General features: G+C 65.1%; 47 protein-coding genes (2 of these 47 only partly in view). 26 read left to right on the plus strand and 21 right to left on the minus strand.

Features of this window, described 5'->3' with window-relative positions; translation table 11 throughout:
- From dctP to QC821_RS16800, 5 genes are all read left to right on the plus strand, one after another.
- Positions 1 to 592, plus strand: partial view of a TRAP transporter substrate-binding protein DctP gene (gene dctP, locus QC821_RS16780; RefSeq protein WP_309723923.1) — the 3' portion only. Its footprint begins 410 nt before the window's first position; the window shows 592 of its 1,002 coding nt (coding positions 411–1,002); its start codon lies off the left edge, out of view; its stop codon occupies positions 590 to 592.
- A 72-nt stretch (positions 593 to 664) separates the two neighbouring features.
- Positions 665 to 1,174, plus strand: coding sequence for a TRAP transporter small permease subunit (locus QC821_RS16785; protein ID WP_309723925.1), 510 nt, complete (start codon positions 665 to 667; stop codon positions 1,172 to 1,174).
- A 2-nt stretch (positions 1,175 to 1,176) separates the two neighbouring features.
- Positions 1,177 to 2,511: a TRAP transporter large permease gene (locus QC821_RS16790; RefSeq protein WP_309723926.1), complete on the plus strand. Its 1,335-nt coding sequence runs from the start codon at positions 1,177 to 1,179 to the stop codon at positions 2,509 to 2,511.
- 13 nt (positions 2,512 to 2,524) lie between these two features.
- Entirely contained in the window at positions 2,525 to 3,880 is a 1,356-nt protein-coding gene (locus tag QC821_RS16795; RefSeq protein WP_309723928.1) for a malonyl-CoA decarboxylase, read from the plus strand.
- A complete protein-coding gene (locus QC821_RS16800; RefSeq protein ID WP_309723931.1) occupies positions 3,877 to 5,391 on the plus strand; it encodes a malonate--CoA ligase in 1,515 nt (504 codons plus the stop codon). Before QC821_RS16795 ends, QC821_RS16800 begins: the two co-directional genes overlap by 4 nt.
- Positions 5,392 to 5,474: 83 nt before the next feature.
- Here the strand turns inward: QC821_RS16800 and QC821_RS16805 are convergent, their stop codons facing one another.
- Both QC821_RS16805 and QC821_RS16810 read right to left on the minus strand, forming a co-directional pair.
- Positions 5,475 to 5,978, minus strand: a complete 504-nt coding sequence (locus tag QC821_RS16805; protein ID WP_076746775.1) for a porin family protein — start codon at positions 5,976 to 5,978, stop codon at positions 5,475 to 5,477.
- A gap of 327 nt (positions 5,979 to 6,305) precedes the next feature.
- Positions 6,306 to 7,229, minus strand: a complete 924-nt coding sequence (locus QC821_RS16810; RefSeq protein WP_309723934.1) for a DMT family transporter — start codon at positions 7,227 to 7,229, stop codon at positions 6,306 to 6,308.
- 165 nt (positions 7,230 to 7,394) lie between these two features.
- Here QC821_RS16810 and QC821_RS16815 point away from each other — a divergent pair, with 165 nt between their 5' ends.
- The 3 genes from QC821_RS16815 (at position 7,395) to QC821_RS16825 (ending at position 11,966) form a co-directional block, all read left to right on the plus strand.
- The gene (locus tag QC821_RS16815) at positions 7,395 to 8,570 is read left to right on the plus strand and encodes an acetate/propionate family kinase (protein WP_309723935.1); all 1,176 of its coding nucleotides are present in this window, start codon (positions 7,395 to 7,397) and stop codon (positions 8,568 to 8,570) included.
- Positions 8,567 to 10,738: a phosphate acetyltransferase gene (pta, locus tag QC821_RS16820; protein WP_309723937.1), complete on the plus strand. Its 2,172-nt coding sequence runs from the start codon at positions 8,567 to 8,569 to the stop codon at positions 10,736 to 10,738. Before QC821_RS16815 ends, pta begins: the two co-directional genes overlap by 4 nt.
- Before the next feature lie 106 nt (positions 10,739 to 10,844).
- Positions 10,845 to 11,966 carry an aminotransferase class V-fold PLP-dependent enzyme gene (locus tag QC821_RS16825; RefSeq protein WP_309723939.1) on the plus strand — a complete coding sequence of 374 codons (1,122 nt, stop codon included), beginning with the start codon at positions 10,845 to 10,847 and terminating at the stop codon, positions 11,964 to 11,966.
- 38 nt (positions 11,967 to 12,004) lie between these two features.
- Here the strand turns inward: QC821_RS16825 and QC821_RS16830 are convergent, their stop codons facing one another.
- Complete coding sequence (locus QC821_RS16830; RefSeq protein ID WP_309723941.1) at positions 12,005 to 12,703, minus strand: CBS domain-containing protein; 699 nt, start codon at positions 12,701 to 12,703, stop codon at positions 12,005 to 12,007.
- 181 nt (positions 12,704 to 12,884) lie between these two features.
- Here QC821_RS16830 and QC821_RS16835 point away from each other — a divergent pair, with 181 nt between their 5' ends.
- Entirely contained in the window at positions 12,885 to 13,487 is a 603-nt protein-coding gene (locus tag QC821_RS16835; RefSeq protein WP_309723943.1) for a class I SAM-dependent methyltransferase, read from the plus strand.
- 7 nt (positions 13,488 to 13,494) lie between these two features.
- Here QC821_RS16835 and QC821_RS16840 read toward each other — a convergent pair whose 3' ends face one another.
- Positions 13,495 to 14,268, minus strand: coding sequence for a DeoR/GlpR family DNA-binding transcription regulator (locus tag QC821_RS16840; protein ID WP_309723945.1), 774 nt, complete (start codon positions 14,266 to 14,268; stop codon positions 13,495 to 13,497).
- A gap of 239 nt (positions 14,269 to 14,507) precedes the next feature.
- Between QC821_RS16840 and QC821_RS16845 the strand changes: the two genes are divergently transcribed.
- The 7 genes from QC821_RS16845 (at position 14,508) to cdd (ending at position 21,250) form a co-directional block, all read left to right on the plus strand.
- Positions 14,508 to 15,317, plus strand: coding sequence for an outer membrane protein OmpK (locus QC821_RS16845; RefSeq protein WP_309723947.1), 810 nt, complete (start codon positions 14,508 to 14,510; stop codon positions 15,315 to 15,317).
- A 36-nt stretch (positions 15,318 to 15,353) separates the two neighbouring features.
- Complete coding sequence (locus QC821_RS16850; RefSeq protein WP_309723949.1) at positions 15,354 to 16,628, plus strand: NupC/NupG family nucleoside CNT transporter; 1,275 nt, start codon at positions 15,354 to 15,356, stop codon at positions 16,626 to 16,628.
- Between the two features lie 81 nt (positions 16,629 to 16,709).
- Positions 16,710 to 17,504 (plus strand): deoxyribose-phosphate aldolase, encoded by a 795-nt coding sequence (deoC, locus tag QC821_RS16855; protein ID WP_309723950.1) that lies wholly within the window; start codon positions 16,710 to 16,712, stop codon positions 17,502 to 17,504.
- Positions 17,504 to 18,832: a thymidine phosphorylase gene (gene deoA, locus QC821_RS16860; RefSeq protein ID WP_309723951.1), complete on the plus strand. Its 1,329-nt coding sequence runs from the start codon at positions 17,504 to 17,506 to the stop codon at positions 18,830 to 18,832. The genes deoC and deoA overlap by 1 nt, the downstream gene beginning before the upstream one ends.
- Positions 18,829 to 20,085 carry a phosphopentomutase gene (locus QC821_RS16865; protein WP_309723952.1) on the plus strand — a complete coding sequence of 419 codons (1,257 nt, stop codon included), beginning with the start codon at positions 18,829 to 18,831 and terminating at the stop codon, positions 20,083 to 20,085. The genes deoA and QC821_RS16865 overlap by 4 nt, the downstream gene beginning before the upstream one ends.
- On the plus strand, positions 20,085 to 20,828 hold the full coding sequence (gene deoD / locus QC821_RS16870; protein ID WP_309723953.1) for a purine-nucleoside phosphorylase: 744 nt from the start codon (positions 20,085 to 20,087) through the stop codon (positions 20,826 to 20,828). The genes QC821_RS16865 and deoD overlap by 1 nt, the downstream gene beginning before the upstream one ends.
- On the plus strand, positions 20,825 to 21,250 hold the full coding sequence (gene cdd, locus QC821_RS16875) for a cytidine deaminase (RefSeq protein ID WP_309723955.1): 426 nt from the start codon (positions 20,825 to 20,827) through the stop codon (positions 21,248 to 21,250). Before deoD ends, cdd begins: the two co-directional genes overlap by 4 nt.
- Before the next feature lie 162 nt (positions 21,251 to 21,412).
- Here cdd and QC821_RS16880 read toward each other — a convergent pair whose 3' ends face one another.
- From QC821_RS16880 to QC821_RS16910, 7 genes are all read right to left on the minus strand, one after another.
- The gene (locus tag QC821_RS16880) at positions 21,413 to 21,853 is read right to left on the minus strand and encodes a hypothetical protein (RefSeq protein ID WP_309723957.1); all 441 of its coding nucleotides are present in this window, start codon (positions 21,851 to 21,853) and stop codon (positions 21,413 to 21,415) included.
- A 13-nt stretch (positions 21,854 to 21,866) separates the two neighbouring features.
- Positions 21,867 to 22,340, minus strand: a complete 474-nt coding sequence (locus tag QC821_RS16885) for a hypothetical protein (protein WP_309723959.1) — start codon at positions 22,338 to 22,340, stop codon at positions 21,867 to 21,869.
- A 221-nt stretch (positions 22,341 to 22,561) separates the two neighbouring features.
- Entirely contained in the window at positions 22,562 to 23,194 is a 633-nt protein-coding gene (locus QC821_RS16890; RefSeq protein WP_309723961.1) for a hypothetical protein, read from the minus strand.
- Positions 23,169 to 32,156, minus strand: coding sequence for a two-partner secretion domain-containing protein (locus QC821_RS16895; RefSeq protein WP_309723963.1), 8,988 nt, complete (start codon positions 32,154 to 32,156; stop codon positions 23,169 to 23,171). The genes QC821_RS16890 and QC821_RS16895 overlap by 26 nt, the downstream gene beginning before the upstream one ends.
- A gap of 72 nt (positions 32,157 to 32,228) precedes the next feature.
- Positions 32,229 to 33,938: a ShlB/FhaC/HecB family hemolysin secretion/activation protein gene (locus QC821_RS16900; protein WP_309723965.1), complete on the minus strand. Its 1,710-nt coding sequence runs from the start codon at positions 33,936 to 33,938 to the stop codon at positions 32,229 to 32,231.
- Positions 33,939 to 34,182: 244 nt separating this feature from the next.
- Complete coding sequence (locus tag QC821_RS16905) at positions 34,183 to 34,575, minus strand: glutaredoxin family protein (RefSeq protein ID WP_309723966.1); 393 nt, start codon at positions 34,573 to 34,575, stop codon at positions 34,183 to 34,185.
- 40 nt (positions 34,576 to 34,615) lie between these two features.
- On the minus strand, positions 34,616 to 36,064 hold the full coding sequence (locus tag QC821_RS16910) for a hypothetical protein (protein WP_309723968.1): 1,449 nt from the start codon (positions 36,062 to 36,064) through the stop codon (positions 34,616 to 34,618).
- Between the two features lie 159 nt (positions 36,065 to 36,223).
- Between QC821_RS16910 and QC821_RS16915 the strand changes: the two genes are divergently transcribed.
- Together QC821_RS16915 and QC821_RS16920 are read left to right on the plus strand one after the other, a co-directional pair.
- Complete coding sequence (locus tag QC821_RS16915) at positions 36,224 to 37,081, plus strand: J domain-containing protein (protein ID WP_309723970.1); 858 nt, start codon at positions 36,224 to 36,226, stop codon at positions 37,079 to 37,081.
- A 1-nt stretch (position 37,082) separates the two neighbouring features.
- Entirely contained in the window at positions 37,083 to 37,496 is a 414-nt protein-coding gene (locus QC821_RS16920) for a hypothetical protein (RefSeq protein ID WP_309723971.1), read from the plus strand.
- Positions 37,497 to 37,510: 14 nt separating this feature from the next.
- On the opposite strand, the gene QC821_RS16925 is transcribed toward QC821_RS16920, so the two are convergent.
- Positions 37,511 to 39,859 carry a mechanosensitive ion channel family protein gene (locus QC821_RS16925; RefSeq protein ID WP_309723973.1) on the minus strand — a complete coding sequence of 783 codons (2,349 nt, stop codon included), beginning with the start codon at positions 39,857 to 39,859 and terminating at the stop codon, positions 37,511 to 37,513.
- 158 nt (positions 39,860 to 40,017) lie between these two features.
- On the opposite strand from QC821_RS16925, the gene QC821_RS16930 reads away from it, so the two are divergent.
- Complete coding sequence (locus QC821_RS16930; protein WP_309723975.1) at positions 40,018 to 41,025, plus strand: amidoligase family protein; 1,008 nt, start codon at positions 40,018 to 40,020, stop codon at positions 41,023 to 41,025.
- A gap of 8 nt (positions 41,026 to 41,033) precedes the next feature.
- Positions 41,034 to 41,762 (plus strand): gamma-glutamyl-gamma-aminobutyrate hydrolase family protein, encoded by a 729-nt coding sequence (locus QC821_RS16935; protein WP_309723976.1) that lies wholly within the window; start codon positions 41,034 to 41,036, stop codon positions 41,760 to 41,762.
- A gap of 10 nt (positions 41,763 to 41,772) precedes the next feature.
- Here QC821_RS16935 and QC821_RS16940 read toward each other — a convergent pair whose 3' ends face one another.
- From QC821_RS16940 to QC821_RS16950, 3 genes are all read right to left on the minus strand, one after another.
- On the minus strand, positions 41,773 to 42,204 hold the full coding sequence (locus QC821_RS16940; RefSeq protein ID WP_309723978.1) for an OsmC family protein: 432 nt from the start codon (positions 42,202 to 42,204) through the stop codon (positions 41,773 to 41,775).
- Positions 42,205 to 42,291: 87 nt separating this feature from the next.
- A complete protein-coding gene (gene tpx / locus QC821_RS16945; protein ID WP_309723980.1) occupies positions 42,292 to 42,792 on the minus strand; it encodes a thiol peroxidase in 501 nt (166 codons plus the stop codon).
- Positions 42,793 to 42,819: 27 nt separating this feature from the next.
- Positions 42,820 to 43,392, minus strand: a complete 573-nt coding sequence (locus tag QC821_RS16950; protein WP_309723982.1) for a DUF1415 domain-containing protein — start codon at positions 43,390 to 43,392, stop codon at positions 42,820 to 42,822.
- 112 nt (positions 43,393 to 43,504) lie between these two features.
- On the opposite strand from QC821_RS16950, the gene QC821_RS16955 reads away from it, so the two are divergent.
- Positions 43,505 to 44,407 carry an aldo/keto reductase gene (locus QC821_RS16955; RefSeq protein ID WP_309723984.1) on the plus strand — a complete coding sequence of 301 codons (903 nt, stop codon included), beginning with the start codon at positions 43,505 to 43,507 and terminating at the stop codon, positions 44,405 to 44,407.
- A gap of 9 nt (positions 44,408 to 44,416) precedes the next feature.
- Here the strand turns inward: QC821_RS16955 and nfi are convergent, their stop codons facing one another.
- The 4 genes from nfi to QC821_RS16975 form a co-directional block, all read right to left on the minus strand.
- Positions 44,417 to 45,088 carry a deoxyribonuclease V gene (gene nfi, locus QC821_RS16960; RefSeq protein ID WP_309724046.1) on the minus strand — a complete coding sequence of 224 codons (672 nt, stop codon included), beginning with the start codon at positions 45,086 to 45,088 and terminating at the stop codon, positions 44,417 to 44,419.
- Positions 45,089 to 45,134: 46 nt separating this feature from the next.
- Positions 45,135 to 45,554, minus strand: coding sequence for a DUF1499 domain-containing protein (locus tag QC821_RS16965; RefSeq protein WP_309723985.1), 420 nt, complete (start codon positions 45,552 to 45,554; stop codon positions 45,135 to 45,137).
- Positions 45,555 to 45,786: 232 nt separating this feature from the next.
- Positions 45,787 to 47,982: a TRAP transporter permease gene (locus QC821_RS16970; protein WP_309723987.1), complete on the minus strand. Its 2,196-nt coding sequence runs from the start codon at positions 47,980 to 47,982 to the stop codon at positions 45,787 to 45,789.
- A 139-nt stretch (positions 47,983 to 48,121) separates the two neighbouring features.
- Positions 48,122 to 49,087 (minus strand): TAXI family TRAP transporter solute-binding subunit, encoded by a 966-nt coding sequence (locus QC821_RS16975; protein ID WP_309724048.1) that lies wholly within the window; start codon positions 49,085 to 49,087, stop codon positions 48,122 to 48,124.
- Positions 49,088 to 49,333: 246 nt separating this feature from the next.
- On the opposite strand from QC821_RS16975, the gene QC821_RS16980 reads away from it, so the two are divergent.
- The 5 genes from QC821_RS16980 (at position 49,334) to QC821_RS17000 (ending at position 56,551) form a co-directional block, all read left to right on the plus strand.
- On the plus strand, positions 49,334 to 50,602 hold the full coding sequence (locus QC821_RS16980) for an exonuclease SbcCD subunit D (protein WP_309723989.1): 1,269 nt from the start codon (positions 49,334 to 49,336) through the stop codon (positions 50,600 to 50,602).
- Positions 50,599 to 53,904: an AAA family ATPase gene (locus QC821_RS16985; RefSeq protein ID WP_309723991.1), complete on the plus strand. Its 3,306-nt coding sequence runs from the start codon at positions 50,599 to 50,601 to the stop codon at positions 53,902 to 53,904. Before QC821_RS16980 ends, QC821_RS16985 begins: the two co-directional genes overlap by 4 nt.
- 90 nt (positions 53,905 to 53,994) lie before the next feature.
- Entirely contained in the window at positions 53,995 to 54,864 is an 870-nt protein-coding gene (locus QC821_RS16990) for an alpha/beta fold hydrolase (protein WP_309723993.1), read from the plus strand.
- A gap of 43 nt (positions 54,865 to 54,907) precedes the next feature.
- On the plus strand, positions 54,908 to 55,771 hold the full coding sequence (locus tag QC821_RS16995; protein ID WP_309723996.1) for an SDR family oxidoreductase: 864 nt from the start codon (positions 54,908 to 54,910) through the stop codon (positions 55,769 to 55,771).
- Positions 55,772 to 55,993: 222 nt separating this feature from the next.
- Entirely contained in the window at positions 55,994 to 56,551 is a 558-nt protein-coding gene (locus QC821_RS17000) for a phasin family protein (protein ID WP_309723999.1), read from the plus strand.
- 297 nt (positions 56,552 to 56,848) lie between these two features.
- On the opposite strand, the gene QC821_RS17005 is transcribed toward QC821_RS17000, so the two are convergent.
- Positions 56,849 to 57,217 carry a cupin domain-containing protein gene (locus tag QC821_RS17005; RefSeq protein ID WP_309724001.1) on the minus strand — a complete coding sequence of 123 codons (369 nt, stop codon included), beginning with the start codon at positions 57,215 to 57,217 and terminating at the stop codon, positions 56,849 to 56,851.
- Positions 57,210 to 57,671, minus strand: partial view of a GGDEF domain-containing protein gene (locus QC821_RS17010; RefSeq protein ID WP_309724003.1) — the 3' portion only. Its footprint extends 672 nt past the window's final position; only the last 462 of its 1,134 coding nucleotides appear in the window; its start codon lies beyond the right edge, outside the window; its stop codon occupies positions 57,210 to 57,212. Before QC821_RS17010 ends, QC821_RS17005 begins: the two co-directional genes overlap by 8 nt.

Raw genomic sequence — 57,671 nt, forward strand, 5'->3', positions numbered from 1 at the left:
CGGCGCCCGAGTGCTGGCCGATTCGTGGCTTTCGGGCGGTTTTGCCTCCAGCGAACAGTGCATCACCTCTCCGGATACCGTGAGCGGGCAGAATATTCGTGCAGCCGGCCCGGCCTTCGAACAGATGCTCGAAGCGGCAGGCGCATCGATTGCCTCGATGCCCTCCTCCGAGGTTTACACCGCCATGCAGACCGGTGTACTGGATGCCGCCAACACCTCATCGATGTCGTTCATCTCTTTCCGACTATACGAGCAGGTCGACTGCTTGACCGAGCCCGGCGACTACGCGCTGTGGTTCATGTATGAACCGGTTCTGATCTCCGAGCAGGTCTGGCAGGGGCTCAACGAGGCGCAGCAGGCTGCTCTGCTGGAGGCCGGTGAAGCCGCCGAGGCATTCTTTTCCGCCGAGGCAGCCGCACTCGATCAGCGCATGGTCGAGGTGTACGAGGAAAACGGTGTGGAAGTGGTTCGCATGTCGGAGGAGGACTACAACGCCTGGCTGGAGATCGCCCAGGAAACCTCCTACCAGAACTTCGCCGACAACGTTCCCAACGGACAGGCAATCATCGACGCCGCGCTGGCCGTCGACTGACCCCAGCCCCACGTTCCAGTTGACCGGCCGCCCCTCAGGGGTGGCCGCTTTTCATCGCTTCCCGGGGGAACCATGGCATCTTCCATTGCGTACTCATCGCCTACCGTCCGTGGCTACATCCGCTTGATGGACACACTCTCCAGGCTAATGGCTTATCTGGCCTGCGCGCTATTCATCGCCGGCGTGCTGGTGATCTGCCAGATGGTCTTCCTGCGTTATCTGCTGGGCATGAGCACCAGCTGGCAGACCGAGTTCACGGTATTTTCCGTGACTGGCGCCATGTTACTGGGCAGCCCCTATGTACTGATGACCGGCGGCCATGTCGCCATCACCATTCTTCCCGACGCGCTCGGCGGTGCCGCACGCTGGGCGATGCGGCTGATCGCCTCGCTGGTTGGCCTGGCCTTCTGCGCCGCCCTGGCCTATGGCGCCTGGATCTACGTGTGGGAGGCATGGGAAGGCAGCTGGACCACCGGTACGGTCTGGAACCCGCCGCTATGGCCGGCACTCATGCCGATGGCCATTGGAGCCACGCTGCTTACGCTGCAGTACGTTGCTGAAATCCTGCGTGGAGAGGCCTGAGCATGGATCCGATCACCCTGGGTATCATCGTTGCCATCGGTCTGGTCGTGCTGATGGCGATTGGCACCCCCATTGCCTTTGCACTGGGGGCCGTGTCGTTGGTGGCGCTCCTCTACGATCGGGGGATGCCCGAGCTCACTTACTTCGGCGAGACCTTCTTCGACCGGATTGCCGAATTCGGCTTCGTGGCGATCCCCATGTTCATCCTGATGGGTGCCGCCGTGGCGTCGTCGCCTACCGGCCGTGACCTCTATCGCTCGCTGGACCTGTGGATGGGACGTCTCCCCGGCGGCCTGGCCGTCTCCAACATCGGCGCCTGTACCATCTTCTCGGCGCTCTCGGGCTCCTCACCCGCCACCTGTGCAGCGATTGGCAAGATGGGCATCCCCGAGATGCGCACGCGCGGCTATCCGGACGGCGTGGCGGCCGGCTGCATCGCCGCTGGCGGCACCCTGGGCATCCTCATCCCGCCCTCGGTGACCATGATCATCTATGGGATTTCCACCGAAACCTCCATTGGGCGCCTGTTCATGGCCGGCGTGGTACCCGGCTTCATGCTGGCCGGCCTGTTCATGATCTGGACGATGATCGCCTGCCGCCTGGCTGGGGGGTACAACAACCCCATGGCGCAATCCGCCGCGCGGGTGAAGCAGACCATCAAGGAGAACGTCGACGCCAACCTCAAGGCGCTGATCCGTGTACTGCCGTTCCTGGCCGTGGTCGCGGGCATCCTGTTCGCCCTCTATGGCGGGGTCGCCACACCCTCGGAAGCTGCCGGCGTGGGTGCCTTTCTATGCGTGGCACTGGCGGTGATTATCTACCGCATGTGGCAGGTGGGGCCGATCAAGCTGATCATGCGCGACTCCCTGCGCGAGAGCGTGATGATCATGCTGGTCATTGCCTGTGCCGAGGTGTTCGCCTACGCCCTGTCATCGATGTTCATCACCCAGACCGTTGCCGCTGCCATCGCCGATCTGGAGGTCAACCGCTGGGTGCTGATGGGCATCATCAACCTGTTCCTGCTGGTCGCCGGCTTCTTCCTGCCACCGGTGGCGGTGATCGTGATGACCGCGCCGATCCTGCTGCCGATCATCCTGGCCGCCGATTTCGACCCCTACTGGTTTGCGGTGATTCTGACCATCAACCTGGAGATCGGGCTGATCACGCCCCCCGTGGGGCTCAACCTGTTCATCATCAAGGGCATTGCTCCGGACATCTCGCTACGCAACATCCTGATGGGCAGCCTGCCCTATGCACTGTGCATGGTTCTGGGCATCTTGCTGCTGTGTTTCTTCCCCGGCATCGCCTTGTGGCTGCCGAACCTGATCATGGGCTAACGGGAGCATGCCAATGAACATGTCTTTCCTGCAGGAGCTGTTCAACAACATCACCCAGCGTGATGCCCTGCTGTGGCGGCGCCAGGGAGGCGCCGTGGTCCATGACCACAGCGTGCTGGTCGAGGCGTGTCGCGAGCTGCTCGAGAGCGACGGCGAGGCCTCGAGCATCACCCAGGCGAGCCGCGCACTGGCCATCTATCAGCGACTCGACGATGGCCAGAAAAGCGCCTTCTTCGACAAGCTCGCCGAGGCCTTCGCCGCCGAGCCGGCGCAGATCGATGCCGCCTATTCGGCCTATCGAGAGGCCCGCGACAACAGCAGCCTGCAGGCGCTGTTCAACGCCTGCGAGCCTCGCCGCCAGGAGCTGTTTCGACGCCTCAACCTGGCCAGCGGCGGCACCTACCAGCTGGTAAAAATGCGCGAGGACCTGCTGCAGCGGCTCAAGGAAGCGCCCTCGTTGCGTGCCATCGATGCCGACTTCGCCCACCTGTTCGGCTCGTGGTTCAATCGTGGTTTCCTAGTCCTCAAGCGCATCGACTGGCACACCCCGGCCTCGATCCTGGAGAAGATCATCCGCTACGAGGCGGTACACGAAATCCAGGACTGGAACGACCTGCGTCGCCGCCTCGATGCTCGCGATCGTCGCTGCTTTGCCTTCTTTCACCCGGCGATCGGCGACGAGCCGCTGATCTTCGTCGAAGTTGCCCTGCACAAGGGACTCCCGACCCAGATACAGGCCATCCTCGAAGGCGAGCAGCGGGAGGTCGATGATCCGGAGTCCGCCGACGCCGCGGCGTTTTTCGGCATCAGCAACTGCCAGGCCGGCCTGCGCGGCATCTCCTTCGGCAACTTCCTGATCAAGCAGGTGGTGCAGGAACTCAAACAGGAACTGCCGCAGCTGAAGCACTTCGTCACGCTGTCGCCGGTACCCGGCTTTGCCCAGTGGCTTGACGAGCAGCGCCAGAGCGACAGCCTGACCGAGACGACACGCGCAGCCCTCGACGCGCTGGATAGCCCCGGCTGGCACCGCGACCCGGCACTCGCCGAACGGCTGGGCGCCCTGATCAAGCCGCTGGCGGCACGCTACCTGGTGGAGGCCAAGAATCCACGTGGACTGCCGCTCAATCCGGTGGCTCGCTTCCATCTCGGCAATGGCGCCCAATTGCATCGTATCAACTGGCTGGGTGACACCTCCTCGAAGGGTCTTAGCCAGGCCGTCGGATTGATGGTCAACTACCTCTACGTGCTCGATGACATCGAGCGCAACCATGAAAACTACAGCGCTAACGCCAGTGTGGCACGCTCCAGCGAGGTCAAGGATCTCGCCAAGCGCGCTCGGAAGCTGATCACCGGAGACAGTCCCACATGAACCACAACCTCTTCGCGACCTTTGCCGAGCGCATGCAGGCGCGCGGCGACGCCGACTTCATCAACACCCGCGAAGGGCGGGGTTACTCCTACGCCGATGCCCTCAAAGAGAGCGCCCGCCTGGCCGGCGCCCTGGGAGAGCTGGGCGTAACGCCAGGCGACCGGGTCGCGGTGCAGGTCGACAAGAGTCCAGAGGCGATCCTGCTCTACCTCGCCTGCCTGCGCAGCGGAGCGGTCTACCTGCCGCTCAATACCGGCTACACCGGTGAGGAGATTCGCTACTTCCTGAACGACGCCGAGCCGGCACTGTTCGTCTGCCGCCCCGCCGCCTTGGACGAGGCGCGCCAACTCGCCGAGACCGGCTGCCCCGCCGTGGAAACGCTGGGCAGCGCCGCCGACGGCAGCCTGATGGACAAGGCCGCGGCGGCCACGCCCCGCGAAGCGATCGCCGAACTCGGCGAGCGCGACCTGGCGGCGATCCTCTACACCTCGGGCACCACCGGGCGCTCCAAGGGCGCCATGCTCACCCATCGCAACCTCGGCTCCAACGCCGCGACCCTGGCCGACGCCTGGCACTTCACTGCCCAAGACCGGCTGATTCACGCCCTGCCAATCTTCCATACCCACGGCCTGTTCGTGGCCTGCAACGTCACCCTGATGGCGGGCTCGAGCATGCTGTTCCTGCCGAAGTTCGATGCCGATGTGATCGTCGAGGAGCTACCGCGAGGCACGGTGATGATGGGCGTGCCGACCTTCTATACCCGCCTGGTACAGGACCCGCGCCTGACGCCTGAGCTGACCGCCAACATGCGCCTGTTCGTCTCCGGCTCGGCGCCGCTCACCGCCGAGACCCACCAGGCCTTCGAGGCCATGACCGGCCACGCCATCCTCGAGCGCTACGGTATGACCGAGACCAACATGAATATCTCCAACCCCTATCATGGCGAGCGTCGTGCCGGCACGGTGGGCATGCCGCTGCCCGGCGTGGAGATGCGCATCACCGACCGCGAGAGCGGCGCCGAGGTGCCCCAGGGCGAGATCGGCATGCTGCAGATCCGCGGACCCAACGTCTTCATCGGCTACTGGCGGATGCCCGAGAAGACCCGCGAGGAGCTGCTCGAGGATGGCTTCTTCATCACCGGCGACCTAGCCATGCGCGACGAGCGGGGCTATGTGCATATCGTCGGCCGCGACAAGGACCTGGTGATCTCCGGCGGCTACAACGTCTACCCCAAGGAGGTCGAGCAGCTGATCGACGAACTCGATGGGGTGCAGGAGTCGGCGGTGATCGGCCTGCCCCATCCCGACTTCGGCGAAGGCGTCACCGCGGTAGTGGTGCGCCAGGCGGGAGCCACCCTCGACGAGGGCGAGGTGCTCGCCCACCTGGGCGGCCGACTGGCCAAGTACAAGCAGCCCAAGCGGGTGTTGTTCGTCGACAGCCTGCCGCGCAACACCATGGGCAAGGTGCAGAAGAACCAGCTGCGCCGCGAGTACGACGCCACCTACCGCTGAGCGACGCGCGATTCCTCGCCACCAACGACCGCGCCCCCGACCAATGGCCGGGGGCGCGGTGATATCACACCTGACGCAAGCGCTTAGAAGCGATAGCGCAGGCCGACGCTGGCGGCGTCGAAGGTGTAGTCCGACTTGTCGAGATAGCGCATGTAGTCGGCCCCCACCGAGAGGTTCTGGGCCACGTCGAATTCCGCCCCGGCGCCGTAGGAGAAGCCGCTCTGGCGGTCGACGTCGAAATCGACCTCGGTGAAGCCGGCCAGGCCGTAGAGGCGGATCTCGTCGGCCACCGGCAGAATACCCTTGGCATAGGCACCCACCAGGTAGTCGAGCTCCACCGGGCCGTCGGAACCACCGCCGCCGAGATGCCCCTCGACCGCGAAGTAGTCGTTGATCTGGGCGCCGCCGCGCAGACGCAGGCCCACGTCATCACGGCTGGTGCCCTGGTCGGGGTTGAGGTCCCAGAACATGGCGTCACCGCCGACATAGCCCTGCGGGTAGAAGGTCTGCGCCTGCTGGGCATGAGCCGCGCTGGCACCCACGGCGGCGATCATGGCGATAGCGCTTGCCGAAAGTAGTCTCTTCATCACACACACCTCCTGTTTGAAAACAGCGTTTTCTAACTCGCGGTTAGTGTGGATCACCGTTCGACGAAAGACAAATGAGAGAACTTCATTTTCACCGTTCTTGCACTAAGGAAGCGCTGAACAAATCGCCGAGCGAGATGAAGCGCAAGGCGCCCGGAGCACAGCACCGAGCAAAGCGACAAACATCCGTAGGATGGCTCCGAAGGAGCAAGAAGCCGTAGGCTTCGAGTCAACCGGAGCCTATGGGGTATAGGTGAGGATTCCGCGCACCGCGCAACGCAGCGATTCGCTCGCGTAGGCATTTGTGCAGTGTTTCCCTAAGGGGGCTCAGGCCCGGCGCGATAGCCCCAAAACCACGATCCCCCCCAGCACGATGGCCCCGCCCAGCAGTTGGGTCGGGCCGAGCATCTGCCCCAGCACCAGGTACCCCAGTACCAGCGAGGCGACCGGCTCGATGTTCATCACCGGGGCATTGCGCGCCATGTTCAGCCGCGGTAACGACACGAACAGCATCGAGAAGCCGATGCCGTAGAGCAGTGCCAGCGCTGTCAGGCCGCTCCAGCCGCTGGCCGTGGCGGGCAGCGCAAGGCCGCCGGGCACCAGCCCGGCCACGCCGGCAACCAGCATGCTGAGCAGCACCACGCCCATGGTCAGGAAGGTCCTCAGGGTATTGCTGACCCGCGCCAGGCGCCGGTCGGTGATCCACAGCGCGCAGGAGAACACCGCCGCCGCACCGATGCCGAAGGCCACCCCGGATACCCAGTCGTCGCCCATCTGCGCCGGGTCGGCGAGCCAGGTGGGCACGTCGAGCACCACCACCAGGCCGACCAGGATGACCGCCATGATCAGGGTCGCGCGCAGCGTCGGGCGGGCGCCGCCCAGCGCCCAGGTCAGCAGCGCCAGCAGGATCGGAAAGGTGTTCATCAGCAGCAGCGCCACCGCCACCGGCAGTCGCGCCACCGCCGAATAGAGAAACAGGCTCTGCAGGGTGATCAACAGCCCTACGCCAAGCTGCCAGGGCCAGCTGCCGGCGGGCAGCGTCAGCGGCCTGCGCTTTAGCACCAGCAGCGTGCCGAGCACCAGCAGCGCCAGGCCCGAGCGCGCCATGATCGCCAGCAGCAGCCCGGTGCCGTCGTCGAAGGCCAGCCGCGCGGCCACATGGTTGGCGGCGAACAGACATGCCACACTCAGCAGCAGGACGATGGCCAGATGGCGGGGCAGCGGCGCGGGGGACAGGGCAGGCGGTGTCATCCAGGGATCCAATCGATAGCAGGCTAATCCAAGTGGCCATCAGAGCATAAATCCCACTGCAAACCCAGCGCTGTGGGGCCAAGTTTGCTGCCATTGATTCAGCCGACAGCGCAAAATGTTATACTAAGGTCTAATCATTCCGTTCGATACGCTACAGGTCGCGCCATGCAAGCCCCCGTTCTGGTCATCAACTGCGGTTCCTCCTCCATCAAGTACGCGCTGATCCCCGCCGACGATGCGCCGCGCCTGGAGGGCATCGCCGAGCGACTGGGCAGCCAGGAGGCACGCCTCAAGGCCAAGGATGCCCGGGGCGAGGCGCACGAGGTGGCGCTGCCGGGCGCCGACCACGCCACTGCCCTGGCGGCGATCTTCGCTCGCCTCGACGGCCACACCCCGCTGGCCGTGGGCCATCGCATCGTCCACGGCGGCGAGCACTTTACCCGCGCCTCGCGGCTCGACGACGAGGTCATCGCCGCAGTGGAGGCAACCTCGGCACTGGCGCCGCTGCACAACCCAGCCAACCTGGCCGGCATCGCGGCGGCCCGGGAGCTCTACCCCGAGCTGCCCCAGGTCGGCGTCTTCGATACCGCCTTTCACCAGAGCCTGCCGGCCCACGCCTACCGCTACGCGCTGCCGGCGGCGCTATACCGCGACCACGGCATCCGCCGCTACGGCTTTCACGGCACCAGCCACGCCTACGTCAGCCAGCGCGCCGACGCCCTGGCTGGCGGCAACGATCACGGCTGGCTGACCGCCCACCTCGGCAACGGCTGTTCCACCTGCGCGGTATGGCAGGGCCAGAGCCGCGACACCAGCATGGGACTGACGCCGCTGGAGGGCGTGGTGATGGGTACCCGCAGCGGCGATGTCGACCCCGGGCTGCACGCACACCTGCATCGCCAGTTGGGCTGGTCGCTGGACGAGATCGACGCCATGCTCAATCAGCGCAGCGGCCTCAAGGGGCTATCGGAGCTGACCAACGACATGCGCGAGCTGGAAGCCGCCGCCGAGCGCGGCCACGCTGGGGCCAGCCTGGCGCTGGAGGTGTTCTGCTACCGCATCGCCAAGTCGCTGGCGGCGCTCTCCTGCGCGCTGCCAACGCTGAGCGGACTGATCTTCACCGGCGGCATCGGCGAGAATTCGCCCCGCGTGCGCGCCAAGGTGATCGCCGCCCTGCCCCACTTCGGCCTGCACCTGGATGACGCCGCCAACCAGGCCACCCTGCGCGGCCGCGAAGGCCGCATCGACGCTGGCGACGGCCCTCAGCTGTGGGTGATCCCCACCGACGAGGAGGGCCAGATCGCCAATGAGACCCGCCAACTGCTGGAGCGCCAGGCATGACGCCGCTTCCCGACAACCGTCAGGTCCAGACCCTGCTGATGGTGCCCACCTCGGTGGGCGCCGGCCTCACCTCGGCCTGTCTGGGGCTGATCCAGGCGCTGGACTTCATCGGCATGAAGGCCGGCTTCCTCAAGCCGTTCATGCAGCGCGAACTCAACGGCAGCGGCCCCGACCGCTCCAGTGCCCTGGTGGCCCGCGCCCTGGGGCGCACGCCGCCGGAGCCGATCACCCAGGAGCGCCTCGAACGCCTGCTGCGTGAGGACCAGCTCGACGAGCTGCTGGAATCGGTGATCGAACTGCACCAGCAGGCCGCCGGCATAGCCGATGCCACCCAGGACATCGTAGTGGTCGAAGGCCTGGTGCCCACCGAACACAGCACCTACGCCAACCAGCTCAACGCCCAGCTGGCCCACGCCCTCAACGCGCGCATCATCTTCGTCGGCAGCGGCGACCTGGCCGCGCCCCGCGAGCTGGCCGAGCAGCTCGACATGCACTCGCGTAGCTTCGGCGGGGTCAGCTCGACGCGTACCATGGGCTGCATCCTGATGCGCATGAAGGGCCTGCCCGCGCCGCCGGCCAGCGAGCAGCCGATCGCCCCGGGCACCGCCAACGTGACCCTCGACGCCGGGCTGCTCGAGGAGCTGCGCCGCCACTCCCCGGCGCTGGCCACCGACCGTTTCCATCTGATCGGCGTGGTGCCCTTCAGCGACACCCTCAGCGTGCCACGCACCCGGGATGTTGCCGAGGCGCTCGGCGCGCGCTGGCTCAACCAGGGCGAGGCCGCCAGCCGCCGGGTGCTGAGTACCAGCCTGTGCGGACGCAGCGCCGCCCATGCGCTGAATGCCTTCAAGCCCGGCAGCCTGATCGTCACCTCCGGCGACCGCGACGACATCGTACTCGCCGCGGCGCTGATGACCATGAACGGCACGCCGCTGGCCGGGGTGATGCTGACCAACGGCTACCTGCCCAACGACGACATGATCGACGCCTGCCGTCCGGCGCTGAAGACCGGGCTGCCGGTGCTGGCAGTGGATACCGACAGCTTCACCACGGTGCAGAACCTGACCCGGATGAGCAGCGAGATCCCCGCCGACGACCTGGAGCGCGCCGAGCAGGTGGCCCACTTCGTCGCCGCGCATATCGACCTGCAGTGGCTCAAGGATCATCTCAGCCGCGGCTATGTCCGGCGCCTGTCGCCGTCGGCGTTTCGCCACCAGCTGGTCAAGAAGGCCCAGCAGGCGCACAAGCGTATCGTGCTGCCGGAGGGCAGCGAGCCGCGCACCGTGGAGGCCGCCGCGCTGTGCCAGCGCCGCGGCATCGCCGACTGCGTGCTGCTGGCCAAGCGCGAGGAGGTCGAGAGCGTGGCGCGTAGCCGCGGCATCGAACTCCCCGAGGGGCTCGAGATCATCGACCCGGACAGCATCTACCAGGACTACGTCGCCGACATGGTCGAGCGCCGCCGCGGCAAGATCAACGAGCCGATGGCCGAAGCCCAGCTGCAGGATACGGTGGTGCTGGGCACCATGATGCTGCATCGCGGCGAGGTCGACGGCCTGGTCTCGGGGGCGGTGCACACCACCGCCAACACCGTGCGTCCGGCCTTCCAGCTGATCAAGACCGCCCCGGACTACCGCCTGGTGTCGTCGATCTTCTTCATGCTGCTGCCCGAGCAGGTGGTGGTCTACGGCGACTGCGCGGTCAACCCCGACCCCGACGCCGAGGCGCTGGCCGAGATCGCCATCCAGAGCGCTCGCTCGGCGAAGGCCTTCGGCATCGAGCCCAAGGTGGCAATGATCAGCTACTCCACCGGCGAGTCGGGCACTGGCTCCGACGTCGACAAGGTCCGCGAAGCGACCCACATCGCCCGCCAGCGCGCCCCCGAGCTGCTGATCGACGGTCCGCTGCAGTACGACGCCGCAGCGATCGAAAGCGTCGGCAAGCAGAAGGCGCCCGACTCGCCGGTGGCCGGCCAGGCCACGGTATTCGTGTTCCCCGACCTCAACACCGGCAACACCACCTACAAGGCGGTGCAGCGCAGTGCCAAGGTGGTCAGCGTGGGACCGATGCTGCAGGGTCTCAACAAGCCGGTCAACGACCTCTCGCGGGGCGCCCTGGTCGACGACATCGTCTACACCATCGCGCTGACCGCGATCCAGGCGGCGCAGTAGATTTTGCTGCCGATGCGGCTCATCACGACAGCATCCGCCTGGCTCCCCGGGCGCAATGCCCTTAGGCTAGAACTATTCACGCCACGCTGACACCAAGAGGTTGACCATGCCCGGACTACTGCCCGACGTCGACCCCGACGGCCTGCTCGAATACTCGGTGGTCTACACCGACCGCTCGCTCAATCACATGTCCCAGGCCTTCCAGGGCGTGATGAACGACATATCCGCGACCCTCAAGCGCGTCTACGGTGCCGCGGGGGTGGCCATCGTGCCGGGCAGCGGCACCTTCGGCATGGAGGCCGTGGCGCGCCAGTTCGCCGCCGGCAACAAGACCCTGACGATCCGCAACGGCTGGTTCAGCTACCGCTGGACGCAGATCCTCGAGATGGGTGATCTTCCGGCCAGCGCCACGGTGCTCAAGGCGCGCCGCCAGGGCGAGGGAGCCCAGGCGCCGTTCGCGCCGGTGCCCATCGACGAGGCCGTCGCCACCATCGAGGCCGAACGCCCCGACGTGGTGTTCGCGCCCCACGTCGAGACCTCCGCCGGCATGCTGCTGCCCGACGCTTATATCCGCCGCCTGGCCGATGCCGTCCACGCCGTTGGCGGCCTGCTGGTGCTCGACTGCATCGCCTCAGGCACGCTGTGGGTGGATATGCAGGAGACCGGCGTCGACGTGCTGATCAGCGCGCCGCAGAAGGGCTGGAGCGGCTCGCCGGGCTGCGCCATGGTGATGATGTCGCCGCTCGCCCTGGAGCGTCTGGCGACCACCACCAGCTCGAGCTTCGCCGCCGACCTGCGCAAATGGTACGAGATCATGCAGGCCTACGAGAACGGTGGCCACGCCTACCACGCCACCATGCCCACCGACGGCCTGCGTCGGCTGCGCGAGATCATGGCCGAGACCGAGGCCTACGGCTTCGACAAGGTGCGCGACGAACAGCTCGAACTGGGCGAGCGAGTGCGCGGGCTGCTCACCGCCCACGGCTTCAAGAGTGTCGCCACGCCGGGCTTCGAGGCGCCGGGTGTGGTGGTCAGCTACTGCGACGATGCCGGCATCGCCGCCAAGTTCGCCGCCGCCGGCCTGCAGGTCGCCGGCGGCGTGCCGCTGATGTGCGATGAGGGCGACGACTTCCGCACCTTCCGTATCGGCCTGTTCGGCCTCGACAAGCTGCACCACGTCGAGCGCAGCGTGGCCGCCCTCGAGTCGGCGCTTACCCGCCTGAGCTAACCGGGCAAGCCTGCGCGGCGCCTTACGGCGCCGCGCTTTCAGGTACCGCTGAGCCCACCGCGTGGCATGAAGCCGAGGTGATTCTCGACCCGTGTCACGCCGCTGACGTTCTCGGCGGCTACCTGCACCGCCAGCTTCTCCTGCTTGCTCTCCACCAGCCCCCACAGCTGCACCTCGCCACCGCTGACCATCACGTTGAGGCGGTCGGCCATCACATCGGTGTTGTCCTTGAGCTCCTTGATGATCGCGGCGCGGATCTCGCGGTCATCGCTGCTCGGCGCCTGGGCCTTGCTGACCCCGGCCAGGGCCAGGCCGCGCAGCAGGTTGGCACGACTGATGATCCCCACCAGCCGCCCATCGCGAACCACCGGCACGCGCTTGATGCGATGCTTCTCGAGCAGCTTGGCAACCTCGTTGAGGGGCATCTCCTCATCGATGGTGATCGGGTTGGGGGTCATGACCTCGCCGGCCTTGCGACCGTGGGACTTGACGTACTCGCCGGCGCTCTGGGTACCCGAGAACAGATTGGCCAGCCACCACGAGCTGCGCCGCTCGGTGCCGGTCTCGACCCGATGCATCAGGTCGCCCTCACTGACGATGCCCAGCACCTCGTCCTGGGCGCCGACCACCGGCACCGCACTGATATGATGCTCGAGCAGCAGACCGGCAATCTCGCGCACTTCGGTATCCACCGAGACGCTGATCACATCGTGGGTCATGACATCGAAGGCTTGCATGGTGACACCCTCCTGAATGCGGCAACGAACGATCGTCGCCTGGTCCCTTGAGCTTAGCAGCGAGCGCCCGACAGCGACCTTGATCCACGACAAGCGAGGCACTCATGGTGCCTGGAAATTTCCTCTCGCCACCGCCATGGCCTAGAGTGGGAGAATCGCTCACTTGCCACGGGATGGATGCATGAACGTCGAGGAACGCAAAACCGCCGCTACACCGAGTTCTCAGCGCCAGCAGCTTTCGCTATTCGCACGCAACTTCTTCAAGCATCCCAAGATGCTGGGTTCGATCATTCCCAGCTCACCGTTTCTGATTCGCCGCCTGCTCGAGCCCGTGGACTGGGAGCGCGCCCGGGTAATCGTCGAGTACGGCCCCGGGGTGGGCACCATCAGCCGCGAAATTCTGCGTCGCATGCATCCCGAAGCGATACTGGTGGCCATCGAGACCAACGAAGAGTTCGTCGACTACCTGCGCACCGCCCTGCCCGACCCGCGCCTGCAGCTGGTGGCCGGCTCGGCCGAGGACGTGGCGGCGATCCTCGCCGAGCGCGAGCTCTCCGCCGCCGACTACGTGGTGGCAGGCATCCCGTTCAGCACCATGCCAGACGGCCTGCGCAATGGCGTGCTAAACGCCACCCGCGACGCCCTCGCCGCCCACGGCGAGCTGCTTATCTACCAGTTCTCTCCCAAGGTACTGCCCGACCTGGAACGCACCTACCAGCGCGTGCGGCGCGGCTTCGAGCCGCTCAACATCCCCCCCGCCCAGGTCTACTTCTGCCAGCCGTGAGTCGCGATCAGGCCACCATCACCCGTGGTGGCCGATTGGCACCGCCGGCCCGAGCGTTCAGTGCCGGCGCCGCCTTGGCATCGGTGACCACCACGTCAAACGCCGTCAGCTGAGCGAAATAGGCCGGGCGTACCACGCCCAGCTTGCTGGCATCCACCACCAGGATGCGGCACAACGCGCTCTCCAGCGCGGCCTGCTTGGGCGCCACCTCATGGAAGTGAAAGCAGCTCACGCCGCGCTCCAGGTCGACACCGGCCGCCGAGATAAACGCCTTGTTGATCCCCAGCCGCCGTACCGCGTCGTACATCTCGCCGCTGCCGAACGACTGCGAGCTGTGATGATAGAGCCCACCCAGCAGCACCAGGCGTACATTGGGTAGCGTGCCCACCGCGTTGGCGACGTTGAGCGCGTAGGTCACCACGGTCAACTCCTCGAACTCGCCGAGCATGCTCAGCAGCGGCATCAGGGTAGTGCCGCAGTCGATGAACAGCGTATCGCCCTCGTCAATGAACGACGCCGCACCCTGGCACAGCCGCTGCTTGGCCAGGTAGTGGCTGCCGCGCTGCTCGTCGAGGTCATAGACCGGCGCGAACTGCGGGTTGTCGGCCATCATCAGGTGGCCACCCAAAAAGGTCATGGCACCGTCGCTGGCCGCCACGTCGCGGCGGATGGTCATTTCCGAGACGCCGCACAGCTTGGCCGCCTCGCTGAGATGGATGGTACCGCCGCCGGCCAGGGCTTCCTGAAGCCGGGCCAGGCGCATGGCGCTTCGGCCGTTCATCTAACCGCCACCTCCGATTGATCAGTCGTGTCATACCGCCCCATGCTGAGCCAGGTGCCGATGAATTTCCACTGCGGCCCGGCCCCAGGCCTCCCACAGCGTCTAACTGGCGTTAAATTCAAGCGCACGCCAAAAAATGTTAGAAAAATAACAGATGATGTTATAGGTTTAACATCGGCAGCATATTTACCCCCGGCCCGGCCGGGACGCCAATAACGACAATCGTCTCGAGGCTTCCGATGACACTCCTACGTAACGCTTCCTTCGCCGCCTTCGGTGCCGGCGCACTGCTTGCCGTTGCCAACGTTCAGGCCGATGCCACCCAGCCGCTGTGGTCGTTCGGCAACGTTTCGCTCAACTACCTCGACTGGTCGTCCGGCACCGAGCGGCGTACCGCCGACAACGCCGCCAAGAGCGACTTCTACTACCTCGAGCTCGAGGGCGGCGTGGGCTTCGAGTGGGGCGAGTTCTACGGCTTCGCCGATCTCGAGAACCCCACCAACGACCAGTTCGACGAAGCCAGCGGCGGCAAGGACAACCTGCGCACCGCGGCCAAGGTGACCTCGCATATCTATCTGGGCGACTCGCCGTTCTCGGTCTATGCCCACGTCTACGACTTCCGCGACTACGGTTTCAACGCCCGTGAGCAGGACCAGATCCTCGGTGCCGGTTACCGCCACACCTTCGACAACGGCCTGTGGGTCAAGCCCTTCCTCGGCGCGGCGCGGGTGCAGAGCGACGGCTACACTGGCATGAACGGCTACATGGCTGGCTGGGTCGCGGGGTATGACTTCACCGCTTTCGAACAGAATTTCAGCGTCACCAACTGGCACGAGCAGACCTTCGATCGCGATGACGACTACCTGGAGCAGAACTTCGTCGGCGATCACGCCGGGGTGGTCGGTACCAACGGTGCGCTGAGCCTGTGGTGGCATCCCAGCGACCTGATCACTACCGGCGTGCAGTACCGCTACGCCAACAACAAGTTGGGTACGCCCAACGATTACCAGAACGCCATGATCTACTCCATCAAGCTCAACTTCCTGTAAGTTGCGTCCACACCAGCCTGACTCGAAGGATCTCCTATGACACTCCTTATGAGCCTGGTCGGGATGACCACCCTCATTCTGATCGCCCTTGCGTTCTCTTCAGACCGTCGTGCCATCCGCCTGCGCACCGTGGGCGGTGCTTTCGCCATCCAGGCCGGTATCGGCGCCTTCGTGCTCTATGTGCCGTTCGGCCAGGCCGTGCTCTACACGATTTCCGACGCCGTCAGCCAAGTGGTGACCTACGCCAACGACGGCATCGATTTCCTGTTCGGCGGCCTGGCCGATACCGACACCGTCGGCTTCGTGTTCGCCATCAAGGTACTGCCGGTGATCATCTTCTTCTCGTCGCTGATCGCCGTGCTCTACTACATCGGCATCATGCAGTGGGTGATCCGCATCCTCGGCGGCGCGCTGCAGAAGGCGCTGGGGACCTCGCGCACCGAGTCGCTGTCGGCGACGGCCAATATCTTCGTCGGCCAGACCGAAGCGCCGCTGGTGGTACGCCCCTTCATTGCGCGCATGACACCCTCGCAGCTGTTCGCGGTGATGTGCGGCGGGCTGGCCTCGGTGGCCGGCTCGGTGCTGGCCGGCTATGCCGCGCTGGGCATCCCCATGGAGTACCTGGTGGCCGCCTCCTTTATGGCCGCCCCGGGCGGGCTGCTGTTCGCCAAGCTGATCATGCCCGAGACCCAGGAGCCCGAAGACAGCGTCTCCGAGGCCGAGGAGCGTCTCAAGGAGGATGAGGACCGCCCCGCCAACGTCATCGACGCCGCCGCGGCAGGCGCCACCTCGGGCCTCAAGCTGGCCGCCAACGTGGGTGCCATGCTGCTCGCCTTCATCGGCCTGATCGCGCTGATCAACGGCATGCTGGGCGGCATCGGCGGCTGGTTCGGCGCCGAGTGGCTGAGCCTGGAGCTGATCCTCGGCTGGCTGTTCGCGCCGCTGGCCTTCCTGCTCGGCGTGCCCTGGGAAGAAGCGACCCTGGCCGGCTCCTTCATCGGCCAGAAGCTGGTGGTCAACGAGTTCGTCGCCTATATCAACCTGGCGCCCTACCTCGACGGCGAGCAGGTGGTCGCCGCCACCGGCCAGGCGATGAGCGCCCACACCATGGCGATCCTGTCGTTCGCGCTGTGCGGCTTCGCCAACCTGTCGTCGATCGCCATCCTGCTCGGCGGCCTCGGCAGCATCGCCCCGAGCCGCCGCCACGACATCGCCCGCTTCGGCCTCAAGGCGGTGCTCGCCGGCACCCTCTCCAACCTGATGTCGGCCTCCATCGCCGGGTTCTTCCTGGCCCTGGGGGCCATGGGCTGACCCGCGATACCATGAACGAGCGCTGCGGCCACGCCGCCGCAGCGCCACTGCACGCCTCTCTATGACGCCACGGACACTGCCATGACCGATACTCCCCTTCAGGCCGACGCCCGCCGGGCGCTGGCCCTCATGGACCTGACCAGCCTCAACGCCGACGACAGCGACGCCAGCATCGACGCGCTGTGCGCCCAGGCCGACACCCCAGCCGGCGCTCCCGCCGCGCTGTGCGTTTACCCGGCCTTCATTGCCGCCGCCCATCGCGGGCTCAGCGAGCGCGGCCTGCGCCAGCGGGTCAGGATCGCCACCGTCACCAACTTCCCCGACGGCAGCGACGACATCGCCCGCGCCGCGCGCGAGACCCGTGACGCCGTCGCCGCCGGCGCCGACGAGGTCGACGTGGTGTTCCCCTACCGCGCGCTGATGGCCGGCAACCAGACGGTCGGCCGCGACCTGGTCGCTGCCTGCAAGGCCACCTGCGGCGAGGCGACCCTCAAGGTGATCCTCGAAACCGGTGAACTGGCCACGCCGTCGTTGATCCGCCAGGCCTGCGAGCTGGCCATCGCCGGCGGCGCCGACTTTCTCAAGACTTCCACCGGCAAGGTGCCGGTCAATGCCACCCTCGAGTCCGCCGAGCTGCTGCTCGAGGCGATCAAGCGCAGCGGCGCCGATATCGGCTTCAAGGCCGCCGGCGGCGTGCGCAGCGCGCAAGACGCCGCCGCCTATCTGGCGCTGGCCGAGCGCATCATGGGCGCCGACTGGGTGACCCCGGCGCACTTCCGCTTCGGCGCCTCGAGCCTGCTCGGCAACCTGCTCGAGACCCTGGGGGTCGAAAAAGCCGTCGAGGCGCCAGGGTCGGGTACCCCGGGAGGCTACTGATGCTGCCCCAGGAGCTGATACGCGCCAAGCGCGACGGCCAGGCGCTGCCGGCCGAGGCGCTGCGTACTTTCATCCAGGCCATCGCCAGCGGCCAGATCGGCGATGCCCAGATCGGCGCCTTCGCCATGGCCGCCTACCTCAACGGCATGGACGACGCCGAGACGGTGGCGCTGACCGAGGCGACCCGCGACTCCGGCCAGGTGCTCGCCTGGGACGACCTCGACCTGCCCGGTCCGGTGCTCGACAAGCACTCCACCGGCGGCGTCGGCGATTTGGTGTCGCTGGTGCTGGGCCCGTGGGTCGCCGCCTGCGGCGGCCATGTGCCGATGATCTCCGGGCGCGGCCTGGGCCACACCGGCGGTACCCTCGACAAGCTCGAGGCGATCCCCGGCTACGACATCGGCCCCGACCAGGCGCGCTTCCGGCGCCTGGTCAAGGAGGTCGGGGTGGCGATCATCGGCCAGACCGCCGACCTGGCCCCTGCCGACAAGCGCCTCTATGCGGTGCGCGACGTCACCGCTACGGTGGAGTCGATGCCGCTGATCGTCGCCTCGATCCTGGGCAAGAAGCTGGCCTGCGGCCTCGATGCCCTGGTGATGGACGTCAAGAGCGGCAGCGGCGCCTTCATGCCCACCCACGAGGCGTCGCTTGAGCTGGCCACGCGTATCGCTGAGGTCGCCAGCCAGGCCGGCACGCCGACCACTGCGCTGGTCACCGACATGAGCCAGCCGCTGGCGCCCTGCGCCGGCAACGCCGTGGAGATCCGCGAAACGCTGCGCCTGCTGCGCGGCGATGCAGGCGACAGCCGGCTGCTCGAAGTGACCCGCGCCCTGGCCGTGGAGATGCTGCTGCAGGGTCGGCTGGCCGAGGATCGCCATGACGCCGAGCATAAACTCGAGCGGGCGCTGGCCTCGGGCGCCGCCGCCGAGCGCTTCGCGCGCATGGTGGCCGGGCTCGGCGGCCCCGCCGACCTGCTCGAACGCCCCGCCCGCTATCTGCCCGAGGCGCCACTGCGCGTCACCGTGCACGCCGAGGCGCCGGGCATCGTGCAGCGCCTCGACACCCGCGCGCTGGGCATGGCAGTGGTCGAGCTCGGCGGCGGCCGCCTGCAGGCGGGTGCCGCCGTCGACCACCGCGTCGGCCTCAGCGAGATCGTAGCCATCGGCGAACACGTCGACGCCGAGCGCCCTCTGGCGGTGATTCACGCCCGCGACGAGGCCAGTGCCGAACGCGCCGTCGCCCAGCTGCGCGCCGCCATTACCCTGGGCGACGCCGCCGCGACGCCGCCCACGCTGATACACGACGCTATTCGTCGGGAGGCTTCATGACCCGTGCCATCGTCCTGGTGCTCGACTCCTTCGGCATCGGCGCCGCCCCGGACGCCGCCGCCTTTGGCGACGCCGGCGCCGACACCCTGGGCCATATCGCCGCCGCCTGCGCCTGTGGCGAAGCCGACACGGCGCAGCGCACCGGGCCACTCGCGCTGCCCAACCTGGCGCGCCTGGGGCTGTTCCACGCCCACCGCGACAGCAGCGGCAGCCTGGCAGCGGGCGTGACGCTGCCCGAACGGGTCGAAGGCGCCTACGGCCACGCCCGGGAGATCTCCTCGGGCAAGGACACCCCTTCCGGGCACTGGGAGATCGCCGGCGTACCGGTGCGCTTCGAGTGGGGCTACTTCGAGGACGAGCAGCACAGCTTTCCCGCCGCGCTGCTCGAGGCGCTGATCGATGAGGCCGGACTGCCCGGCGTGCTCGGCAACTGCCACGCCTCGGGCACCGAGATCATCGCCCGGCTCGGCGAAGCGCACGTCGCCAGCGGCAAGCCCATCGTCTACACCTCGGCGGACTCGGTGTTCCAGATCGCCGCCCATGAGCAGCACTTCGGCCTCGAGCGCCTCTATCGGCTGTGCGAGATCGCCCGCGAACTGCTCGAGCCCTACAATATCGGCAGGGTGATCGCGCGGCCCTTCGCCGGCGACGACGCGGCGAGCTTTCAGCGTACCGCCAACCGCCGCGACTACAGCGTCGAGCCACCCTCGCCCACCGTGCTGCAACGGCTGCATGACGCCGGCGGCGAGGTGGTCTCGGTGGGCAAGATCGCCGATATCTACGCCCACTGCGGCATCAGCCGGGCGGTCAAGGCCAGCGGCCACGATGCGCTGATGGACGCCACCCTGGCCGAGGTGGCGCGCAGCGCCACCCGCGCGCCGGGCGAGCGGGTGCTGATCATGACCAACTTCGTCGACTTCGATATGCTCTACGGCCACCGCCGCGATGTGGCCGGCTACGCCGCAGCACTCGAACACTTCGACGCCCGCCTGCCCGAGCTGCTGGCACGCCTCGACGCCGACGATCTGCTGATTCTCACCGCCGACCACGGCTGCGACCCCACCTGGCGCGGTACCGACCACACCCGCGAGTACGTGCCGGTACTGGCCCGCGGCGCCGGCCTGGCCCCGGGCCCGCTCGGCGAGCGCCACAGCTTCGCCGATATCGGCCAGAGCCTGGCCAGCCACTTCGGCCTGGCGCCCATGGCCGACGGCGAAAGCTTTCTCTCTGCCCCCATCAAAGGAGCCTCGTGATGGCCACTCCGCATATCGACGCCGAACGCGGCGACTTCGCCGACACCGTGCTGATGCCCGGCGACCCGCTGCGCGCCCAGTACATCGCCGACACCTTCCTCGACGACGTGCGCCAGGTGAACCGCGTGCGCAACATGTACGGCTACACCGGCCGCTACAAGGGCCGCGAGATCTCGGTGATGGGCCACGGCATGGGCATCCCCTCGGTCTCGATCTACGCCAAGGAGCTGATCACCGACTACGACGTCAAGACGCTGATCCGGGTCGGTTCCTGCGGCGCGGTGCGCGATGACGTCAAGGTCCGCGACGTGGTGATCGGCATCGGCGCCTGCACCGACTCCAAGGTCAACCGGCTGCGCTTCAACGACCACGACTTCGCCGCCATCGCCGACTTCGAGCTGACCCGCCATGCGGTGGATGCCGCCGCCGCCAAGGGCGTGCCGGTCAAGGTCGGCAACATCTTCTCCGCCGACCTGTTCTACAACCCGCAGACCGAGATGGTCGAGCTGATGCGCCGCTACGGCATCGTCGGCGTGGAGATGGAGGCCGCCGGCCTCTACGGCGTGGCCGCCGAGTTCGGCGCCCGGGCAGCAACGGTGTGTACGGTGTCGGATCACATCGTGCGCGGCGACTCGCTGTCCAGCAGCGAGCGCCAGAACACCTTCGATGAGATGATGGAGATCGCCCTCGAGGCGGTACTGCGCGACGACGCCGCACGCCACTCAGCAGGGAGAACGCCATGAGCGAGGTATCGCGGGATATCGTCGAACGCCTGCGGGAGATCCAGGGGCACGCCTATGTGCCCTACTCCCAGCACCCCGTCGCCGCGCTGGTGGAGAGCGCCGACGGCAGCCAATTTCTCGGCTGCAACGTCGAGATCGCCAACTACAAGGGCCTGTGTGCCGAGGCCTCGGCCATCGCCGCCATGGTCGGCAGCGGCCGCCAGCAGATTCGCCAGGTCTACGTGATGGGCCCCGGCGAACACCTGTGCACGCCCTGCGGCGACTGCCGCCAGCGCATCCGCGAATTCGCCGGCCCCGACACCCGCATCGACGTCCTCGACGCCAACGGCCGGCCCCTCAAGTCCTACAGCATGGACGAACTGCTGCCCGACTCCTTCGGGCCGGAGAATATCGGCAAGCCCTCGCCGATGTCGCCTGGGTGATAGGTGGGGGTGGCCATGGGTGGGATACAAGCTGAAAGCCGTAATTGCCGCCTTCGAGCCAAGGTGTGCTGCAAAAAAGCGTTGGCCTAACCTTCAGACCAGATGCACCGCTCATAAACTGCATATCAACCTCTCCCCAAGAGCCCAGCTTAAGCCGTGAAATCAATCACATCTTTCAGCCACAAGCCGAGGTTCATCAGCATCTACGACCTGCATGTTGACTTGGTAGCCATCCACCAGACCGATTGCCTTATAGGTTTTACCGGCCTCTGCAATGAAACAAGCCCTCATTGGCTGGGGAGAACCACCATGTGCATACAGGGCCACAACCCGTGTTTCCCCAGGTGCCAGTAGTGCTTCTGTAGGATACAGGCAGCGGTGGTAGTCAAACTGTGGCTGATAAGTTGACTCGCCATTTATTGATGCCAGTGTGATTATCGGCCCCTGTGCCACGCAAACTCCTGGAGTAGGCAGCTCTGTTCCTATTAGTCGCGCCCTTCCTTCCTCACCAAGCTCACCTTGATAAGCCTGGTACACTATATTGGCAGCACATCCTTGCAGCATCACCAAAGTAGCTATGGCCACGGCCAGTCTGATTTTCATATCTCTTGTCAAGTTATACACAGCGCTTTTCATCCGCCACAATATATGGTTCCGAACCAATAAGGCCGCCCACTTGCTCCCCACTATCCTCATCCTCGAACCATATCCTGAATTGACGCCTACTAACTTCAAATTTTGCCACGTAGGTATGCCCTGGTTGAGCGTCTAGCCATAAGGTAGTATAAGCAATCGGCATTGCACTCCCTCCTCTATCCAAGCGTAATTTAACGTGATGCACACCTTTGGAAACCACGGCTTCGCTAATTCTAGACACCTCCCCTGTCGAATATCTAAAGACCTCTCCATCTACACATACCATTCCAATACTATACAACATCCCAATAATGGGCGGCCGGATAATACTAGGGGCAGTCACGATACGCGCATACTCTTCCGACGGAGTTCCCTCTGGAACGCCCATATAAGATATAGGCGCACACCCTGAAAAGACGAGCACTCCGAAAATAACAGCAATTAGCTTTTTCATAACATTTCCCTGCGTACGTGTAACAGACTCAGCTCTCTATCACTGGAGAGCAATTTAATCCGGATGTCAGCAAATAGCAGATCATCGCCGGGCCCAAGTCAGCAAGTTGCCGTCGACCTGAGTGCCAATTTTACGGATATCGCGAACTTCGTCGCGCTGGTGGCGGCCACTACGCAAAAGCCTGCTGCTCCGGCCCGTTGCAACGCGAAGAGCAATAGCCTTCAAAAGCTAATCCGCCCTTGCCCCGGACCACCATACGGGTCGGGATATTCCTGTTCTTCGCGCTGCATTCGCTCCAACTTGTCACACCGGGCTACGCACTCAAACCAAGGCTGGCCAGACCAGTCACCAGTATCATCAATATGAAAGAATGAGGTCTTATCTACCGATCTTTCGTAGTTTTTAATATGCTGCCAGCCATAGGCCTCTCCAGAACTTTTTACATACATCATCAACAAAAAATCACCTTCATCTCTTTGTCGGCACCGATCAATCGTTCGCTGCGATGTTCTTCCAATATAGGTATCGCACCTCATTTGCTTATGCCTTTCTGAAAAATCAACCGAGTCCATTAGAAACCTATTCCCGATACGGTATCTAACAAACCAAGCATCATCTTCCTCAAGCGCAGGAGAAGAATGTCCAAGAGAATTATAACCCCCCATTACGGGGCCTTCTCTACTCTCACCCACTAGCTTAAATTTTGGGTAGTTTTCCGGATCGACTAAAAATCTATCCGGCCGAGCAGAAAATGTTCCTTGCCCAAACTGAGCGACTTGATAGACAGAGAATGGTACGCACGCCGCAAGCCCCATAGCTACAGACAGACTAATCACTAGTTTCAATAAATTCATAATAATGTCCAAATGGATGTTGCCAAGGCCACGCAGGCACTACATTAGCATCCCAATTAAATAATAAGCCCAATCGTCCCCCATTGATCAAGTCCCAGCTTCCTAGCGTTACTTCCGCATTTGGAGGCGCTACGATACCAAGCGGCAAGGAGTGCAAGTATGCCTGCTCCACATGGCCATAACGTGCAAGGTAAGCAGCATCACCTGTTCCCAGACTATGGCCAGTAAAACTGTTATATTCTGCGGGACGTGCTGTATCGTAAAGATAGTTTCTGACGGTATTAGTCGGTAGCCCTTGATATGTCAAAGCTGTATCAACCGCATCAAAAACGGTGTGTCCAAATCCTCGATGTAGCCACCCTCTTCCTCCGACATAATCGCTCTGTGAAAACTGCTCATCCCGCCACTTATATCTAACTTCATTCTCATCAAGGATAGAGTCTCCTGCAATAGAGCTCGCCATCAATAACCAATTCAATTCATCAGGATTCACCCCCAATTCTTCCGCCACCTTTCTCTGAGCATCCGAAATTAAAGGCTTCATGCCGACATACATGGCTGTTTTGGCAAAGTCCATAAAGTTGGCTTCGGCCAGGAATTTGCCTGCATCTTGTGTGAGCGTGATAGGGTTATCGTAGTATGTCCCCCCACTCAGATAGCCCGTAAAGCCGCCGGTAATGCCACCTCGCCAAGCCGCTTCTTGCCAGTCGCTACCCTGGCTGAATGCGCCCACGCCACTACCCACTGCACCACCCGCCATGCCGGAGAGAATGGCATTGCCGGAGCCCGCAGCAATCGTCGTGCCACTTGCCGTCGTGGCGCCTGCAGCAAAGGTCGCTTGCGATCCGGCGGCGGCTCCAGAGAGGTTACCGACCATGCCGCTAACAGCCCCCGCTGTGTAGTAAGAAACCACCGCCGTCAGAATAGTGCTTGCTATCGGACTCAGGCCGCTCTGGCTATAGCTCCACTCGTCGCGGAAGGCTTCGATGCTCTCCCAGGTCACGTCGTCTCGACCTTGTAAGGCCTGAAGCCAAGCGAGATCCGGGTTATTAGCAACGGTACGCTCAATGGCCTGATCGAGGCTTTCGTCTCCTCGGGCAGCATAGAGGGCATGAATACCCTGCTCCGCCTCGATCAAGATTTCACCCTGCGCGACCAGCTCATTCTGGCGCAGTGTCTCCCTGGTCGTGCCTTCACCACTGGCCGATTGGCGCACGAAGCTGCTGCGGCTGCGCTCGTGGGATTCCTGGCGCAGGTCGCTGGCCATATCGAAGGCGATATTGCCGCCGCTAAGCAGGGCCAGGTCCTGGCCGGCGTCCAGTCTTACGCCCCGGTAGGACTGGTCGCCGCCGCTGACGAGGGCGATATCGTTGCCTGCATTGATCTGGGTGCCGACTTCGCGGATATCGCGGACTTCGTCGCGCTGGTGGCGGCTGCTGAATAGGCCGCTGCGGCGGTACTCGTAGAGGGAGTAGTCCTCCTCCTGGGCGGTGAGCAGGTCGATCCGGTTACCGGCCATCAGGGCTGCGCTGCCACCGGCCTGCAACTGGCTGGCGGTGAGGCGTAGATCGTTGCCGGCTTGTAGGTTCAGGTCGCCACCGGCCTCGAGGGTGGTGGATTGCACCCGGGTCTGGCTGTCGATGGTGTGGGTGCGCCCCCGGCGCGTCTCTTCGTACTGCTGGGAGCGCCCAGCGTCGAGGCTGATATCGCGCCCGGCGGAGAGGGTCAGATCGTCGCCGGCATTGAGCTGGGCGGCACGAGCGGTGATGTCCTGCCCGGCGAGGAGCGCGAGGCTGCCGCCGATCTCCAGCTGGGTGCCGATCTCTTCACTCTCCCGGGTCGTGTTGCGCCATGAGCGTAGGCTCTCTTGCGTCGTCAATGTCTCAAGGCTCAGGTCGCGACCGGCACTGAGCAGGCCGCTGCCCTGGGCACTGACGTCGACCGCCGTGAGGGTGAGATCACGCCCGGCGTCGAGTATCAGGTCGTTACCTGCCGACAAGCTCGCTTCACGCTCCAGTTCACTGCGCTTGCTTATGCCACCCCAGCGCGTCTCGTGGCTCAGGGTGCTAGTGATATCCAGGTCGCGACCGGCGCCGAGCCGAAGATCACCGGCGCTGTCGAGGTCGGCACCGACGACGCTCAGGTCGCGGCCAGCGGTGGCGCTCAAGCGGCCACCAGCCTCGGTGACGTACAGCCCGGCCAGGCGCTCCGAGGTGCTGGCCAGCGTCAAATCGCGCCCAGCCTGCAGCGCCAGTGAGTCGCCGGCGGTTATCTGGCCACCGATATTGTCAAGATCGTTGCGTGCGTCGAGGTCGACCCGATTACCACCGATACGGCCGCCCAGGTTGGCAATGTTCTCCGCCGTCAGCGAGACGAGCTCACGGCCGGCCAGGGTACCGGTATTGGCGATGTCGTTCTTCACATCCAGCGCCAGGGAGTTCCCGGCAATCAAGGTGCCATCGCCCTGCAGGTCGCCCTCGCGAACCCGGACATAGACCTGGGGTACCAGGACAGTGACGGTGGAGCCATCCTCTAGGGTCACGGTTTGCTCAACCAGCCAGACAATATCGCTGGTGAGCTGGGCCATCTGCTCGGCAGTCAAAGCCACGCCGGGACGCAAGCCATGCTGCTCGGCGAAGGTAATGCCAGCATTCATCAGTGCCCGATACTGATCGTCATCGTTGCCATGGCCTGCCAGGTAGCGCTGCCCGGTCAACTGCATGATCTGCTCGTTGACCACGCGCTGCTCGTAGAAGCCATCGCCCAGGCGCTTATGGGTCGTGCTCGGATCACTCTGCAGGGCATTGAGCATATAGTCCGACCCTAACCACTCACGCTGGTTGGTGAAGCGAGGATCGGTCTCGACCAGATAGTGAGCCGTAGGTGCGGGATTGACCTGGAAGAGGCTATTGGCCGGCAGGTTGATAGTGGGCATCACGCTGCGGATCACGCCGAGTGGTGCAGCATCCGCAGGACTCGCCGAGGATCGCCCCACCATGTCGTTGAGAAGTGCCGTCAACCGCTCGACATCCCCCTCGTCGAGAGAGTGATGGCTCGCCACCAGCCTCTGAATATCTGCCGGCATGGCGGCCAACCCTTCGAGGCCCTCCCTCACACTCGCTATCCAGTCACCGAGCGCCAGGCTGCTCTCGGCGTTAGCTACGGGCGGACGCAAGGCGGGCACTTCGATCACGCTAGCACCAGACCTGTTGGTCTGGAGACTTACCTGAGCGCCATTCGCGCCCTGAGCAGAGGCGTTTAGGGACGCGGCACTATGAGCTGCCAGTTGAGTTCCACTGCCGGAGAATGTACCGCCTTCTCGCACCTCACTGGCAGGCATAAGGAACGTCTCGGAGGATTGACCCGTGTGAGGTTCCCAGTCGGTATAATAACGATATGTGACACGTCTAGACGGACACCCCTGCTCTCCACAATCCTGCTCGCGCCTTGTGGAGGTCGAGCTCTGCCGCCTCATGCCCGTCTCATCGAATATACGCTGCCCCGTCGCTTCGATATTACTCAGGTTGACCAGATCTCCAGATACTTCCCCTCCGGCAATAATCCGGCTTTTATCATTAAGCAAATTGCCACCGGAAAGATGGATATCTCCACCCGCCAATATCTGCCCTGGCTGAGAGTGCACTACTTGGCTTTCATATTGAGTGCGTTCGATATCATATTCCGTCCAACGCGAGACGGTTACCCCGCTATCTCGATGACGATAACGACCGTAGTTACCGCCACTCACCCAAGTAAATGCACCTACAGGCAGCTTCTCGTCCCATCCTTGCGGCTGGATATAGATTCCTTGCGGCAAATCCGCCACCTGCACCAACTCGGTTTCGAAATGCTCATTGGTGTTGTCTAGCCGTGCAGTAGACAGGCTTAGATTGCCAAGCGCCTCGATGGTCGCGCTGGCGTTGCGCACCCGCCCGGCCTGCCCCCTGGCCTGGCCGCTGCCGTTCAACGAGCCGCCGATGGCCATATCGCCAGCGCTGAAGATAAGCGCGTCATCGCGATTCGTCAGGTTACCCACGCCGAGGTTCAGTCGCTCGCGGGCGGCGATCACGGCGGCCTGTCCGTCTTCATTATCGTTGTTAAGAGTACCTGCCTCGATTCCCAGCCGATCGCCGTAGATACGCCCGCTACCGAGATTTTCGAGCACATCGGCTGCGATAAGGGTCTCTACCCCGTCGATCAGGCCGCGATTGGTCAGGTGCCCGGCATCGATATGGGTAGTGGTGCCGGAGAGCTCGCCACTGGCGGCATTGATCAGGCGTGCGGCATCGATGTCGAGGGTTTCGCCAGCCCTCAGCTTACCCCGGTTGTCGATCGTGCCCGAGGAGGCAAGGTGTAGATCGCCCGCCGCCATCAGCTCGCCGCCCTCGGCGAGGGTGAAATCGCTGGCCAGCCGCAGTGCCAGGTCGCCCAGCGACAGGACGCGGCCATCGCCGGTCAGCTTTGCCGTCGTCAAATCGAGGGATCGGTCTGCGATCAGGGTGCCATCGCGGTTATCGATGTCATTGGCGCGTATGGCCAGCGTATCGAGGGACGAGATCAGGCCATCGCGGTTGTTCACGCCTTCATCCATCTGGATGTCGGCCAGTCGGTCGGCGCGGATGGTGCCTTGGCGGTTGTCGAGCTCACCGGCCTCCAGCTGAATCGCGCGCGCCTCGATGCCTTGATCGTCGCCCTGGGTCTGGCGATTGCTTACCTGGCTCGCGCTTACCTCCAGCGTCTTGCCGGCGCGAATCAAGCCGCCCTGATTACTCAGGGTGCCGCCGATGTCGAGGCTCGCGTCACCCAGGGCCTGGAGTTGGCCACCACGGTTGTCGAGGCTAGCAGCCGCGAGTTGCATATCGGCTTCGCTCAGTAGTGCGCCGCCGTTGCGATTGGTCACGGAGCTGGCCTGGAGGTCGAGCCTCGTGCCGGCACCGATCAGGCCCGCCGTGTTGTCGAGACCTCCCACCGTCAACGACACGTCGCCTTCGCCGAGGATCGTGCCAGCCTGCGTATTGAGCAGCGCCTTGTCGTGGGTGTCGAGAGAGAGATCGCCACCCGCTTGCAGCGTGCCGCCGGCGTTGTCGAACTCGCCGCTGGCCAGCTCGAGCGACTCCCGAGCGGCAATCAGACCACCACGGTTGTCCAGGCTGCGCGCTTGAGTATCGAGGTCTGTCCGGGTAGCAACGATCTCTCCGTCGCGATTGTCGAGGGCACGACTGACCGAGGTCAGCTCACCGCCTGCTTCAACACGGCCCCGACGGTTATTGATGGCCCCAACGATATCCAGGGCGAGGTCGCCCTCCAGGGTAGCGAGCAGGCCATCGACGTTGACGAGAGAAGTGGCCAATAGCGTGGCGTCGCGGGAAGCCAGGACGCGGCCTCCGCTGTTATCGAGTCGTCCGTCGGCGTCGAAGAACAGGCTCCCGCCAGCGAGGATCTCACCTTGCCGATTGTCCAATTCACCGCTATCAAGGCTGAGGTTTCCCGCCGCCTGCAGCATGCCCGAACGATTGACGAGATCACCGGCATCGACCGAGAGGTCGGCGTGGCTAACGATCCATCCTTCACGATTATCCAGCTCTTCGTAAATCGCCAACAGCAGCTCGGCATCATCGCCATACTGCGACATCTCACCCCGGTGGTGACTGAGTCGCCCGGCCTGAACGGTAATGCGCTCGGCGCTAGTAATGGCCCCATCGAAGTCGATATTGTCGGCCGCCAGCATCAGCGAACCCTGGCTGGCGATAAGGCCATCGCTGCCGTCTAAACGCGTGGCATCGACCTGCGCCACGCCGTCCCCCGCATGCACGATCTCGCCGTCTGCATTGGTCAGTGTCCCAGCGATATCCAGAGACAGGTCACCGGCGGTTTCCACCCGGCCCTGGGTATTGTCGAGCGCCCCTGCCTCCACCGTCAGTTGGCCTTGCAGTGCACCCAGCATTCCCGAACGATTGTCCAGCGATGCCGCGCGCAGCGCGATGCCTTGCTCGCCGATCAGGTCACCGCCGCGGTTGTCGACGCTGCCGGAAGCGGTAACGCTGAGTTGACCGCCAGTAACGATATCGCCATCGCGGTTGTTGAGGCTGCCGGCATTGATGGAGAGATCGTCCACCGCCTGCAGGGTGCCAGCGGTATTGGTCAATGCCTGGGCAGTGATATCCAGCCCAGCGTTGCCGGCAATCCGCCCTTCGCTGTTGTCCAGCGCCTGGCCGATGCTAAGCGTCAGGTCATCGGCATCGCCGAACTGCTGCATCTCGCCCTGGCGGTGGCTAAGGTTCTCGGCGTGCAGGGCGATGGACTCGGCGCTGGTTGCGGCGCCATCCAGGACGATATCCTCGCCACGCAAGGCAAGACGCCCTTGGCTAACGATCAGTCCATCGCGGCCGGCGATATGCGTGGCGTCGATCTGCGCCATGCCGTCACCGGCATGCACGATGTCGCCGTCTACGTTGGTCAGAACATCGGCGATATCGAGGGTCAGATCGCCGCCATTGACGCTTATCAGGCCCGCGGTGTTGTCCAGCCCGTTGGCCGCAACGTCGATCCGCGTCGCCCGCCATTGCCCCTGGGTATTATCGATATCGCCGCTAGCCTCAACGGCGAGGGCATCGCCGGCGACGATATCGCCATCGCGGTTGTTCAGACTACCGGCGTTGATGGTGATATCGTCCACCGCCTGCAGGGTGCCGGCAGTGTTGCTCAGTGCCTGGGCGGTGATATCCAGCCCGGCATTGCCGGCGATCAGCCCACCGCTGTTGTCCAGCAATTGGCCGATGGTAAGCGTCAGGTCATCGGCATCGCCGAACTGCTGCATCTCGCCCTGGCGGTGGCTAAGGTTCTCGGCGTGCAGGGCGATGGACTCGGCACTAGTGGTGGCGCCATCGAGAACGATATCTCTGGCATCCAGCGTTAGATCGCCCTGGCTGACAATCAGGCCATCGCTGCCGGCGATATGGGTGGCATCGATCTGCGCCATGCCGTCACCGGCATGCACGATGTCGCCATCTACGTTGGTCAGGGTATCGGCGATATCGAGGGTCAGATCACCAGCGCTTTCCAGGCGGCCCTGGGTGTTATCGAGCTCGTTCAGCTGCGCATACAAGTCGCCGCCATGGGCACTGATCAGGCCGGCAGTGTTGTCCAGCCCGCTGGCGGCAATATCGATACGTTCGGCCCGCCATTGCCCCTGGGTATTGTCGATATCCCCGCTGGCCTCAACGGCCAGGGCATCGCCGGCGACGATATCTCCGTCGCGGTTGTTGAGGCGGCCGGTGTTGAGGGTGAGATCGTCCACCGCCTGCAGGATGCCGGCGGAGTTATCCAAGGCCTGGGCCGCAATATCGAGTCCGCTATTGCTGGCCACTCGCCCCGAGGTGTTATCGAAAGCGTCCAGCCGTAACGCCAGCGATGGCTCACCAAGCTGTGCGATATCGCCGCCGATATTGGATAGGCTGCCAACATCGAGAGTGAGCCTGTCGGCGACGACCCTGGCACCGTCGGTACGCAGCGTGCCAGAGGTTCTCGTGCTGAGCGCTTCTTGTGCAGAGAGGGTCGCGCCGCGGGCATCGATCCCTGCTTGGCCCGCGGCGATCTCGATCTCGCGGGCTTGGGTGTGGCTGTCACGCAGTGCCACGGTCTCCGCCTGGGCGTAGAACCCGCCAGCGGCGATATGCTGCCCGCTGCCGTCGATGCCCTGGGTCGCCGACATCGTGAGGTCGCCAGTGGCGTTCCACGTCCCATCATCGCGCATGCCGGCGGCGAGCAGGGAGCCGCTGTCGCTGCTCAGGTCAACCGCCGATAGCTTAACGTCGTTCCTGGCAGTGATCGTGCCACTATCGCGATTGGCCAGCTCGCCGCCACTGGTCACGACGAGTGTGTCACCGGCGCTCATTGAGCCGTGGTTGGCGATGTCGTCGCGGCTGGCTAGATGCATATCGCCTTGGGCTGCGATCTGCCCACGATTGGTAATGCGTCCATCCGCGGCGACCACGATCTCACCGGCGGCCATGTCACCGGCATGATGGACACCGACACCCCGCTCGGTGGCCATGAGATGGATCTTGCCGGCGTACATTCCTCCCAGATGGGCCACGTCGATGGCGACGTCCGGTGCCGCCCCCCGGCCGTCGATGGTATCGATCGTCTGGCGGTCGGCGCTGATGCGATTGGCACCGGCGACGACCTCGAGCTCCTCTGCCCATACCCCGGCCTGAACCTCGGCGGCACGCGTGAGAATGGCGGCATAGTCGGCATCGCCGGCGTCGAAGCCATTGCCGTGAATCCTGACCGAGCCACCCTCGACGCGGTACCCCTCCAGCGCGCCGTTGCGGTATTGAGGCTGGCCGGTGGTCAGCGTTATGCCCTGGGCGTTGATGAAGCCGGCCCCGTTGACATCGATACCGGCAGGGTTGGCAATGACCACCTCGGCGCGTCTGCCGGCGACCTCTACGGCACCATGCAGCCGGCTAGGATTCGAGGAGTTGACTTCGTTGACGATGACCCGGGCCTCGCCGTTGGCGAGATTGGGGTTGCCCTGCACCCAGCCACCGATCTGAGTCGACGCTGCGCTGCGGGAGTTGTTGAGGATCGCGCCCTTGCCATCCACGTCGAACTGGCGATAGGCGTTGCGTGACACGCCCTTGGCATTGGGGGAGGTGATATTGACCTGTGGGGTGCCATTGGCGCTGTTCACGACATGCGGGCGTTGGCTACCTGGGGCACTGAGATCGGGGGCGATCTGGGCATGAACCGGCACTGCCACCAAGCCGAGCGCCAGCATGACGCTCCAGGTCAATGGCCTGAAGGAAACCAGCAGTGGGCAGCGTACGATCGGCGCTGGCGGTATGTGGCAACGAGGCGTTGCGACACCCTCCTGGCCTTCCGAGCTGGCGGCCTCGGAAGCGACCACCCAGTGCCCCTTGACCTTGTTGAAGATTAGGCGATAGCAGTGTCGGTTCATTCCCTTTCCCTCACATGCAAACGATCCCTATTTGCATATCGACCCGTTAACAACGGAACTTTAGGCCTGTCGTTAAAACGCAATATGCACACTGAAACCAAGGTCATGGCTGTCGCTGCGAAACCCATCCGGCTGGATGACCGGCGTGGCGACGAAGACGTCGTAGTTGACGAAGTGCAACAGGTTGCCTCGCAGACCGAGCGCCACTCCCCCTAGCTCCTTGCCGAGCAGCCATTCGCTGCTCGGGCCACCGACCCGGCCATAGTCGAGCCCGGCATAGAGCGCCTGACCACTCCCCCCCAGGGGCAGCTCGAGTTCATTGCGGATCAACCAGCCGCGATCGGCTGACAGCCCGGTATCGTTAAAGCCGCGCACGGTATAGCGCCCCCCGATGGAGAAGCGCTCCAACGGCGCCAGGGGGGTGAAATTGTGCTGCAGTCGCCATTGGCCAAGGTAGCGCAGTGGCTGCTCGCCCACCGCGAACGGCACCTTGAGCTCGGCATCGGCGGTGACGATTTGAAAGCGCGACGTACCTTCACCGAACGCTTCTCCCGGTGCCGGCAGCGAGCCGAATGCACCGGTTCCTCGCTGGTAGAAGAGCGCCGAATCGAGCGTGGCAGGCCCCAGAAACTCTCGATGCTCGATCCCGGCTTCCCAGCCTCCCACCCGGCGGCGCTGCACCAGGACTTCCTGGCCATCGATATGGGTACGTGAGCGATTCTGGAAGCCACCGAGCGATGCAGTGATCTTGCGCGAGGCATCGCGATGGATGACCCGGGAGAGATTGACGTTGATATTGTCACTCACGCCTTCGTAAACGATGTCCTCGAAGGCACCGGCGACGGTCTGGTGGTAGTCGTAATCGCTGTATGTCGCGCCTAGGTTCCAGTACCCCCAAGGCACGGAGTAGTGCACGGTGCGACTGCGGTTGCCGCGTGCACCGGCGTCACCACCGCCCAGGTCCTTGCCCAGGTGAACATAGAACAGGTCATTGATACCCAGCAGGTTGTCGTAGGCCACGGTCACACCGCTCTGGTAGCGCCCAGTGGCGTCGCTGCCACTGTCGTCGACCGACCAGGCGGGTCGTAACGGCCGCCCCTGACGATAGTCGATAACCAGATCGCTGTGGTTGGGCGTCTCACCCGGCGCGATCTGGATATCGACATCCGCAGAAGGGAGACGCTGGAAGTTCTCCAGCGCCTGCTCGATATCGCGCAGGTTGAGGATATCGCCCGGGCCGGCCGGCACGGCATTGCGTAGCGTGGCATGCGAACGCTCGGGATCGGCAACCCGCAGGCTAGCGATACGGCCGGGCAAGAGCGTAATGGTGAGGGTGCCATCACTGAGGTCCTGAGGCTCGACGAGTACCCGGCTGGTCACGTAGCCACGCTCGATCAACGCATTCTGGGCACGCTCGAGCACCAGGTTGATACCTTGGGTCCCCAGGCAGCGCCCAACGGGCGTATCGTCCCCGCCGTCACCGGCCACCACGGCATCGAGCCATGCAAAACGCTGAAGCGCCTCGCCCTGCCACTCCAGCGCATCGATGATGAAACATGGCGATTCATGATCAGGAAAACGCCCTACCGCTTCCTGGGGCACCGACAGCCGGACATCCGGCCGCGTCTCCAGGCGCTCCTGCAAAGCCCGATCACGCTCGCGCTGGCGTAGCAGCTCGTCATCGAGGGCCAATTCCTGTGCCTTGATGTCGGCGGCAAGCCCGGCCAGCAGCAATAGCGCAGACGCCCCTAAAACGCCGCGGCTCGTTTGGGTGACAAACAACGCTCGATCCTCGTACTGACCCAAATCGCCTGCAAGTACGGGTATCGGTGTCGACGCTGCCTAGCCTGTGCCAACCACGCCTGGCGCAATCAAGGGAGATCGACGCCAATATCCGGGTGGTATAGGCGTGCTCCCCCTATCATCGGCAACATTCACGATTTCTTTAGTAGAAAATGACCGCGGATGCCAACTCCACCCAGCGGTCAGCCACGGGTCACTGTAGCGATATTTCCATCCCGGCGGCTCAAGCCGCCCCGAAGCGCTTGTGCAGGTAGGCGTTGATGGCGTCCGACTCATAGAGCCACTCGACGCTGCCATCGTCATGGGTGATATGCAGGCACGGCACCTTGACCTTGCCGCCACCCTCCTGCAGCGCCTGGCGGTGGTCGGGGTCGAGCTGGGCATCGCGGATTTCGATCTTGAGCCCCAGCCGGGCGATCTCCTTGCGCACCTTGATGCAGAACGGGCAGGTGCGGAACTGGTAGAGCGCCAGGGACTCACAGGCACGATCCACGTCGGCTTGCTCCTCATCGGTGCGTTCGACGGCCTGCGGCGTGCTGAGCTTCTCGGCGATCAGCATCACCGGGGCCAGCAGCAGTCTCAGGGTACGGAAGAAATAGCGTAGTACGAGCCTCATCGGCGAGTCAGTCCTGTCGGAAATGTCGAGCCACAGTCTATCACTCTCGGGCGCCGGCGTTTGCTGCCGGGTCGCGGCCGGTGGTCGCAGTCGAGGCTGGCTGGCCGGGCTCGGCAGGCTCGATATCGACGATCTTGGAGCGGCTCATTACCACCTTCCAGCGCTGGATCAGCGGCTCGCCGTCGCCCTGCACCTCACGCGTTATCAGGTTGATCAGGTGACGCTTCTCGACGCTCTCGCGCACCACCTGGCCATCCTTGACCCGGTAGACATGGTGCGACGCCTTGTCCATCAGCCGCGAGAGTACTGCCAGGTCCAGGGTCAGGGTTTCGCGGGTCTGCTCGTAGCCGCTGAGAAAGCGCGTCGGCGACATGCGTGAGCTCGAGCGGTAGTGCAGCACCATCTCCTCGCGCTGGGCCACGTTGCGCTTGCGCGCGGTCTTGATCGCTTCATCGAGCTTGGCGAAGCGCTGGTAGTCGAACCACTCGAGCTGACGCCCCACCAGCTGGTTGCTATGCACGTCGTAGTACTGTCGCCGCCACTTGGGTCGGCCCTTGCGCAGCCAGCGCCACAGGGTGGTACGCAGGTCGTCCTTGAATACCTCGCGCAGCGCATAGAGCAGCGCCAACACCAGCACGAACAGCGCAGTGATATCGCCAATGCTCTCGCGGGCCTGAAGCAGGCCCAGCGAGACGAAGATCATCACCACCGCGGTGGCCAGCCCCTTGACCGCCTTCTCCTCGCCGCCACCGAGCTCCTGGGTCTTCTCCTTGAGGGTTACCGGATACTCGATCAGCCGCCGCAGCAGGCGCATCTTGTTGGAGATTCGCGTGGGGTCGCGATTAACCCGCGCCGAGTTGTACTCCTGCGCCTGGCGATAGTCGCTTTCCGCCTGGCAGATCGCCAGCAGCCGTGCCTTGTTCGACTTGTAGTGGCGGTCGCGGGGCAGATGCGCCACCAGCGACAGCAGCCGCTGCTCGGTAAACCACGACAGATAGTTGTCGACGTTGGCGAAATACTTGAGCAGTCGGGCGTCCTCCGGCCGCGAGCGACGCAGCCGCTTGAGAATATCCAGCGCCAGCTCGACCAGCTCCTCGATACGCGCCTGGCGCGCTGCGGCCTGGGCCGCCGCCTCGTCCTCGTCGCGCTCCTCTTCGCGCTTGGCATCATGCAGCTCGCGGCCGCCGCGCTCGAGTGCCGCCACGTACTGATAGGCGTAGAGGCTCAGGCTGAGGCGATACTGGTCGCTGTCCAGCGAGCCGCGCCGCGCCAGCCGGCTAAGCACCAGCGGCAGCTGGTGGCGGTCACTGTAGTAGGTACGCTTGACGTGGATTGCGCTGTGGTAAAAAGCATTCTCGGCGATGACATCGGTGGACAGGCCAAGCTCGCCGGGCACGAACAGGTAAAGATCCAGTCGATGGGTGGTCGATTCGCGCAGCACCCGCGAAATCTTGAGGTTAAAGCCTTCCTTGCGTTCGACGCTAACCATCACTGCTCCCTGGCGGACACTGCCCTGCCCCTCGTTTATACCATGAACCGACGGCGCCTGACGGCAGCGGCCGAGCTTGCCTTCGCCGCCGACCGAGGCGACCATGTGGCGCTGCCACGTCCTATAATCAATAATTGCGACCCCCGTGGAGACAAGGGAATGCCCATCGCGCGCTTTTCACCTTTCGAGCTGCTGCTGCTCAAGAGCCGTCATCAGGCGGATAGCGCCGCGTTGCTGCTGCTCGCCTGGGTGCTCGCCAGCCGTGGTCATATCGGCGATCCCGAGCGCGCACGGCTCACCGAACTGACCAGCGGCTTTCGCCACGGCCATGCCCTCGAACCGATCATCGAGATCGCCGCCAGCCAGGACCTCGCCGCCATCCAGCTCGCCGCAGAGCTGCTGCAGAAGGAGTGTCACGGCGAGCAGGCCTACCCTTTCCTGCGCCTGGCCATCGCCCTGGCCGTCGAGGGCGGCAAACCGTCGCTGGCCAACCATCATGTGCTGCGCTTCCTGGCCGACCTGCTGGGGGTGGCACCCAGCGAGTTCGCGCCGCTGTTCGAAGCAGTGGCCGGCAAGGCCTTCGCCAATCCCGACGATCCCAGTCGCACCGGCTACTGGCAGGCCAAGGAGCATCATCGCCAGCAGCAGGAACAGCACCGCCAGCAACAGGAACGCCACAACAGCCAGCGCGAGCAGGAGCGCCAGCGCCGCGAACGCGACTATCAGGAACAGTCGCGTGAGCGCGAACGACGCGACGAGCGGCATCACTACCAGCGCCAGCGTCGCCATGCTGGCGACCAAGCACCGCCGCCCGGCGATCGCACCCGTCGTGCCCTGATCGTGCTGGGGCTGCAGCCCGGCGCCAGTCGCAGCGAAATCCGCAAGGCCTATCGCCGCCTGGCCCAGACCCACCATCCTGACCGCGTCTACACCCAGGGCGAGGCGCGGGTGGCCAGTGCCTCGCTGCGCTTTCAGCGCATCAAGAGCGCCTACGAATACCTGATGGAGGTGAGCTGAGATGCGCGACCTCTACAAGCGTCTGGGCCTCTCCCCCGACGCCAGCAAGGAGGCGATTCGCACCGCCATCGACACCTGCCAGCACAGTGCGCTCAAGGCCGACGCCCAGATGGTGCTGCAGGTCGAATCGCGGCGCGACGAGTACGACGCCCTGCACACCACCCTCTGCGATATCGGCCTGCTGCGCGCGCGTCTCGGCCTGACCCACGGCGCCTACTGGCAGGACAGCGTGGCCAACGACTTCTCGCTACCCCCGGACAGCGCCCGTTCGCGCCACGAAGAGCTGGTCGAGCGGCTCAGCCATGCCGCAAGCTGGCACAACCGCTGGCGGGCGTGGCACGCGCCCTGGCTGATCGCCGGGCTGTTCTCGCTGGGCGTGCTGGCCGGCGCCGCGCTGTGCCATATGCTGCTTTGAGATAGCGCACTCGATCAACGCGATGGTGCAGAGCTCGGCGAGCCGCCGCTGGGACTGGTCTCGCCCTCCGGATCGGCGACGCCGGCCTCACCTGGCTCGCGACCGGCACTGTCCTGGGGCGCGTCGGGGGTTTCGCCCTGGCCTTCGTCCAGCGTTTCGCCAAGGCGACCCTCCATCTGGATACTCATCCGCGGCATGGCCATGTCCAGGCCATCCTCTTCCATGCGCTGCTTGAGGCGCAGGTTGAAGGCGCGCGCCACGTCCCACTGCATCACTGGCGCGGTGCGCATGCGCATGCGTAGCACCGCCGCGCCCTCCTCGAAGCGCTCGACGCCCTGCAGCTCCAGCGGCGACCAGATGTGGTGGCGCATCATCGGGTCCTGGCGCAGCTCATCGGCCACCTCGCGCACCAGGCTGATGGCGTCGTCGATCTTCATCGCATGGGGAATCCGCACCCGCATCAGGGCGATGCCGAACTGCCGCGACATGTTATGGATCGACTGGATCTGGCTGAAGGTGATGATGTGCACGATGCCGTCGAGGTCGCGCAGCCGCACGGTACGCAGGGTAAGGCCTTCGACGGTGCCTAGATGGCCGCCCAGGTCGACGAAGTCGTCGATGGCCAGCGAGTCCTCGATGAGAATGAAGATACCGGTGATCAGATCCTGCACCAGGGTCTGGGCACCGAAGCCGATCGCCAGGCCGATCACCCCGGCACCGGCCAGCAGCGGCGTAACGTTGACGCCGAGGTTGGCCAGCCCGACGATGGCGGCGATCACCACGATGGTGGCGAAGATCACGTTGCGAATCAGCGGCGTGATGGTCTGCGCCCGGGCGCTGTTGACGCGCCTCCCGCGGGCCCGCGCCGAGGAGCTCAGGGCGCGCTGGATCGCGGTGTCGGCAAAGATCCACGCCAGCCACGCCAACAGCATGGTGACGCCGATCGCCACCAGCGCCTGGCCGATGCGCGCACTGGCCACCCCCTGCTGGCCGAGGCCCAGCAGCGAGCCGCCCCATACCTGCAGCGAGAGCTCGCCGAACGCCACCCAGCAGACCATGTGTGCCAGCGCATAGCCGAAACGCTCGAGCCGCTTGCGATACTGCGAGATGCGCTTGCGCCGGGTCACCGTCTCGCCGTGGCGGCGAATCAGGCCGGTCACCACCAGCGTCAGTACCAATAGCGACGCCGAGATGATCGCCCGGGTCAGGGCGCCGCCGGCATCGCCCACCGAGATGAAGATCGCCAGCAGCGAGGCGCCAACCATCAGCAGCGCCGGTACGTGCCATAGCCCCCCCAGCGCCCATATCAGGTCATAGCTGGTGCTCGAGCGGTGGCGCTGGGCGTAGGGGCGATTGCGGATCAGGTGCTTGATGGGGCGCTTGAAGCGCATCACGAAGGAACCCGCCAGCAGCGCGGCGAGGATATTGGCCAGCACCGAGAGCAGCGAAGAGAGGTTTCCGCCGAGCAGTTCGATCAGGTAGCCCGACTCCAGCGCATCGGCCAGTGCCACCAGGGCGCCGATCGCAAACAGCCGGCGCAGCGCACGCTGACGCAGGTGCGATACCGCCACGAAGCGGTGACCGCGGGTGAACGCCGACATCACCACCTCGACGATCACCGCCAGCAACCGGCCGCATAACGCCACATAGGCCACCACCAGCGCCAGGGTACGCCCAGCGCTCTCCGGCACGAACTGTCCCACGCCGAGCATGATCAGGAACGCCAGCAGCCAAGGCAGCAGGCGGCGCAATAGATGGATGATCAGCTGCCAGGCGCGCGGCTCGCGAGGCAGCCGTAGCGGCCAGTCGTGGCGCTGCGCCACCAGCCGGGCAGCGGCCATCAGGATAATCAGCAACCCGACCCAGATCCCCAGCATCACCGTGGCCTCGATGGCCAGGCGCATCAGTTCGCCGGAACTGGCCTCGTCAAGCAGCTCAAGGCTTTCGCTTAGCGCCTGGTCGAACTGGGTCTGCCACACATCGAGCGGCGACTGGCCGGCCTCGGCCTGGTCGCCGAAATCGCTGAGGGTGTCTGCCAGGGCGCCTAGCAGGCCCTGCCGCTGTAGCGTCGGCTCTTCGCCCTCGGCCTGGGCCGCGGCCTCGCGCAGCTCGCGCAGGCTCTCGACCAGAGTGCCACGGCGGCTGGCATCCTCCAGGGTCGCGATCACCTCATCCAACGACTCCAGGAACGCCTGGGGGTCATGCTCTTCCTGCTCTTCGTCGCTACCGGTCAAGCCGGACAATGGCAAGGCCTGGGCGTCGGCCTGCTGGGGCAGTGCCACGCACAGCGACAGCAGTACCAGCAGCAGCCAGCCACATCGCAGCAGGCGGTCGGGCAACAGGGCAGGGGCGGCTCGCGGCATGCTTCCTCCGGTATGATGGTTGACGCAGAGTCTGCACAGACCCGCGGCGGCGGTAAAGGCGGCAGTCGAATCTCGCCGCTCGCTTTAGCGTAGCGTGTTACGCCAGGCGCTTATGATAGGCTGAGCGCTGACCCATCATCGCTGCAGTGGAGCCCGGCATGGATGTGCGCCCACCCCCGACCCCGCATACTGCTGAAGGCAAGGTGCGGCGCGTCGGCGTCGAGATCGAATTTGCCGGCATCACCCCCGCCAACGCCGCCCAGCTGGTTTGCGAGCTGTTCGGCGGCCAGGTGGTGGTGGTCAGCCCCCATCGCCTGAGGGTCGAGGCCACCCGCTGGGGCGACTTCGGCATCGAACTCGATGCCCAGGTGGCGCACCCCGATACCAAGGTCATCGAACAAGGGCCACTCAGCGATGCCGAGTGGGATCGCCAGCGCCATCAGATGCGGGTCGAATTCCACAACAAGACCCGCGAGCTGATCGGCGACGTGGTGGCCGGCCTGGTACCCACCGAGATCGTCTGCCCGCCGGTGCCCTGGGACCAGCTGGGCGAGCTCGATGCGCTATTGGATGCGCTCCGCACTCATGGCGCCAAGGGCACCGACGCCAGCCTGCTCTACGGCTTCGGCCTGCACCTCAACCCCGAGGCGCCGGACCTCGGCGTCGACTCGATCCTTGCCCATCTGCGCGCCTATCTGCTGCTCGCCGAGTGGCTGCGCGACCAGATCGACATCGACATCACCCGCGAAGTGCTCCCCCACGCCAATCCGTTCCCCAAGGCCTATGCGATCCTGGTGCTCGACCCCGACTACGCCCCGGACCTCGACACCCTGATCGGCGACTACCTACGGCATAACCCGACCCGCAACCGCGAACTCGACATGCTGCCGCTGTTCGCCGAGTTGCGCCCGGACTACCCCGACGCCATGTTCAGCGACGCGCTGACCAAGCCGCGCCCGACCTACCACTACCGGCTGCCCAATGCACAGCTTTCGGCGCCGCAGTGGGGCTCGGTGGTGGAGTGGAACCTGTGGGTCGAGGTCGAGATCCTCGCCGCGGACCTCGAGCGCCTCGAAGCGCGTTCGCGGGAGTATCTCGCGCACCACACGCTATCACCCATGACACGCTGGCTAGACAAGCTGCGCAGCTGGATGAACGAGTCCTGAGGAGTCGCATGCCCCGTCCGTTGATCGGTATTACCACCTCCGACTACAAGAGCCGCATCGCCTGGTGGTTCGACTGGTTCGCCGTATGGCGCCACGGCGGCCGTCCGCTGCGACTGTCGCCGTCACGCCCCCAGCCCGACACACTCGACGGGCTGATCATCGGCGGTGGCGACGATATCGAGGCACACCTCTACGGCGGCGAGGTGCAGCTCGACGTGCGCGTCGACCCCCAGCGCGACGAACTCGAGCTGCAGCTTCTGGAGCGTTTCATTCCCGCCGGCTGCCCGGTGCTCGGCATCTGTCGCGGCGCCCAGCTGCTCAACGTGCACCTCGGCGGCACCCTCGATCCGGACATCTACACCACCCACGAAGGCCTCAAGCGGCGCCGCACGGTGCTGCCGCGCAAGACCGTCGACATCGTCGGCGCCAGCCGGCTGCATCGCATCCTCAAGGTCAGTTGGTGCCGCATCAACAGCCTTCACCACCAGGCGGTGGACAAGGCGGGACGCGGTATCGAGATCGTCGCCCGCGACCGCGACGGCCTGGTCCAGGGCATCGAGTCCCGCGATCACGATTTCCTGATCGGCGTGCAGTGGCACCCCGAGTGGCTGATTTTCAACCGCCCCCAGCAGCGGCTGATTCGCGCCCTGCTCAAGGCCGCCAGCCGGCATGCCACGCGCCGCGCGAGCGCCCCAGCGCAAGACGGCCACCGCATGGGTGGCCGTCAGGTTCGCTGAACGTCGTGGGTCAGTTGGCCAGCGTGGCGTCGAGAGTGATCTCGGCATTGAACAGCTTGGAGATCGGGCAGCCCGCCTTGGCCTTGTTGGCCGCATCCTGAAATGCCGCGTCGTCGGCGCCGGGGATCTTGGCGGTGGTAGCCAGGTGGATCGCGGTAATGCTGAAGCCGCTATCGTCCTGGTCGAGCTTGACCGTGGCCTGGGTATCGATGCTGTCGGCGGTGAAGCCCGCCTCACCGAGGATCATCGACAGCGCCATGGAAAAGCAGCTGGCATGGGCCGCGCCGATCAGCTCCTCGGGGTTGGTGCCCGGCTCGCCTTCGAAGCGGTTCTTGAAGCCGTACGGGGTCTTGTCGAGCGACCCGCTGGCGGTGGAGACCGATCCCTGGCCCGTCTTGAGATCGCCCTTCCAATGCGCTGAAGCCTTGTTGGTTATGCTCATGTCATCTCCTATCCTATCCGTGGTACGGAAGTACCGGCCGCTTGGCGGCCGGTCACAACGACTGGCGGCGACTGCCGCCATGATCGATCAGCCGAGCGCGGCCAGCGCCGCATCGTAGTCTGGCTCGTGCTTGATTTCATCGACCAGTTGACTATGGATCACCCGGTCTTGTTCATCGAGTACTACCACCGCCCGCGCGGTCAATCCGGTCATCGGCCCGCTGGAGAGCGCCACGCCATAGTCGCGATGAAACCCGGGATGGCGGAAGGTCGACAGGGTGATGACGTTGTCGAGACCCTCGGCACCGCAGAAACGCTTGGCGGCGAACGGCAGGTCCGCCGACACCACCAGCACCACAGTGTTGGCCAGCCCCGAGGCCAGCTCGTTGAACTTGCGCGTCGAGGTGGCGCAGGTCGGGGTGTCGACGCTGGGAATGATGTTCAGCACCTTACGCTTGCCAGCGAAGTCGGCTAGCGTCACGTCCTGCATGTCCTGATTGGTCAGCGTCAGCGATGGAGCCGCCTGGCCTTTCTCGGGAAAGTCACCGGCAACGTCGACGGGGGTTCCGGCACGGGTTACCTGTTTCATGCACGCTCCTCATGGTGGGGTAAAACGTTACTCGGCCGCTGGCGAGCCCTGTAGTTTCGCCAGCGACGCTGCCAGCTGCGCCCTGCCCAGTTCGGCCATCAGCGCCATGTTGCGCTCGGGGATCGCCTCGGGGTCGGGGTGGTGTTCGAGCACCGCGCTGAGGCTCGCTTCGCGCAGTAGATGCAGCAGCGGCCACGGCGAGCGGTTGGTGTAGTTCTCGACGGCGTCTTCGGCGGCATCGGCAAAGCAGTAGTCGGGGTGGAAGCTGGCCAGCTGATAGACGCCCTCATAGCCCTGGTCGACCATCAGCCGCTCGGCCAGCGCCAGCAGGTCGAGGTAGTCATCAAAATCCTCGGCACCTTCTTCGAGTACCAGCAGCGTGGTCTCGACCTGTGGCGAGGCATCGAGACCGCGACACTCCTCGATCAGGGTGGTCAGCAGCGCCTCCCAATTTCTGGCAGACACCGCGCGATAGCGCACCCGATCGGCCTCTACCTCGCGGGCCGCAAAGGGGCAGACCGTGTGGCCGACCACGAACTGCTCGACCCATTGGCGGGTGGCCATCACACAATCGGGGGCGGCATTGTCGGCTTGGCTCACATCGGGCTCCTCGGTTGACACAGCAGTATAGCTCAGCACATTGCAAAGGCGCGCATCCTACGCCAGCATGCCATGAAACAGGTTTCCACTAATGTCACTGGAGAACTTCACCATGGCCCCTGCCGCTGCCGCTCGTCAACCCACCCACGTAACCCTTCCTGCCAGCGCCCACCAGCCCGCCATCGAGCTGCCCGCCATCGGCCAGGGCACCTGGTACATGGGCGAAGGCCTGGCCCCGCACCACGACGAGGTCCGCGCCCTTCAGCAGGGGCTGGAACTGGGCATGAGCGTCATCGATACCGCCGAGATGTACGCCGAGGGCGGCGCCGAGCGGGTCGTGGGTGAAGCCCTGGCCGGACGCCGCGACCAGGCCTTCCTGGTCTCCAAGGTCTACCCCTGGAATGCCGGGCGCGACAGCGCCATTGCCGCCTGCGAGGCGAGCCTCTCACGCCTCGACACCGACTACCTGGACCTCTACCTGCTGCACTGGCCGGGCAACATTCCCCTCGACGAGACCCTCGAAGCCTTCGAGCGACTGCTCGAGCAGGGCAAGATCCGGCGTTTCGGTGTCTCCAACTTCGACCACGATGAAATGGCAAGCCTCAGCGCGGTGCCCGGCGGTGGCGAGTGCGCCACCAACCAAGTGCTCTATCACCTCGGCTCACGCGGCATCGAACGGCGACTCCGGCCCTGGCTGCGCCAGCACGACATTCCGCTGATGGCCTACTGCCCTATCGCCCAGGGCGGGCGGCTGCGCGACAGCCTGCTGACACATCCCGAAGTGCTCGAAATCTCCTCGGGCCTCGGCATCACACCCGCACAGCTGCTACTCGCCTGGGCGATCCGCCCCGTCGACGGCAAGCGCGACGTCATCGCCATTCCCAAGGCGGTGCGCAGCGAGCACGTCGAGCAGAACGCTCGTGCGCTGGACATTGCGCTAAATGACGAGGCACTCGCCCGGCTCGATGCCGCCTTCCCGGTGCCCAGCCATGACGTTCCCCTGGATATCGTTTAGCCGCAGCATTCAGCCAACCCGGCCTCGCCGCGATGCAAGACGGTCAGCCAAGCGAGTCGGCTCGGGCAACTTGGTACGCCCCAGGCAGCGCACCACCCAGTCGACCGCAGTGGGCAAGCCGAGGCGGTGACCCGGTGAGACGAACACCGGCTTGACGTTCTCCCGCGTGCGCAACACCGCGCCAATGGTATCGCCGCGATGGGTCAACGGCGTCCATTCGCCCCTGGCCTCGGGCACCTCACCGTAGTGCCCGCACAGCCGCGACTTGGCGATGCCAATGGTCGGCAGGTCGAGCCACAGGCCGAGATGTGCGGCAACGCCCAGGCGCCGCGGATGAGCGATGCCCTGGCCGTCGACCATGACCAGCTCCGGGCGCCGCTGCAGCATATCGAAAGCCGACAGCGCCGCTGGCACTTCACGGAAAGAAAGTAGCCCGGGCACATAGGGCATGCGGGTGGGCTCACGATGGACGTGCTGTTCGAGGCATTCGAGGGAGGGCCAAGCCAATACCACCACCGCGGCGCGGGTGATCTCGCCCGCCGCCTCGAAGCCAATATCCACCCCGGCGATGGTGCGCACGTCATCCAGACGATCATCGAGTATCACGCGTGGCGCCAGCTTACGCTGAAGGGCGATGGCCTCGGACGCTGTCAGCGCCCAGTCGTGGAGTGACGTCACCAGGCGCTCCTTGGGCAGGCAAGAGTCGAGGAGCTAGCACAACTCTCGATTACTCGCAGAAGCCCCACCCCTCCAGTAGCATGCGCAGCTTTTCGACCCGGGCGCGATTCTTGCCAAGGTCGGTGACGCCCAGCCGCGAAGCGCTACGCACATGGCAGACGGCCTCCTCTTCGCTCCACAGGAATTCGAGATCGTCGACAAAACCGAACAGCGGCGAACGGCACTCGGCATGGATGTAATCCTCCGAAGCGGTGACGATCTCGGCGTCTTCACACCCAGCAAGTGCTGTCTGCAAGCGCTTCATCAGCTCGGTTCTGGAACGATCACCGGGGTTCAGCGGCGCGATGTAGTGGGCGTCGTCGTCGGCCTGGCTACACACGCTGTTGGCCGTGCTGGGGCATTCGGCCAGTCGACCGTTGCGAATACCCAGGGTGTCAGGACGTTTGCTGGTCAACGGATTGGTCATCATGGGTCGCGTCCTCTTTTGTTATCGCCGTGACGTTTCTCACACTATATTGGAAATATTTTCCATAGAAAAGTTCAGCGAATATCAGCATCAGTGCCGCAAGCCAAAAGCGACCTCTCGACTAGTCAGTCAAGTCCAGATTTGCGCGCTTGGCAAGTCATGGCAGAAACACCTGCGGCCCGCTTCCATGAAGCGGGCCGCAGGCCAAGGATCCAACGCATGGGCAGACGTGCTATCAGGTCGGCAAGGGGCGGCCCCCCGACCGGCTACGCTGCATCAGCAGCAGGCCAGCACCTACCGCAAGACCGGCGATATCGGTGTAGATGCCGCCGTAGATCATGCAGATCGCGCCGCCCAGCAGCAGCAACCGCTGCCACGCCTTGACCGCGCCGAAGTACCAGGCCTGCACGGCCGCGGCGAGCATCACCACGCCAATCGTCGCGGTCACCGCGACGCGCAGGATCTGCATACCGCTGCCCTCCATCAGGATCGCCGGGCTGTAGAAGAACATGAACGGCACGATGAAGGCCGCCAGCCCGATCTTGAACGAGGTGGTCGAGGTCTCCATGGCGTTGGCCCCGGAGATCCCCGAGGCCGCATAAGCGGCCAGTGCCACCGGCGGGGTGATCGCCGACATCACCGCGAAGTAGAACACGAAGAAGTGCGCCACCAGCGGCTGGATGCCGATGCCGATCAGGCCCGGCGCGACCACCGAGGCGGCCACCGCATAGGCCGCCGTGGTCGGCATGCCCATGCCCAGCAGGATCGAGATGCACATGGCGAAGAACAGCGCCAGCAGCTGGCTGACCCCGGCCAGGCCGAGCAGCAGCGACGAGAAGCGCGCGCCGACCCCGGTCAGTGAGATCACCCCGACGATCAGGCCGGCGCAGGCACACACCACGATGATCTGGATCGACATGGTACCGGCCAGCTGCAGCGCCTTGAGGATCGAACGCACGCCCATCTTGTGCGGCGATAGCCAACTGACCACCGCCGCCGAGGCGGTCGCCAGGGTACCGGCCCGGATCACCGAGTAGCCCATGAACAGCGCGGCGATCAGGATGATGATCGGCGCGAACAGGTAGACCTGCTTGACCAGGCGCCGGAACTGCGGGATCTCGTCCTTGCGCATGCCGCGCATGCCCTTGCGCGCCGCCTCGAAGTCGACCATGCAGTAGACCGAGAGGAAGTACAGGGCGGCGGGGATCAGCGCCGCCACGGCGATCTCGCGGTAGGGAATGCCGGTGATCTCGGCCATGATGAAGGCGCCGGCGCCCATGATCGGCGGCATGATCTGGCCGCCGCTGGAGGCCGCGGCCTCGATCGCCCCAGCGCTGCGCGCCGGGTAGCCGACCTTCTTCATCAGCGGAATGGTCAGCGAGCCGGTGGAGACCACGTTGCCGGCGCTGGTGCCGTTGATCATGCCCATCAGGCCGGAGGCGAAGATCGATACCTTGGCCGGGCCGCCGCGGGCGCGGCCGGCGGCGGCGAAGGCGAAGTTGACGAAGTAGTCGCCGACCTTGGAGGCCTGCAGGAAGGCGGCGAAGATGATGAACAGGATGATATAGGTCGACGATACCGCGGTGGTCGGGCCGAGGATCCCGGCATCGGTATACACCTGGCTGAAGAAGCGGCCGATCGACAGCCCCGGATAGCCGAGGAAGCCGGGCAGATAGGGCCCACCCCAGACGTAGAGCAGGAACACCAGCGAGATGATCACCAGCGCGTTGCCGGTGACCCGGCGGGTCATCTCGAGAATCAGCAGCGAGCCGGCGATGGCGGCGTAGGAGATGCCCATCGGCGCGAACGAGGTGCCGGTGGACATGCGCAGCGGGGTATTGTAGATGACCAGGAAATAGCCGGCGCTGGCCAGCGCGCAGACCATCAGCACCAGGTCGGGCAGCGCGAACTTCTCGCGCACCTGGCGGTACAGCCACGACATCACGATGGCCGCGGCGGTGGCCAGGATCAGCGGATAGCCGTAGTGCCAGGCCTCGATATGCGGCTCGATGCGCATCGCGCCACCCTCGATGGTGCGCCACATCAGGACGGTCTGCAGCAGCGCATAGAGCGCCGGCAGCAACAGCAGGGCGGAGAGCACGGTCTGCCACTTGGGCGCCGCCTGCTGGGTGTCGGCGGCGAAACGCCCGCCGGTATACAGGCCGTAGCCGAGGATCAAGGCGCCGGCGATGTGAATCACGCGGTACGACCAGGTCTCCATCGGGATCACGTTGAGGGTGATCAGGTGGAACAGCGAATAGGCCACGGCGAGGCCGGCGAACAGCGCCCACTGCCAGCCGGTGAACAGCCGGCGGTTGGACTCGATGACCTCTTCGTCGACGCCATCGGCCAGCAGCTCGGCGGCGTCTTTTTTCTTGGCCGCCTCGCCTGCGCCCTGCCCCGAAGGCGGGGTCTTGTCGTTATCGCTCATCAGCGTCACCTCCAGGCATCATGCGACGGCGTTGGCCGCCATGATGGCGGTTGGCCGGCAGCGCATGAATTGACAATAGACAAAATGGCCGCTCACCTCACGGTGAGCGGCCAAGCGTAGCGATCAACGCAAGCAGCGCTTAGTGAATCATGTCGTCATCGATCTCGTAGCCGTTTTCGTTGAACCAGCGCGCGGCACCGGCATGGAATGGCATAACGTCGTTGTGCACGACATTCTCGGGGATGGTGGTCTCGGCACTACGGTGCACGTCCATCATCTTGTCGTTGTTCTCCATGGTGATGCGCGTAACTTCGTAGACGAAGTCTTCCGGCAGGTCGCAACGAGCGATGGCGAAGTTCCACATCGACACGGCGCGAGCATCTTCCTCGAGGGTCTCGTAGGTGTTGGCCGGGATCATGAACTCGGAGACCGGGAAGGCCTCGATGGCGGCCTGCTGCTCTTCCTCGGTGAACTCGATGATGTTGACGTCGGTCTGCACCTCGAGCTGGCTGACCGCCGGGATCGGGATGCCTGCGGCGAAGGCGATGACGTCGAGCAGGCCGTCCTGCAGCTGGCCACCGAGGTCGGTCCAGCCGCCGTTACGGCGCTCGAAGTCGATGCCCAGCTCCTCGAGGATCGCCGGGAAGTAAGTATCCGAGGTCGAGCCGGACGGCCCGAAGCCGATGCGCGCACCGTCGGGAATCTCGGAGATGCTGGTAATTCCAGAGTTCGACAAGGCAGTAATCGAGAACGGCGTCTCGTACATCGGGAACATGGCGCAGACGTTGTCCATCGGCACACCTGGCGCCAGCGGGCTCTCACCATTCACCGCGTCGGTCGCGGGCCCCATGGTGGCCATGCCGAAGGAGATGTCGCCGTTGTGAACCAGCGCCAGGTTCTGGGTCGGGCCGCCGGTGACTTCGCCACCACCGGAGATATCGCCGAGTTCATCAGCGATCAGGTTGGCCCAGCCGGAGCCGTAGATGTAGTAGGTGCCGCCCTGGCTCGCGGTACCCATGGTGAAGCTCTCGGGCCAGCCTTCTCGGTCGGCCACGGCCTGGGTAGCGGTAGCCATCATCACGGTGGCGGCAGCGAGGGGAAGCAGTGCGAAACGTTTCACAAGCGTACTCCAGTTGTTGTTTTGCGGAATGCAGTGTCTGCGGAGGCAAAAGCGAATTAATTGTACAAGAAATCAACAATGTACAATATCTAGGGTAGCGGTGCGGCTGGCCAGGTGCAAAGCAGCGGAAAGCTTTTGCGACTAATGGATGATGGCTCATCCCCTATGCGCTGCAGCCGAAGTTCCCAGGCGCTATCATCGAGCCTTTCGCCTCATCGCCCAGGAGCCTTCGTGAAGCTGATCCACACCGCCGACTGGCACCTCGGTCAGAGTTTCCACGGCCAGGAGCGCCACGCCGAGCACCGCGCCTTCCTGGACTGGCTGCTCGATACCCTTGCCGAGCGCCGAGCCGACGCCCTGCTGGTGGCCGGCGACCTGTTCGACGTGGTCAACCCCTCGCTGCGCGCCCAGGAGTTGCTCTACGACTTCATCGTCCGCGCCCACCAGCGGCTGCCGCGGCTGGATATCGTGCTGATCGCCGGTAACCACGACAGCGGCAACCGCATCGAACTGCCGGCACCGCTGATGAAACGCCTGCGCACCCACGCCCTGGGCCGGGTGAACTGGCTGGATGATGGCCGCCTCGACGCCGAGCGCCTGCTGGTACCGCTGACCGACAGCGACGGCGAGACCCGCGCCTGGTGCCTGGCGCTGCCCTTTCTGCGCCCCGCCGAGGTCACCGGGGCGGGGCTTGGTGGCGACCAAACCGCCGACGATGGCGAACGCCGCAACGACTATGTAGCCGGCATCGAACGGGTCCACCAGCAGCTGATTGCCGCCGCCCGCGACCGGCGCCAGCCCGGCCAGGCGCTGGTCGCCATGAGCCACGCCCACCTGCACGGCGCGGCGGTGTCGGAAGCCAGCGAGCGTCCCATCGTGATCGGCGGCGAAGAGTCGATCTCGGCGTCGCTGTTCCCCGCCGAGATCGCCTATGTCGCCCTCGGCCATCTGCACCGCGCCCAGCAGGTTGGCGAGGCGCGCATCCGCTACAGCGGCAGCCCCCTGCCGCTGGACTTCAGCGAGGTCGACTATCCGCACCAGGTGGTCGAGGTCACCCTCGACGGCGACAGGCTGGCGGCCAGCGAGGCGATTCGCGTGCCGCGCCCGGTGGCCATGCTGCGCATCGGCCCCGCGCCCCTTGAAGAGGTTCTTGCCGAGCTAGAGGCCCTGGAGGATGACCCCGCGCTTGCCCGTGAGCGCTGGCCCTGGCTGGAGGTACGCGTCGAGCTCGAGGCGCCGATTCCCGACCTGCGCGCCCAGGTAGACGCCGCCCTGGACGGTAAATCCCTGCGCCTGCTGCGTTTGGAGCGGCGCCTGCCGCGGGTCGCCGAACAGGCCGACACGGCGCGGATCGACCTCGAGAGCCTGGGGCCGCGCAAGCTCTTCGAGCGCACCTGGCAAGCGCGCTGGGGCGAGCCCCCCGGCGAGGCGGTGATGGCCGACCTCGACCAGCTGCTGCAGGAGGTGCTGGACAGCGACGACGAGGAGCCGCGGCCATGAAGATCCTCGCCCTGCGCCTCGCCAACCTGGCCTCGCTGCCCGGCCCCCTCGAGCTCGACTTCACCACCGCGCCGCTGCGCGATGCCGGCCTGTTCGCCATCACCGGCCCCACCGGGGCCGGCAAGAGCACCCTGCTCGACGCGCTGTGCCTGGCGCTCTACGGCAGCACCCCGCGGCTGCGCCAGGCGCCGGTGCGCGACGCCTCGCTGCCCGACGTGGAGGGCGAGACCCTCAACACCGCCGACCCGCGCACCCTGCTGCGCCGCGGTACCGCCAGCGGCCATGCCGAGGTCGACTTCCTGGGCCGCGACGGCCGCCGCTACCGCGCCCGCTGGGCGGTGCGCCGCGCCCGGGAAAAGGCCAGCGGCCGCCTGCAGGCCGCCGAGCAGTCGCTGCGCGATCTCGACGCCGACCAGCTGCTGACCACCCAGAAGCGCGAGTTCGACCGCCTGCTTCCCGAACGCCTGGGGCTCAGCTTCGACCAGTTCACGCGTGCCGTACTGCTGGCCCAGAGCGAGTTCGCCGCCTTCCTAAAGGCCGACGACAACGAGCGCAGCGACCTGCTCGAGCGCCTCACCGGCACCGCCGAGTACTCGCAAATCTCGATCGCCGCCTACCGCCGCGCCAGCCAAGCAAAGAAGGCAGTGGACGCCCTCGACGCCAAACTCGCCGATGACCTGCCCGCCGAGCCCGAGGCGCGCACCGAACTCGAGCGCGCCGCCGAGGTCACCCAGCAAGCACTCACTAACCTGAAGAAGCAGCAGGAAAGGCTTTCTACACGGCAGCGCTGGCATGATGACGACGCCCGCTTGCGCGACGCCTATCGCCAGGGCGTTGCCCAGCGGCAAGCCGCCGACGACGCCTGGCAGGGGCTGGCGCAGCAGCGTGCCGACCGCGCCTGGCGCCAGCGGATCGCGCCCCAGCGCCACGCCCTCGCCCGCCAGGCCGCTCTCCCCGGCGAGATCGCCACCCTGGAGGCGACCCACGCCAAGACACAGCGCGCGCTGGAGACGGCGCGCTCAGACCAGCAAGCCGCCACTACAGCGCTTTCAACGGCGGAGCAAGCACTCACTGACGCCAGCGACGCCAGGCAGCGCGCCGAGCCCGCGCTACGTCAAGCGCGCGAACAGTCTCAGCAGTTGGAAAGCGTGGATAAACAGCTTGCCGACCTCGCAGCGACGCACCGCCAGCAGCAGGCACGCGCCGCCACCCTCAGTGATGAACACCGCAAGGCCCACGAGGCCCAGCAGGGCCGCCAGCGTGAGCGAGATGACAGGCAGGCGACCCTCAAGCAGCTGATGGGCACGCACCCGCGCCTGGACGACGCCCGCCAGGCCGCCCAGCAGGCCCACGACAGCGCCGCCCAGCGCCAGCTGGCCCTTGGCGAACTGGCCGGCCGCTGGCAGGAGCTGGAGCGCACCCATGCCAACCAGCGTCGGCTCGCCGACCAGCTGGAGAAAGACCAGGCAGCGCGCACGCGGCTGCTGGAGGAGGGCCAGGCCGCGCGCCAGCGCCTTGACAAGGCCGAGGGCCACCTCGCAAGCGTCAGCGCACTGATCGAGCGCAGCCGCGCGGTGCGCAGCGAGAGCGTGGCACAGCTGCGCGCCCAGTTGCAGGAGGGCGAGCCCTGCCCGGTGTGCGGCGGGCTCGACCATCCCTGGCGCCAGCAGCCGCCCACGACACCCGAGGCTGCCCAGCTCGCTGCCCAGGAGGCGGAAGAAGCGCGCCAGCTGGATGACGCCAAGCAGGCCCGCGACGCCGCCCAGCAGCAGCGCGACACCCTGCTCGGCGAATACCGCGCCGTGGAGGCCGCCCTGGCCCAGGGCCACAAGGCGCTGGAGGAGACCGGCCAGCGCTTAACCAGCGCCCGGTCGGCGCTGCAGGAGCATCCGCTATATGGCGAGCTGGCGGAGGTTAACGACGCACAGCGCGACGCCTGGCTACGCGCCCAGCAGGATGACAGCGAGTCTCGCCGGCGGCGCGAGCGCCACACCCTCGATGAACTCGCCCGGGCCGAGGCCGAGCTTGCCCCCCTCGAGGAGACCCTGCGCCAGGGAGAGCTGGCCCTGGCGCGCCTGGCGGCCGACAAGGCCGGCGCCGACCAGCGGCTGGCCGAACTCGACGCGCAGCTGCCGCCGCTACGCGAGCAGCGCACCACCCTGGCCCGGTGCCTGACCCAGACACTCGGTGAGCACGCCAGCCCGGATGCCTGGCAGCAGCGGCTCGACGCCGCCCTGGAGAGCGCCCGCCGGGAGCGCGAGCAAGCACTTACTCAGCAGCACGCTGCCGAACAGGCCCGGCTGCGTCTTACTCAGCAGCGCGACTACGAGGCCGAGCAGCTCAGCGCAAGGCGCCACGAGCTCGAGACGCTCAGCGCCGAGCTGGACGCCTGGCGCGGTGCCCACCCCGAGCTGGACGATGCCACGCTCGCCCGCCTGTTGGCCCAGGGCGACGACGAGGCCAGCGCAGAGGAGCAGCGAATCGAGGCCGCCGACCAGGCCCGCCAGCGCGCCGCCGCCACCCTGGCCGAGCGGCGCACGGCGCTGCTCGAACACCGCCGCGGCCAGGGGCTGCTGGACCCCGACGACGATGAGGATGCCCTGCTCGGTGAGCGCGCCGAGGCCGAGCTGGACCGCCTGCGCCAGGTGCTCAGCGAGGAGCGCCAGGCCCTGGCCCCCCAGCTGGAGGCCGCCCAGCAGGCCCGCGACGACGCCGCCTTCGCGCTCGGCGACGACGACCGCAAGCGCGCCCGCCAGCAGGCCGGCCAGGCCGAACGCGAGGCCGCGCGTGCCGAGCACCGCCGCTGGGGGCAGATCAGCGAGCTGATCGGCTCCGCCGACGGCAAACTGTTCCGGCGCATCGCCCAGGCCTACAACCTCGAGCAGCTCCTCGAGCACGCCAACCTGCACCTCGCCGGGCTCAGCCGCCGCTACCGTCTGGTACGCGGCGGCAGCGAGCTCGGCCTGCTGGTGGTGGACCACGACATGGGCGACGAGCGCCGCTCGGTGCACTCGCTCTCCGGCGGCGAGACCTTCCTGGTGTCACTGGCGCTGGCCCTGGGCCTGGCCTCGATGGCCTCCGGCGAGTTGACCATCGAGTCGCTGTTCATCGACGAAGGCTTCGGCAGCCTCGACCCGCAGTCGCTGGCGCTGGCCATGGAGGCGCTCGACGGCCTGCAGGCGCTGGGCCGCCGCGTCGGCGTGATCTCCCACGTACAGGAGATGCACGAGCGTATCCCGGTGCAGATTCAGGTCGAGCCGCTGGGCAACGGCACCAGCCGGGCCAGGTTGGTAAGCGCATGACCCTCCGCAACGCCAGGCGCGATGCCCCCTGCTGAATAGCCTATGACTCATCTATGCTGCAGTAGTCACGAACACTCGAGGGAGGTCCTCATGAGCAGAGTTGCGGTATACGGCGTGGGCCTGATGCTGCTGTTGGCGCTTGCCGGCCAGGCGCTGGCGGCCGAGGTCAACTGGCCGCGAATGGCCGACTCGGCGGACGGCGTGCCGATTGCCTACGAGGTGCAGGGCAGCGGCGAGCCGACGCTGGTCTTCATCCATGGCTGGAGCGGCGACGGGCGCTACTGGCGCGGGCAGCTGCCGCACTTTGCGCAGCGCCATCGCGTGGTGACGGTCGACCTTGCCGGGCATGGCCACTCTGGCCAGGGGCGTGAGACCTATACCCTGCCGGCCTTCGGGGAGGACGTGAAGGCGGTACTCGACGACCTGGAAGTGGAGCAAGCGATCCTGATCGGACACTCCATGGGCGGGCCGGTCAGCGTCGAAGCGGCACGCCTGCTGCCGGAGCGCGTGATCGGCATCATCGGCGTCGACACCTTCCACGACGTGGCCGCGGAAATCGACCAGGAGCAGCGCGACGAGCTGCTGGAACCGCTCCAGCAGGACTTCGCCCCGGCCGCCCGTCAGTTCGTGGCGTCGATGTTCATCGACAGCACCGATGCCACGCTGCGCGACTGGGTCATGCAGGACATGGCAGCCGCATCGCCCGAGGTGGCGATGAGCGCCATGCAGGAGATGCTGTCGCGGCATGCCGATGGCGAAGCGGCGCGGCACTTCGCTGAGCTGACGATCCCCGTGGCGGCGATCAACGCCGACCTGTGGCCCACCGACATCGACGCCAACCGGCAGCTGTTGGCGGAGTTCGACGCCGTGATCATGGAAGATAGCGACCACTTCCTGCACATGGCCAAGCCGGCGGCCTTCAACCGTGAGCTGGAGCGGATGATCGGCACGCCACCGTGAGACTCAACGCCACCCTGCACCACAAAACCACCAGGAGACGAGAATGCCAGACGCCCCCGAGACGTCTACGCGCAGCATACTGATCACCGGCTGCTCCAGCGGCATCGGCCATGCCGCGGCCCATGCGCTGGCCAAGCGCGGCTGGCGGGTCTTCGCCACCGCCCGGGCGGCGGCGGACGTCGCCCGGCTCGAGGAGGAAGGCTTCGAGGCACTGCCGCTCGACCTGGCCGACAGCACCTCCATCGAGGCCGCGGTAGCAGCCGTAGAGGCGCGCACCGCTGGGCAACTGACGGCGCTGTTCAACAACGGCGCCTACGGCCAGCCCGGCGCCGTCGAGGATTTGACCCGTGCGGTACTGCGCGAGCAGCTGGAGACCAACCTGCTCGGCACCCACGAACTCACCGCCCGGGTACTGCCGATGATGCGCGCCCAGGGCTATGGCCGCATCGTCCACAACAGCTCGGTGCTCGGCTTCGCCGCCCTGCCCTACCGCGGCGCCTACGTCTGCTCCAAGTTCGCCCTCGAGGGCCTCACCGACACCCTGCGCCAGGAACTCTCCGGCAGCGGCATCCATATCAGTCTGATCCAGCCCGGCCCCATCGCCAGCCGCTTTCGCGAGAACGCCTACCAGGCCTTCAAGGCCAATATCGACACCACTCACAGTGCCCATGCCGACACCTACCGCAAGGTGGAAGCCCGCCTGGCCAGCCAGGAGGGCAAGGCCCCCTTCACCCTTGGCCCCGAGGCCGTGATAGACAAGCTCATCCATGCCCTGGAGAGCCGCCGGCCGAGGCCCCGCTACGCGGTGACCGTGCCCACCCATCTTTTTGCCGCGCTCAAGCGTGTGCTCAGCACCCGCGGCATGGACCGCGTGCTGCTGCGCTCGACGCGGGACGAACGGGAGTGAAGGTGCACAGACTGAATCAGTGTGCTGGCGCACAGAATGATTGGCCACTTCAGCCTAGTCTCTAACTGATCATATGAACGCGACGCCTTGAGCGCCGGGTGCTCTCAAAACCCCCTCCGCAGATATTGCCGATCTCGCTGGGAAACCGGGCTGTTTACCGGGGCGGCACTCATTAGCCAGCGCGTATTCTATGTAATCAGTTCACCGACATGGAGGTGCTAAATGAGCGCCGAGAAGACTAAGCAGGATGCTGATAAAACCACCCAGAAAGAGACCGACCGTGCCAAGCAGCAGTTCGAGAGCTCGATCGTCGAGCCGGTACGTGCCTATGGATCTCTGACCACCAATTATTATGAAGAGCTGTTCTCGACGCAGTTCGATGCGGTTCGCGCCTTTGCCGAGACAAGCCTGGCCCAATCCCGCTCCTGGCTGGAGGTCAAGGATTCGGAAAGCTTCCGGAAGGTGGTCGAAGAGCAGCAGCAGTCCATCAAGGATATGAGCGAGCGCTTGAAAGCCGACACTGACAGAATCAGCTCCCTGAGCCAGGAATACCTGAAAGAGAGCCAGCAACTGGCCATGAGCAGCATGCAAACGGGCCAAAAGCAGCTCGAAGAAAACATGCAGAAGGGCCAGCAGCAGTTTCAGGAAAATCTTGAAAAAGGGCAAGCACAGGTCCGCGAGAGCATGCAGAAGGGCAAGGGCGAAGGTGAAGAGTCCCGGCAGAAAAATCAGCAGCACGCGGACAAGAGCAAGAAGTCGACTAGCACGTCCGAGAAATAGTGTTGACGATAGCTTGATATGACAGCGCTGGGAGCCGCTTTCCGCAGGAAAGCGGCTTCTTTTCATTTGGCATACAGCAGATCCGCCACGAGCGTAAGTCAGTGCCACTACTGCGACTCGCCGTGCAGGAGCAGCGGGTAACGCAATAGGCTATAGCGGTACCTCTTCTCCCCTCCGGCTGTTCCAGCACTGCGCTACCACTGCATACCCTGTCTAAAGATAGGCTGCCAGCCTATCTGGCAGCCAGGGCTGTACAGGACGTACGCCAATAGCGACTTTTAACGAGAGAAAAGAGGACTACACCCAGACATCATTCTCCGCCTGGAGCTCGCCGCCTGACTCCCCCGTATTGACAACGCCCCTTGGCTCGATCAGGAGGACATGGCACTCACTTTCGGCAAAAGGCTTATGCTCTATGCCTTTGGGGACAACATACATCTCACCTTCAGATAGCTTAACCACACCATCCCGAAGCTCGATGCCCATTGTCCCTTTGATCACCAGGAAAACCTCGTCCGTATCCTTGTGATCATGCCAAACAAAATCGCCTTCTAACTTGACCAGCTTGAACTGATAGTCGTTCATTTCCGCAACTACGCGAGGCGACCAGTGTTCAGAAAACTTACAGAATTTTTCGGCAAAATTTACTACGCCTGACTCATCCATTCCCCAATCCTCCGCGACACATCACCACTCGGTTTCTGCCGTCTCGCTTGCCCACGTAGAGCGCCTGATCCGCCTGGGAGATCAAGGCTTCGAGATCGACACTTTCAGTGTTTGCCATAGCGATGCCGATGGTAACGCTCAGGCTAAGCCCACTCATATCTTCCTTTAACGGCAGCTCGGCGACCTTCATCTTCAAGCGCTCCGCCACGACTTGAGCATCGTCAGGGCCGGTGTTAGGCAGGGCTACCACGAACTCTTCACCACCGAAACGGCCTATCACATCAGTGGGGCGCAGTGAGTGCACGCAGACCTCCGCGATCTTGGTCAGAACCCAGTCCCCGTGACTATGCCCCCAGGTATCGTTGATGCTCTTGAAGTGATCCACATCGATCATGAAAAAGCTGAACGGCATCTTTTCCAATCGTGAACTCTGCAGCAGGGCCTTGGCCCGCTT

The organism is Franzmannia qiaohouensis (genome assembly GCF_031451695.1).
GTDB classification, from domain to species: Bacteria; Pseudomonadota; Gammaproteobacteria; order Pseudomonadales; family Halomonadaceae; genus Franzmannia; species Franzmannia qiaohouensis.

What these genes read in the sequence shown, in the direction of transcription:
- QC821_RS16905 (WP_309723966.1), bottom strand. Translation starts at nt 34,575, where the DNA reads ATGAGGCTCGTACTACGCTATTTCTTCCGTACCCTGAGACTGCTGCTG.
- QC821_RS16915 (WP_309723970.1), top strand. Translation starts at nt 36,224, where the DNA reads ATGCCCATCGCGCGCTTTTCACCTTTCGAGCTGCTGCTGCTCAAGAGC.
- QC821_RS16840 (WP_309723945.1), bottom strand. Translation starts at nt 14,268, where the DNA reads ATGAACGGCCGAAGCGCCATGCGCCTGGCCCGGCTTCAGGAAGCCCTG.
- QC821_RS16785 (WP_309723925.1), top strand. Translation starts at nt 665, where the DNA reads ATGGCATCTTCCATTGCGTACTCATCGCCTACCGTCCGTGGCTACATC.
- QC821_RS16845 (WP_309723947.1), top strand. Translation starts at nt 14,508, where the DNA reads ATGACACTCCTACGTAACGCTTCCTTCGCCGCCTTCGGTGCCGGCGCA.
- QC821_RS16910 (WP_309723968.1), bottom strand. Translation starts at nt 36,064, where the DNA reads ATGGTTAGCGTCGAACGCAAGGAAGGCTTTAACCTCAAGATTTCGCGG.
- QC821_RS16885 (WP_309723959.1), bottom strand. Translation starts at nt 22,340, where the DNA reads ATGAAAAAGCTAATTGCTGTTATTTTCGGAGTGCTCGTCTTTTCAGGG.
- deoC (WP_309723950.1), top strand. Translation starts at nt 16,710, where the DNA reads ATGACCGATACTCCCCTTCAGGCCGACGCCCGCCGGGCGCTGGCCCTC.
- QC821_RS16990 (WP_309723993.1), top strand. Translation starts at nt 53,995, where the DNA reads ATGAGCAGAGTTGCGGTATACGGCGTGGGCCTGATGCTGCTGTTGGCG.
- cdd (WP_309723955.1), top strand. Translation starts at nt 20,825, where the DNA reads ATGAGCGAGGTATCGCGGGATATCGTCGAACGCCTGCGGGAGATCCAG.
- QC821_RS16800 (WP_309723931.1), top strand. Translation starts at nt 3,877, where the DNA reads ATGAACCACAACCTCTTCGCGACCTTTGCCGAGCGCATGCAGGCGCGC.
- deoD (WP_309723953.1), top strand. Translation starts at nt 20,085, where the DNA reads ATGGCCACTCCGCATATCGACGCCGAACGCGGCGACTTCGCCGACACC.
- QC821_RS16795 (WP_309723928.1), top strand. Translation starts at nt 2,525, where the DNA reads ATGAACATGTCTTTCCTGCAGGAGCTGTTCAACAACATCACCCAGCGT.
- QC821_RS16865 (WP_309723952.1), top strand. Translation starts at nt 18,829, where the DNA reads ATGACCCGTGCCATCGTCCTGGTGCTCGACTCCTTCGGCATCGGCGCC.
- pta (WP_309723937.1), top strand. Translation starts at nt 8,567, where the DNA reads ATGACGCCGCTTCCCGACAACCGTCAGGTCCAGACCCTGCTGATGGTG.
- QC821_RS16995 (WP_309723996.1), top strand. Translation starts at nt 54,908, where the DNA reads ATGCCAGACGCCCCCGAGACGTCTACGCGCAGCATACTGATCACCGGC.
- QC821_RS16835 (WP_309723943.1), top strand. Translation starts at nt 12,885, where the DNA reads ATGAACGTCGAGGAACGCAAAACCGCCGCTACACCGAGTTCTCAGCGC.
- deoA (WP_309723951.1), top strand. Translation starts at nt 17,504, where the DNA reads ATGCTGCCCCAGGAGCTGATACGCGCCAAGCGCGACGGCCAGGCGCTG.
- QC821_RS16935 (WP_309723976.1), top strand. Translation starts at nt 41,034, where the DNA reads ATGCCCCGTCCGTTGATCGGTATTACCACCTCCGACTACAAGAGCCGC.
- QC821_RS16930 (WP_309723975.1), top strand. Translation starts at nt 40,018, where the DNA reads ATGGATGTGCGCCCACCCCCGACCCCGCATACTGCTGAAGGCAAGGTG.
- QC821_RS16970 (WP_309723987.1), bottom strand. Translation starts at nt 47,982, where the DNA reads ATGAGCGATAACGACAAGACCCCGCCTTCGGGGCAGGGCGCAGGCGAG.
- QC821_RS16955 (WP_309723984.1), top strand. Translation starts at nt 43,505, where the DNA reads ATGGCCCCTGCCGCTGCCGCTCGTCAACCCACCCACGTAACCCTTCCT.
- QC821_RS16985 (WP_309723991.1), top strand. Translation starts at nt 50,599, where the DNA reads ATGAAGATCCTCGCCCTGCGCCTCGCCAACCTGGCCTCGCTGCCCGGC.
- QC821_RS16815 (WP_309723935.1), top strand. Translation starts at nt 7,395, where the DNA reads ATGCAAGCCCCCGTTCTGGTCATCAACTGCGGTTCCTCCTCCATCAAG.
- QC821_RS16790 (WP_309723926.1), top strand. Translation starts at nt 1,177, where the DNA reads ATGGATCCGATCACCCTGGGTATCATCGTTGCCATCGGTCTGGTCGTG.
- QC821_RS16850 (WP_309723949.1), top strand. Translation starts at nt 15,354, where the DNA reads ATGACACTCCTTATGAGCCTGGTCGGGATGACCACCCTCATTCTGATC.
- QC821_RS16895 (WP_309723963.1), bottom strand. Translation starts at nt 32,156, where the DNA reads ATGAACCGACACTGCTATCGCCTAATCTTCAACAAGGTCAAGGGGCAC.
- QC821_RS16830 (WP_309723941.1), bottom strand. Translation starts at nt 12,703, where the DNA reads ATGCAAGCCTTCGATGTCATGACCCACGATGTGATCAGCGTCTCGGTG.
- QC821_RS16890 (WP_309723961.1), bottom strand. Translation starts at nt 23,194, where the DNA reads ATGAATTTATTGAAACTAGTGATTAGTCTGTCTGTAGCTATGGGGCTT.
- QC821_RS16940 (WP_309723978.1), bottom strand. Translation starts at nt 42,204, where the DNA reads ATGAGCATAACCAACAAGGCTTCAGCGCATTGGAAGGGCGATCTCAAG.
- QC821_RS16965 (WP_309723985.1), bottom strand. Translation starts at nt 45,554, where the DNA reads ATGATGACCAATCCGTTGACCAGCAAACGTCCTGACACCCTGGGTATT.
- QC821_RS16805 (WP_076746775.1), bottom strand. Translation starts at nt 5,978, where the DNA reads ATGAAGAGACTACTTTCGGCAAGCGCTATCGCCATGATCGCCGCCGTG.
- QC821_RS16810 (WP_309723934.1), bottom strand. Translation starts at nt 7,229, where the DNA reads ATGACACCGCCTGCCCTGTCCCCCGCGCCGCTGCCCCGCCATCTGGCC.
- QC821_RS17000 (WP_309723999.1), top strand. Translation starts at nt 55,994, where the DNA reads ATGAGCGCCGAGAAGACTAAGCAGGATGCTGATAAAACCACCCAGAAA.
- QC821_RS16825 (WP_309723939.1), top strand. Translation starts at nt 10,845, where the DNA reads ATGCCCGGACTACTGCCCGACGTCGACCCCGACGGCCTGCTCGAATAC.
- QC821_RS16925 (WP_309723973.1), bottom strand. Translation starts at nt 39,859, where the DNA reads ATGCCGCGAGCCGCCCCTGCCCTGTTGCCCGACCGCCTGCTGCGATGT.
- tpx (WP_309723980.1), bottom strand. Translation starts at nt 42,792, where the DNA reads ATGAAACAGGTAACCCGTGCCGGAACCCCCGTCGACGTTGCCGGTGAC.
- QC821_RS16880 (WP_309723957.1), bottom strand. Translation starts at nt 21,853, where the DNA reads ATGAAAATCAGACTGGCCGTGGCCATAGCTACTTTGGTGATGCTGCAA.
- QC821_RS17005 (WP_309724001.1), bottom strand. Translation starts at nt 57,217, where the DNA reads ATGGATGAGTCAGGCGTAGTAAATTTTGCCGAAAAATTCTGTAAGTTT.
- QC821_RS16920 (WP_309723971.1), top strand. Translation starts at nt 37,083, where the DNA reads ATGCGCGACCTCTACAAGCGTCTGGGCCTCTCCCCCGACGCCAGCAAG.